At 71.9% G+C, this 44,575-nt stretch carries 38 protein-coding genes; 11 read left to right on the forward strand and 27 right to left on the reverse strand.

The window, feature by feature from the left end:
* Nucleotides 1-109 precede the first annotated feature (109 nt).
* From tsaD to tsaB, 3 genes are read right to left on the reverse strand one after another with little or no spacing between them, the layout of a single operon-like run.
* On the reverse strand, nt 110-1,156 hold the full coding sequence (tsaD, locus tag ACWED2_RS43350; protein ID WP_449696341.1) for a tRNA (adenosine(37)-N6)-threonylcarbamoyltransferase complex transferase subunit TsaD: 1,047 nt from the start codon (nt 1,154-1,156) through the stop codon (nt 110-112).
* Nucleotides 1,156-1,635 carry a ribosomal protein S18-alanine N-acetyltransferase gene (gene rimI, locus ACWED2_RS43355; RefSeq protein WP_378189205.1) on the reverse strand — a complete coding sequence of 160 codons (480 nt, stop codon included), beginning with the start codon at nt 1,633-1,635 and terminating at the stop codon, nt 1,156-1,158. The genes tsaD and rimI overlap by 1 nt, the downstream gene beginning before the upstream one ends.
* Nucleotides 1,632-2,297: a tRNA (adenosine(37)-N6)-threonylcarbamoyltransferase complex dimerization subunit type 1 TsaB gene (gene tsaB, locus ACWED2_RS43360; protein WP_449696342.1), complete on the reverse strand. Its 666-nt coding sequence runs from the start codon at nt 2,295-2,297 to the stop codon at nt 1,632-1,634. The genes rimI and tsaB overlap by 4 nt, the downstream gene beginning before the upstream one ends.
* A gap of 200 nt (nt 2,298-2,497) precedes the next feature.
* On the opposite strand from tsaB, the gene ACWED2_RS43365 reads away from it, so the two are divergent.
* The 3 genes from ACWED2_RS43365 to ACWED2_RS43375 all read left to right on the forward strand — a co-directional run bounded on the left by ACWED2_RS43365 (nt 2,498) and on the right by ACWED2_RS43375 (nt 6,278).
* On the forward strand, nt 2,498-3,922 hold the full coding sequence (locus ACWED2_RS43365; protein WP_449696343.1) for an acyl-CoA synthetase: 1,425 nt from the start codon (nt 2,498-2,500) through the stop codon (nt 3,920-3,922).
* Nucleotides 3,915-5,243, forward strand: a complete 1,329-nt coding sequence (locus ACWED2_RS43370; protein ID WP_449696344.1) for a carboxyl transferase domain-containing protein — start codon at nt 3,915-3,917, stop codon at nt 5,241-5,243. Before ACWED2_RS43365 ends, ACWED2_RS43370 begins: the two co-directional genes overlap by 8 nt.
* Before the next feature lie 72 nt (nt 5,244-5,315).
* Nucleotides 5,316-6,278, forward strand: a complete 963-nt coding sequence (locus ACWED2_RS43375) for a serine hydrolase (protein WP_449696375.1) — start codon at nt 5,316-5,318, stop codon at nt 6,276-6,278.
* A gap of 51 nt (nt 6,279-6,329) precedes the next feature.
* Here the strand turns inward: ACWED2_RS43375 and tsaE are convergent, their stop codons facing one another.
* From tsaE to glmS, 8 genes are read right to left on the reverse strand one after another with little or no spacing between them, the layout of a single operon-like run.
* Nucleotides 6,330-6,794, reverse strand: coding sequence for a tRNA (adenosine(37)-N6)-threonylcarbamoyltransferase complex ATPase subunit type 1 TsaE (gene tsaE, locus ACWED2_RS43380; RefSeq protein WP_449696345.1), 465 nt, complete (start codon nt 6,792-6,794; stop codon nt 6,330-6,332).
* Complete coding sequence (locus ACWED2_RS43385) at nt 6,791-7,888, reverse strand: alpha/beta fold hydrolase (protein WP_449696346.1); 1,098 nt, start codon at nt 7,886-7,888, stop codon at nt 6,791-6,793. Before ACWED2_RS43385 ends, tsaE begins: the two co-directional genes overlap by 4 nt.
* On the reverse strand, nt 7,885-9,000 hold the full coding sequence (gene alr / locus ACWED2_RS43390; RefSeq protein WP_449696347.1) for an alanine racemase: 1,116 nt from the start codon (nt 8,998-9,000) through the stop codon (nt 7,885-7,887). The genes ACWED2_RS43385 and alr overlap by 4 nt, the downstream gene beginning before the upstream one ends.
* 29 nt (nt 9,001-9,029) lie before the next feature.
* Nucleotides 9,030-10,121, reverse strand: coding sequence for an ABC transporter ATP-binding protein (locus tag ACWED2_RS43395; RefSeq protein WP_449658693.1), 1,092 nt, complete (start codon nt 10,119-10,121; stop codon nt 9,030-9,032).
* 3 nt (nt 10,122-10,124) lie between these two features.
* Nucleotides 10,125-11,555: a xylulokinase gene (gene xylB, locus ACWED2_RS43400; RefSeq protein WP_449696348.1), complete on the reverse strand. Its 1,431-nt coding sequence runs from the start codon at nt 11,553-11,555 to the stop codon at nt 10,125-10,127.
* Nucleotides 11,545-12,381: a DeoR/GlpR family DNA-binding transcription regulator gene (locus ACWED2_RS43405; protein ID WP_449696349.1), complete on the reverse strand. Its 837-nt coding sequence runs from the start codon at nt 12,379-12,381 to the stop codon at nt 11,545-11,547. Before ACWED2_RS43405 ends, xylB begins: the two co-directional genes overlap by 11 nt.
* A 56-nt stretch (nt 12,382-12,437) precedes the next feature.
* Nucleotides 12,438-13,877: an NAD(P)H-hydrate dehydratase gene (locus ACWED2_RS43410; protein ID WP_449696350.1), complete on the reverse strand. Its 1,440-nt coding sequence runs from the start codon at nt 13,875-13,877 to the stop codon at nt 12,438-12,440.
* A 15-nt stretch (nt 13,878-13,892) separates the two neighbouring features.
* Nucleotides 13,893-15,755, reverse strand: a complete 1,863-nt coding sequence (gene glmS / locus ACWED2_RS43415) for a glutamine--fructose-6-phosphate transaminase (isomerizing) (RefSeq protein ID WP_449696351.1) — start codon at nt 15,753-15,755, stop codon at nt 13,893-13,895.
* 617 nt (nt 15,756-16,372) lie between these two features.
* Between glmS and ACWED2_RS43420 the strand changes: the two genes are divergently transcribed.
* The gene (locus tag ACWED2_RS43420) at nt 16,373-17,197 is read left to right on the forward strand and encodes a dienelactone hydrolase family protein (RefSeq protein ID WP_449696352.1); all 825 of its coding nucleotides are present in this window, start codon (nt 16,373-16,375) and stop codon (nt 17,195-17,197) included.
* 16 nt (nt 17,198-17,213) lie between these two features.
* Here ACWED2_RS43420 and ACWED2_RS43425 read toward each other — a convergent pair whose 3' ends face one another.
* The 5 genes from ACWED2_RS43425 to ACWED2_RS43445 form a co-directional block, all read right to left on the reverse strand.
* Nucleotides 17,214-17,678: a hypothetical protein gene (locus tag ACWED2_RS43425; protein WP_449696353.1), complete on the reverse strand. Its 465-nt coding sequence runs from the start codon at nt 17,676-17,678 to the stop codon at nt 17,214-17,216.
* A 105-nt stretch (nt 17,679-17,783) separates the two neighbouring features.
* The gene (locus ACWED2_RS43430; protein WP_449696354.1) at nt 17,784-20,291 is read right to left on the reverse strand and encodes a WXG100 family type VII secretion target; all 2,508 of its coding nucleotides are present in this window, start codon (nt 20,289-20,291) and stop codon (nt 17,784-17,786) included.
* Complete coding sequence (locus ACWED2_RS43435) at nt 20,291-20,605, reverse strand: hypothetical protein (RefSeq protein WP_449696355.1); 315 nt, start codon at nt 20,603-20,605, stop codon at nt 20,291-20,293. Before ACWED2_RS43435 ends, ACWED2_RS43430 begins: the two co-directional genes overlap by 1 nt.
* A 151-nt stretch (nt 20,606-20,756) precedes the next feature.
* Nucleotides 20,757-21,017 (reverse strand): acyl carrier protein, encoded by a 261-nt coding sequence (locus tag ACWED2_RS43440; protein WP_449696356.1) that lies wholly within the window; start codon nt 21,015-21,017, stop codon nt 20,757-20,759.
* Complete coding sequence (locus ACWED2_RS43445; RefSeq protein WP_449696357.1) at nt 21,010-22,539, reverse strand: fatty acyl-AMP ligase; 1,530 nt, start codon at nt 22,537-22,539, stop codon at nt 21,010-21,012. Before ACWED2_RS43445 ends, ACWED2_RS43440 begins: the two co-directional genes overlap by 8 nt.
* Before the next feature lie 30 nt (nt 22,540-22,569).
* Here ACWED2_RS43445 and ACWED2_RS43450 point away from each other — a divergent pair, with 30 nt between their 5' ends.
* Nucleotides 22,570-23,454, forward strand: a complete 885-nt coding sequence (locus ACWED2_RS43450; protein WP_449696358.1) for a cytochrome P450 — start codon at nt 22,570-22,572, stop codon at nt 23,452-23,454.
* 35 nt (nt 23,455-23,489) lie between these two features.
* Here the strand turns inward: ACWED2_RS43450 and glmM are convergent, their stop codons facing one another.
* The 3 genes from glmM to rplM all read right to left on the reverse strand — a co-directional run bounded on the left by glmM (nt 23,490) and on the right by rplM (nt 26,006).
* Nucleotides 23,490-24,824 (reverse strand): phosphoglucosamine mutase, encoded by a 1,335-nt coding sequence (gene glmM / locus ACWED2_RS43455; protein ID WP_449696359.1) that lies wholly within the window; start codon nt 24,822-24,824, stop codon nt 23,490-23,492.
* A 205-nt stretch (nt 24,825-25,029) separates the two neighbouring features.
* Entirely contained in the window at nt 25,030-25,539 is a 510-nt protein-coding gene (gene rpsI, locus ACWED2_RS43460) for a 30S ribosomal protein S9 (protein ID WP_449696360.1), read from the reverse strand.
* A 14-nt stretch (nt 25,540-25,553) separates the two neighbouring features.
* On the reverse strand, nt 25,554-26,006 hold the full coding sequence (rplM, locus tag ACWED2_RS43465; RefSeq protein ID WP_004560141.1) for a 50S ribosomal protein L13: 453 nt from the start codon (nt 26,004-26,006) through the stop codon (nt 25,554-25,556).
* Between the two features lie 261 nt (nt 26,007-26,267).
* Between rplM and ACWED2_RS43470 the strand changes: the two genes are divergently transcribed.
* Nucleotides 26,268-27,161: a hypothetical protein gene (locus tag ACWED2_RS43470; protein ID WP_449696361.1), complete on the forward strand. Its 894-nt coding sequence runs from the start codon at nt 26,268-26,270 to the stop codon at nt 27,159-27,161.
* Between the two features lie 26 nt (nt 27,162-27,187).
* Nucleotides 27,188-27,874, forward strand: coding sequence for a DUF4333 domain-containing protein (locus ACWED2_RS43475; RefSeq protein WP_449696362.1), 687 nt, complete (start codon nt 27,188-27,190; stop codon nt 27,872-27,874).
* 142 nt (nt 27,875-28,016) lie between these two features.
* On the opposite strand, the gene ACWED2_RS43480 is transcribed toward ACWED2_RS43475, so the two are convergent.
* The 5 genes from ACWED2_RS43480 to eccCa form a co-directional block, all read right to left on the reverse strand.
* Nucleotides 28,017-28,310: a WXG100 family type VII secretion target gene (locus ACWED2_RS43480; protein ID WP_449696363.1), complete on the reverse strand. Its 294-nt coding sequence runs from the start codon at nt 28,308-28,310 to the stop codon at nt 28,017-28,019.
* Between the two features lie 57 nt (nt 28,311-28,367).
* Nucleotides 28,368-28,694, reverse strand: a complete 327-nt coding sequence (locus ACWED2_RS43485; protein ID WP_449696364.1) for a WXG100 family type VII secretion target — start codon at nt 28,692-28,694, stop codon at nt 28,368-28,370.
* 255 nt (nt 28,695-28,949) lie between these two features.
* Nucleotides 28,950-29,297: a hypothetical protein gene (locus ACWED2_RS43490; RefSeq protein ID WP_449696365.1), complete on the reverse strand. Its 348-nt coding sequence runs from the start codon at nt 29,295-29,297 to the stop codon at nt 28,950-28,952.
* Nucleotides 29,298-29,311: 14 nt separating this feature from the next.
* Nucleotides 29,312-31,294 carry a type VII secretion-associated protein gene (locus ACWED2_RS43495; RefSeq protein WP_449696366.1) on the reverse strand — a complete coding sequence of 661 codons (1,983 nt, stop codon included), beginning with the start codon at nt 31,292-31,294 and terminating at the stop codon, nt 29,312-29,314.
* A gap of 115 nt (nt 31,295-31,409) precedes the next feature.
* Nucleotides 31,410-35,423: a type VII secretion protein EccCa gene (gene eccCa, locus ACWED2_RS43500; RefSeq protein WP_449696367.1), complete on the reverse strand. Its 4,014-nt coding sequence runs from the start codon at nt 35,421-35,423 to the stop codon at nt 31,410-31,412.
* A 309-nt stretch (nt 35,424-35,732) separates the two neighbouring features.
* Between eccCa and eccD the strand changes: the two genes are divergently transcribed.
* The gene (eccD, locus tag ACWED2_RS43505) at nt 35,733-37,097 is read left to right on the forward strand and encodes a type VII secretion integral membrane protein EccD (RefSeq protein ID WP_449696368.1); all 1,365 of its coding nucleotides are present in this window, start codon (nt 35,733-35,735) and stop codon (nt 37,095-37,097) included.
* A 20-nt stretch (nt 37,098-37,117) separates the two neighbouring features.
* The gene (locus tag ACWED2_RS43510; RefSeq protein WP_449696369.1) at nt 37,118-38,731 is read left to right on the forward strand and encodes a S8 family serine peptidase; all 1,614 of its coding nucleotides are present in this window, start codon (nt 37,118-37,120) and stop codon (nt 38,729-38,731) included.
* Nucleotides 38,732-38,843: 112 nt separating this feature from the next.
* On the opposite strand, the gene ACWED2_RS43515 is transcribed toward ACWED2_RS43510, so the two are convergent.
* The 3 genes from ACWED2_RS43515 to eccB all read right to left on the reverse strand — a co-directional run bounded on the left by ACWED2_RS43515 (nt 38,844) and on the right by eccB (nt 41,930).
* Nucleotides 38,844-39,848 carry a WXG100 family type VII secretion target gene (locus ACWED2_RS43515; protein ID WP_449696370.1) on the reverse strand — a complete coding sequence of 335 codons (1,005 nt, stop codon included), beginning with the start codon at nt 39,846-39,848 and terminating at the stop codon, nt 38,844-38,846.
* The gene (locus tag ACWED2_RS43520; protein WP_449696371.1) at nt 39,845-40,162 is read right to left on the reverse strand and encodes a hypothetical protein; all 318 of its coding nucleotides are present in this window, start codon (nt 40,160-40,162) and stop codon (nt 39,845-39,847) included. Before ACWED2_RS43520 ends, ACWED2_RS43515 begins: the two co-directional genes overlap by 4 nt.
* 127 nt (nt 40,163-40,289) lie before the next feature.
* Complete coding sequence (gene eccB, locus ACWED2_RS43525) at nt 40,290-41,930, reverse strand: type VII secretion protein EccB (protein ID WP_449696372.1); 1,641 nt, start codon at nt 41,928-41,930, stop codon at nt 40,290-40,292.
* Nucleotides 41,931-42,591: 661 nt separating this feature from the next.
* Between eccB and eccE the strand changes: the two genes are divergently transcribed.
* Both eccE and ACWED2_RS43535 read left to right on the forward strand, forming a co-directional pair.
* Nucleotides 42,592-43,773 carry a type VII secretion protein EccE gene (eccE, locus tag ACWED2_RS43530; RefSeq protein ID WP_449696373.1) on the forward strand — a complete coding sequence of 394 codons (1,182 nt, stop codon included), beginning with the start codon at nt 42,592-42,594 and terminating at the stop codon, nt 43,771-43,773.
* Nucleotides 43,770-44,489 (forward strand): hypothetical protein, encoded by a 720-nt coding sequence (locus ACWED2_RS43535; protein ID WP_449696374.1) that lies wholly within the window; start codon nt 43,770-43,772, stop codon nt 44,487-44,489. The genes eccE and ACWED2_RS43535 overlap by 4 nt, the downstream gene beginning before the upstream one ends.
* The last annotated feature ends 86 nt before the right edge of the window (nt 44,490-44,575 follow it).

The raw sequence follows: 44,575 nt of genomic DNA on the forward strand, positions 1-44,575 counted from the left end.
AGAACGCGGCCGGTAGTGCCGGGTCAAGGCACGCTTTCCCGCCTTGACGCGGTGCCGCCGGCCGTAGTCACAATCAGGCTTCGGGGTGGCGGGAACGTAACTTCAGCCGCTAGAGCGACACCACGTTCACCGGCAACGCCGGATTGGCACTGAACTCCAGCGGCGCAGTAGGCCGCTTGGCCGCCACCACATGCGCACCCAACGCGGCAATCATCGCCCCGTTGTCCGTACACAACCGAGGCCGAGGAACCCGCAACTCGATCCCCGCCGCAGCACAACGCTCCGCCGCCAGCTCCTTCAGCCGGGAATTCGCCGCCACCCCACCGGAAATCACCATCGTGTCGATTCCCTGCTCCTTGGCCGCGCGGATCGCCTTGGCCGTCAACACATCCGCCACGGCCTCCTGGAACGACGCGGCGACGTCGTCCACCGGGATCTCCTCGCCGCGCCGAGCAGCGCCCTCGACCCAGCGCGCCACCGCGGTCTTCAAACCGGAGAAGGAAAAATCGAAGGCAGCATCCCGCGGCCCCGTCATCCCCCGCGGGAAAGCGATCGCCGAAGGGTTCCCGTTCTTGGCCGCCTTGTCGATCGGCGGCCCACCCGGGTACGGGAGCCCCAGAACCCGAGCCACCTTGTCGTAAGCCTCCCCGGCCGCATCGTCCACAGTGGATCCCAGCTCCACGATCGACGACGCGATGTCGTCGACGCGCAGCAGCTGCGTGTGCCCGCCCGAGACCAGCAGCGCGAGGCACGGCGTGGGCAACGGCCCGTGCTGCAGCGTGTCCACCGCGATGTGCCCAGCCAGGTGGTTGACGCCGTACAGCGGCACGTCCAGCGCCGTCGCGTACGCCTTCGCCGCCGAGACGCCCACCAGCAGTGCCCCAGCAAGGCCCGGCCCGGCCGTCACCGCGATCGCGTCCACATCGGACATCGACAGCCCGGCCGTGGCGAACGCGCGCTGCGTCGTCGGGACCATCGCCTCCAGGTGTGCCCGGCTGGCGACCTCCGGCACCACGCCGCCGAACCGCGCGTGCTGCTCGACGCTGGAGGCGACCTCGTCGGCCAGCAGCTCGACCGTGCCGTCGTCGTGCAGGCGGACCAGGCCGACACCGGTCTCGTCGCACGAACTCTCGATGCCCATGATGATGCGTGCCATCAGCCCGCCACCCCGTCTCGCGTCCGCGCCGGGCGGACCATCGTGTACGCGTCGGCGCCGGAAGGCTGGTAGTAGCGCTTCCGGATGCCGAGCCGTTCGAAGCCGTGGCGCTCGTACAGGGCGAGCGCGGTGGTGTTGTCCGTGCGGACCTCGAGGAAGACCGGCGCCTCGAACTCGTCGGCCCGCGCCAGCAGGGCCTGCAGCAACGCCTTGCCGATGCCCTGGCCCTGGTGTTCCGGTGCGACGCCGATGGTGTGCACGGTCGCCTCGTACTCGCCGCGGCGGCGCCCGACGACGGCCAGCCCGGCGTAACCGAGCAGCTCGTCGCCCTCGTCCGGGCGCGCGGCGAGGTAGAAGTTGCCCGCGTCCAGTTCCGAGTGGAAGGCGCGGGCGCTCCACGGGTCGTCGCCGGGGAACAGGATCTTCTCGATCTCCACGCACCGGGCGATGTCCATGCGGCGCAGCGGCTCGAGTCTCACGGGGCGGTCACCCGTTTCGGCGCCGCGGGCTCGGTGGCGTCGGGACGACGCAGGTACAACGGCGTCAGCGGCGCCGGCGGCTCCTTCGCCAGCAGCGCATCCCGGGCGACCTTCACCAGCCCGGCGGGCGAAGGGAAGCGCGGCTCGACCGGCCGGACGCCGAGCGCGTCCGCGTACAACAACGCACCGTCGCCGGCCGCGACCTCGAGGTCGGTCTCGAGGTCGGCGGGGCGCTGGACGTGCGGGCCGTCGGTGCGGCGCCCCTGCGCGTCGTAGGCGGCCCAGTAGACCTCGCGGCGCCGGGCGTCGGTGAGCACGAGGAAAGCGTCGTCCCCCGGCGGGACGTCGGCGGCCAGCGCGTCCAGGCTGCAGACCGGGTACACCGGGATGCCGAGGGCGTGGCCGAGCGCGGCAGCGGTGGCCATCCCGGCGCGCAGGCCGGTGAACGGCCCGGGGCCGACGCCGGAAACGATCGCGTCGAGGTCCTTGAGGGTCACGCCCGCGGCTTCGGCGGCGGCCAGCGCGTGCGGCGTGATCAGCTCTCCGTGGGCGCGGGGGTCGACCGTGACACGCTCACCGCGGGTCTCGACCAGGCCGCCGTCCAGCGCGACGACGCCCGCTGTCACCGCCGGGGTCGAGGTATCGATCGCCAGTACCAACACGGTGTCCCAGCCTACGACCAGCGCGTTCAGCCGCTTGCTGCAGGGGACGGATCGGCACGGTACTGTGCCGTTTGTTACCAATCCGACCGCAGTCACGGCCCCCGGCTGCGTGGCAACGGTTGCGTAACGCTCGAAAGTCGGCCTGCTTCCGGTCGGATTGGTAACGTGCGGATGGAGTCCGACACTGGGAGGTCCCCGCGGTGCCCGACCCCTTGTTCCCCTCACTCGTCGCCGGTGCCGCCAAGGTTGCCTTGCGCTTCGGCGACCACGTCCTGACCTACGACGACCTCGCCGCCGTCGCCGGCGGGCTCGCCCGCGAGCTGCCGCCCGGCCGGGTCGCGGTGTGGGCGACGCCGACCGTGCACACGAGCGTCGCGGTCGTCGCCGCGCTGCTCGCCGGGGTGCCGGCGGTGCCGCTGAACCCGAAGATCGGCGAACGCGAACTCGCGCACATCCTCACCGACGGCGAACCGGCGCTCGTGCTGGCCGAACCGGGCGTCGAGCTGCCCGCCGGGCTGGCCGCGCTGCCCCGCCGGGACATTCCCCTGACCGGCGGGAAAGCGCCGATCCCGGAGGAACCGGACGCCGAGTCCCCCGCCCTGATCGTCTACACCTCGGGCACCACCGGACCACCGAAGGGCGTCGTCCTCCCCCGCCGCGCGCTCGCGACCACACTGGACGCCCTGGAAGACGCCTGGGGCTGGACCTCCGAAGACGTCCTCGTGCACGCGCTTCCGCTGTTCCACGTGCACGGCCTGATCCTCGGCATCCTCGGCCCGCTGCGCCGCGGTGGCTCGGTGCGCCACCTCGGCCGGTTCTCGACCGAAGGCGTCGCACGGGAACTGTCGAACGGCGCGACCATGATGTTCGGCGTCCCGACCATGTACCACCGGATCGCCGGCGAAGTCGGCTCCGACACCGCGCTCGCCGACGCGCTCAAGCAGGCGCGGCTCCTGGTGTCCGGGTCGGCGGCGCTGCCGGTGCACGACCACCAGCGGATCACCGCGGCGACCGGCCGGCAGGTCGTCGAGCGCTACGGCATGACCGAGACGCTGATGAACACCAGCGTCCGCGCGGACGGCGAGCGCAAGCCCGGCACGGTGGGCGTGCCGCTACGGGGCGTCGAACTCAGGCTGGTCGGCGACGCCGGAGAGGTGATCGACGACGTCGAGACGGTCGGCGAGATCCAGGTTCGCGGACCGAACCTGTTCACCGGGTACCTCAACCGGCCGGACGCGACCGCGGCCGCGTTCGACGGCGGCTGGTTCCGCACCGGCGACATGGCCACGCTCGACGTCGACGGGTACGTCAAGATCGTCGGGCGCAAGGCGACCGACCTGATCAAGAGCGGCGGCTACAAGATCGGCGCGGGCGAGATCGAGAACGCGCTGCTCGAGCACCCGGGCGTGGCCGAGGCGGCCGTCACCGGCGAGCCGGACGACGACCTCGGCGAGCGGATCGTCGCGTGGATCGTGCCCGCCGGCGATCCACCGGCCGAAGGCGAACTCGCCGACCACGTCGCGAAGCTGCTCGCGCCGCACAAGCGCCCGCGGGTGGTCCGCTACCTGGATGCGTTGCCGCGCAACGACATGGGCAAGGTCATGAAGCGGGCGCTCGGTGTCTAGGCTGCCGGCGCGCGAGGTCGTCGGCGCGATCGCCAACGGTTTCACGGAGTTCCCGACGCCGCTGCGCGAGGAGCCGGCCGACGGCCCGATCGGCTGGCCGGGCTACCGCTCCGCCCGTGCCGCGGCGGAAGAACGCACCGGCGAGAAGGAGTCCGTCGTCTGCGGGACGGCGAAGATCGGCGACGTCGAAGCCGTGCTGATCGCCTTCGAGTTCGGGTTCCTCGGCGGGTCGCTCGGGCAGCGCACCGGCGACCTCGTCGAAGCGGCGTTCGCCCACGCCCGCGACGTCCGGCTGCCGGTGGTGTCGCTGATCGCGACCGGCGGCAGCCGCATGCAGCAGGGCATGCGCGCGTTGATGCAGCTGCAGCGGGTGGCGCGGGCGTCGGCGCTGACGCGGTCGGTGGGCATCCCGCAGATCTCGGTGCTGCGCGACCCGACCACCGGCGGCGGCTGGGCGACGCTCGGCGCGGGCGCCGACGTCGTGCTCGCGCTGCCGGAAGCGCAGGTCGGCTTCGCGGGCTCGCGGGTGCGGCCGCCGGGCTCGCCGGAGGCGTACACCGCGGAGGCGCACCACGACTGGGGTCAGGTCGACGCCGTGGTCGCGCCCGAGGAACTCCCGGCGACGCTGGAACGGTGGCTGCGGCTGCTGACCGCGCGTTCGACCGCCGCGGCCCCACCGCCTTCCGCGCTGCGGGCCGCGTCGCTGCCTTCGACGGGCTGGGAGGCGGTCCAGGCCGCGCGGTCACCGTCACGGGCGCGGGCGGCGGAGTACCTCGACGCGTACTTCGACTGGCGGGAAGACATCAGCGGCGACCGCGTGGGCGGCGCGGACCCGGGTGTGGCGTGCGGCTTCGGCTGGCGCGACGGCCGGACGATCGCGTACGCGGCCCAGTGCGGCACCCCGACGTTGCCGTCGGGCTTCCGGACGGCGGCCCGGCTGGTGCGGCTGGCGTCCCGCCTGGGCGTCCCGGTGCTGACCCTGGTCGACACCCCGGGCGCGGCGAACGACGCGGCCGCGGAGCAGGCGGGCGCGGGCGGTGCGATCGCGGAGCTGTTCGAGGCGGTGGCGACGGCTTCGGTCCCGGTGACGACCCTGGTGATCGGCGAAGGCGGCTCCGGTGGGGCTCTGGCGTTCGCCGCGGCCGGGTCGACGTGGGTGGCCCCGGACGCGTACTTCTCGGTGACATCGCCGGAAGCGGCGGCGGCGATCCTCAAGCGACCGGCTTCGGAGGTGCCGGACATCGCCAACCAGCTGCACCTGCGCCCGCAGGACCTGGTGGACCTGGGGGTCGCCCGGGCGGTCGTCAGTCCGGATCGATGATCGACGTCAATCACCCATCCGTGGTTGGATCTCGCGATGGGGTATCGACTCAACAGGCGAGCGGCGTTCGGTTTGGGGACCGCCGTCGCCGCTGGAAGCATTCTGGCCGGCTCTCCCGCGTCCGCGCAGGAGGCAGACATCGAGGCCAGCCCGGCCACACCGGACCGGGCCAGGCAGAAGGTGAAGCGCGTCTACGACAACGCGGCCGCTGAGGCGGGCGGCACCTGGAACTCCTACATCAGCGTGGCCGACCAGGTGGCCGTCGACGTGGCGTCCGACGAGGTCGTCGAGGCGTACAGCGTCAACAAGGTGGCCGTCGCGGTCACCTTGATGGACAAGATCGACCGCGGCCTGCTCACCTTGGACCAGCAGGTCCAGGTGCCGGCGAGCATCGTCGTGCCGGGTGGTGACGGCATCATCATCCTGGACAGGGCGTACCCGAGCGCGTTCACGCTGGGCCACGTCCTGTCGCTGTTCCTCACGGTTTCGGATGACACGTGCGTCCGGCTGGTGGGGCTCGTGGTCCCGGCGGCCGAGATCAACCAGATCCTGGTGGCCAAGGGCTTCCCCAAGACGCAGGTCACGCCGGTGGCCAACCCGAACCGCTACTTCCTCGGCCAGACCACTCCGCGCGAGACCCACGACCTGCTGAAGGCGCTGGTCGCGGGCACGTTGCTGAGCCCGGCGTCGACGGAGTACCTGCTGTCCATCCTGCGGTCGCAGGTGGCGTTCACCGACGGTGTCCGCCGTGAGATGTCGTCCGTCGACCGGGCGAGGATCGCCACGAAGGCGGGCTGGCTGAACGACGGCCGCAACGAGGCGGGGATCATGTTCGACGCCGCGGGCAAGCCGGTGTTGATCTACTCGATGTTCGCGCACGGCCAGGCAAACCCGGAGGATTTCGGAGCCACCCACCCGGTCCGGCAGGCGAGCGCGAAGATGGGGCCGAAGTTCCTGCGCGCGGTCGACAAGATCGCGGGCGCGGGCACCAGGACCTTCCGGGCACCGGCCTACCAGCAGTACAACGGCGGCTGAGAGCGACTACCCCTCGTGAGTGGTAATTCGGGTTAGAACCCTAATTACCACTCACGAGGTCTTGGCGAGTTCGGGGGTGCGGTCGGCCCAGGTGCCGTGCGGTTCGAGCGTCACCTCGCGGACGTCGTCCTCGCGGCGGTCCAGCCGGACCACCAGGTAGTCCTCCGACAGGCGCTCGGCCGAACCCTCGCCCCACTCGACCACGATCGCCGAGCGCTCCAGGTCCGTGTCCAGGTCCAGGTCGTCCAGCTGGGACAGGTCGCCGCCGAGCCGGTACGCGTCCACGTGCACCAGCGGCACGCCCGCCGCGCCCGCCGGGTGGACGCGGGCCAGGACGAACGTCGGGCTGCTGACCCGGCCGCCGACGCCGAGGCCGTCCGCAATGCCGCGGGTCAGCGTCGTCTTGCCCGCGCCGAGCGGGCCGGCCAGCAGGACCAGGTCGCCCGCGCGCAGCACGCGGCCGAGCGCGCGCCCGAAGTCCATCGTGTCGTCAGGGGTCGGGAACACGAAACTCAACGCTGCCACCACCAGGTTCGCCGGGACGAGGTCACGCCGTCCACACCGGAACAGCGTTGCAGGAGATCGATCAGATGGCTGTTCACCAGCTCGGGCTGCTCGAGCTGGACCATGTGGCCGGCGCCGCGGACGCGCACCAGCTCCGCGTCGGGCAGCTCGGCCGCGATCCGCTCGGCGTGCGAGAACGGCGTGAACCGGTCCGAGTCGCCGCCGATGACCAGCACTTCGGCGTGCTTCAGGCCCGCCAGCGCCGCGTACCGGTTGTGGCTGCCGAGCGTGTCGATGAAGTTGACGAGCCCGCGCACCGGCGTCACTTCCAGCATCTCGATCATGAAGTCGACGAGCCGGGGCGCGACGTCGCGGCTGCCGAACGCCAGCCGGCGCACCGCCTGCCGCGTCAGCTGGCCGCCCGCCGCGCGGACGAACTCCACCAGCCCGGGCTGCCAGCCGGCCAGACCGCCGGCCGCGCGCGTCAGCGGGTTGTACTTCGAGAGCAGCGAACGCGGCAACCCGCGTGCCCCGACTTCGCCCGCGGCGGTCGCGATGAAGGCGACCCCGCACACGCGATCTTCAAAGAGCGAAGGGAACTCGGCGGCCAGCTCCATGATGACCATGCCGCCCATCGAGTGCCCCATCAGCACGATGGGTCCCTCCGGCACCACGGACCGCAGCACGCAGTCGAGGTCCCGGGCCAGCTGTTCGATGGTCGACGTCTCGGCCGAAGCCGCGCCGGACAGGCCGTGGCTGCGGTGGTCGTAGTACACCTGGCGCACGCGCGGCAGCCGTAGCGACGCCAGGTCACGGCGCTGGAAATGCCAGCAGCGCCGCGAAAGCGCGAAGCCGTGCACCCCCACGACGGTCAGTTCCGGTTCGCCGCCGTCTTCCGGGTCGATCTCCTCGACCGAAAGCGGCGTGCCGTCCTCGGCCGCGACCGTCGAAGTGCGGTCGGGCTTCAGCTCCCCCAGCGGCTCGTCCACGTACGGATCCTCACTGTGCCGCCGCTGCTGCGCGGCGACGGCGATGGCGGCGGCGGTCCCGGTGGCCAGTGCCCCGACCCCGCCGGCGATGGCCAGCAGTCGTCGTGAAGGTGTCACGGGCGCTCCCCCAGATACCGGCGCCGGACTCTCGGGCGGTACATCGAGGTGACGATTTCGTAGTCGATGGTGCCCAGCTTGTCGGCCCATTCCCGGGCGGTCGGCTCGCCACGGGTCCCGGCGCCGAACAGGACGACCTCGTCGCCGACGGCCGGTTCGTAGTCGCCGCAGTCGACGACCAGCTGGTCCATGCAGACCCGCCCGGCCACCGGCCGCCGCTGCCCACCCAGGTGGACGTCCATCCGCCCGGACAGGCTGCGGGGCACCCCGTCGGCGTACCCGGCCGGGACCAGCGCGAGGTTCGTGTCGCGCGAAGCCGTCCAGGTGTGCCCGTAGGACACCGATTCGCCGGCTTCGATGCGCTTGACCAGCGCGACCGCGGACCGGAAGGTCATGGCCGGGCGCAGGTCCTCGGCCTGCGGCACCGGGTTCAGCCCGTACGTGGCGATGCCGGGCCGGACGATGTCGAAGTGCAGGTCGGGCCGGGTGAGCAGGGCCGCGGAGTTCGCCAGGTGCCGCAGCGGGTCGAGCCCGGCGGCGCGGGCCGTGTCGTAGGCCTCGGCGAAGCGTTTGGCCTGCTCGTCGGTCGCCGGGTGCTCCGGCTCGTCGGCGCACGCGAGGTGGGACCAGATCGCGACCACCTCGACCCGCGGTTCGGCGGCCGCCGCTTCGACCAGCTCGGCCCACGCGGCGGGCGGGCAGCCGTTGCGCGAGAGGCCGGTGTCGATTTTGAGGTGCACACGCGCCCGGGTACCCGGTTTCGCGGCCGCGGCGATGCGGCGTAGCTCACCCAGCGAGCTGGCCGCGAGGTCGACGTCGTTTTCGACGCCGGCCGCGAAGTCGATGTCCGGGGTGTCCAGCCAGCTGAACAGCCTCGTGGTGATCCCGGCCTCGCGGAGGGCGAGCGCTTCGCCGAGCGAGCAGGTGCCCAGCCAGGACGCCCCGGCCTCGACCGCGGCGCGCGCCACCGGCAGCGCGCCGTGGCCGTAGGCGTCGGCCTTCACCACGGCCATCACCTGCGAGCCGGGCGCGCGGGCGCCCAGCAGGGTGAGGTTGTGGCGGATCGCGTCGAGGTCGATGTCGACCTGGGCCCGCGGGAAACTGGAGGTCATGGCGCCCTCCAGTTTCCCATGACCCGAGGTCAGGGCAGGCGCAGCCCGGACGTGGCGGAGAACACGTGCAGCTCGTCGGGGCGGATCCGCAGGTGGACGGTGTCGCCCATGGCCGGCGGCGTGCGCGGGTCGACGCGGGCGACGATGTTGGACTTCGTGCCTTCGGCGTCGGTCTCGGCCAGCTTGCCGTAGACGTACGCGTCCGAGCCGAGCTCCTCGACCAGGTCGACCTTGATCGGCACCGAGCTGTCGCCCTCGGTGGTCACTTCCAGGGACTCCGGCCGGAAGCCGAGGGTCACCTTGTCGCCGTCGGCGGCCGCGATGACCTCGCGGGTCAGCGGCACGCTGCCGCCGCCCAGCTCGGCGCCGTCAGCCGTCAGCTTCGCGGTCACCAGGTTCATCGCCGGCGAGCCGATGAAGCCCGCGACGAAAGCGTTTGCGGGCTTGTCGTACAGCGCGCGCGGGGTGTCGCACTGCTGCAGCAGGCCGTCCGAGAGCACCGCGACGCGGTCACCCATCGTCATGGCCTCGACCTGGTCGTGCGTGACGTACACCGTGGTGACGCCGAGGCGGCGCTGGAGCGCGGCGATCTGCGTGCGCGTCGACACGCGCAGCTTCGCGTCGAGGTTCGACAGCGGCTCGTCCATGAGGAAGACCTGCGGCTCGCGGACGATCGCGCGGCCCATCGCGACGCGCTGGCGCTGACCACCGGAGAGCGCCTTCGGCTTGCGGTCGAGGTACTGCTCGATGTCCAGCAGCTTCGCCGCCTCGAGGACCTTCTGCTTGATCTCGGACGCGGGCCGCCCGGCGATCTTCAGCGCGAAGCCCATGTTCTGCGCGACCGTCATGTGCGGGTACAGCGCGTAGTTCTGGAACACCATCGCGATGTCGCGCGAGCGCGGCGGCAGCTGGGTGACGTCGCGGTCGCCGATCCAGACGGCGCCGTCGTCGATGTCCTCGAGGCCGGCCAGCATGCGCAGGCTGGTCGACTTGCCGCAGCCGGACGGGCCGACCAGCACGAGGAACTCGCCGTCGGCGATCTCCAGGTCCAGCGCGTCGACCGCGGGGCGCTCGGCACCCGGGTAGCGGCGGGTCGCCTTGTCGTAGGTGATGGAAGCCATCGGTCAGTCCTCTCCGAGATTCCGCCGGACCCCGTAAGCCGCTTCGCGAGCTTCGAGGTGGCGCTGCTGGATCCGGTGGCCCTCGGCGCGCTGCGCCTCGGTCGGCTCGTCCAGCTCGAGCCGGAGCTTCTGGTTCTCCTGCCAGGACGGGGGTTCCGCACTGGACGCAAGGGCCCAGGCCGCCTGCCGCGCCGCGCCGAGCGCGACGTACTCGGCGACTTCGGGCAGCTGCACGGGCACCCCGAACACCAGCGGCGCGACCGCGCGGACGGCCCGCGACTGGGCGCCCCCGCCGATCAGCAGCACGCGCTGGACGTCGAGGCCGTGCGCGCGCACCGCGTCGAGGCCGGCGGCCAGGCCGCAGAGCATGCCTTCGACGGCGCTGCGCGCGAGGTTCTCCGGGGTCATGTTTTCCCTGGTCAGCCCGGCCAGCGAGCCGGTGGCACCAGGCAGGTTCGGGGTGCGCTCGCCGTCGAGGTACGGCAGGAAGGTCAGCCCGCCGGCGCCGGGCTCGGCGGTCAGGGCGAGCCGGTCGAACTCGCTGAGCGTCGCGCCGAGCATCGCGGCCGTCGCGGTGAGGACGCGGGCGGCGTTGAGGGTGCAGGCGAGCGGGAGGAAGCGGCCGGTGGCGTCGGCGAACCCGGCGACCTCGCCGCTGACGTCGGCCGCGCCGGTTTCCGCGACGCCGAACACGGTGCCGCTGGTGCCGAGCGAGACGACGGCGTCACCGGGCTTGAGTTCCAGCCCGAGCGCGGCGGCCATATTGTCGCCCGTGCCCGCGGAGACGAGCACGCCGTCGGGGGTGTGGCCGGCGGCGTCGGCCGGGCCGAGCACGGTGGGCAGCTCCGGCGTCCGGCCGCCGAAGGCGTGGCTGAGCACGTCGAGGCGGTAGGCGTTGTCGGTCGGCGAGAAGTAGCCGGTGCCGGAGGCGTCGCCGCGGTCGGTGACCGGGTCGCCGCCGGTGAGCTTCCAGGTCAGCCAGTCGTGCGGGAGCAGCACGCGCGCCACGCGGTCGGCGAGCTCGGGCTCGTGCTCGGCCAGCCAGCGCAGCTTCGTGACGGTGAAGCTGGCGACCGGCACCGAGCCGACGGACTTCGCCCAGGCCGACGGCCCGCCGAGCTCGTCGACGAGGTCGAGCGCCGCCTGCGCGGAACGGGTGTCGTTCCAGAGCAGCGCGGGCCGGACGACCTCGTTGTTTTCGTCGAGGGTGACCATGCCGTGCTGCTGCCCGCCGACGCCGATGGCCTTGACGCCGTCGAGCAGGCCGTTCGTGGCCTCGGTGAAGGCGTCCCACCAGGCGGCGGGCGCGACCTCGGTGCCGTCGGGGTGCGGCGCGCGGCCGGTGCGGACGATTTCGCCGGTTTCGGCGTCACACACGACGACCTTGGTCGACTGGGTGGACGAGTCGATGCCGGCGACCAGTTCAGCTGTCATAGGGCTGCCCCTCTGCGACGTGTTCGACGATCTCGATCGCGGTGCCCGCGTTGAGCGCGGCCTCGATCTCCTCGGTGGGCGTGGCCTGGCCCGTGATCAGCAGGTCGTAGTCGCCGACGTCGCCGTGCGCGTAGGTGGCGGTGCGGCCGAACTTCGAGTGGTCGACGACGAGGACGGTGTGGTTCGCGACCTTCAGCGCGGCCTTCTTGAGCTCGGCGTAATCGCGGTCAGGGTGGAAGAGCCGCCCGACGGCGACGGCGGTGACCGAGACGAACGAGACGTCGGCGCGGATCGAGTCGAGCAGGTTCAGGACCTCGGGGCCGGCGCAGGAGTCGTACTCGTGGCTGTAGCGGCCCCCGGCGAGGACGACCTCGACCTTGGGCCCGAGCAGCCGGGCGGCGTGCAGCGAGTTGGTGACGACGGTCAGGGCGTCGATCTCGGCGAGCCGCTTGACCAGCGGGAGCAGCGTGGTGGAGTCGTCGACGAAGACGGTCTGGCCGGGCTGCACGTGCTTGGCGGCGGCTTCGCCGAGGGCTTCCTTCTCGCCGTGGTGGAGGGTGTCGCGGAAGCGGGCGGCGGTCTCGATGGTGAGCGCCGGGTACGCCTCGACCTTGCCGCGCAGCTTGCGCAGGAGCCGGCGTTCGGCCAGGTCGTCGAGGTCGCGGTGCATGGTCATCAGGCTGACCTTGAAGCGGCTGGTCAGGTCGTCGATCCGCGCCTCGCCCAGCTCGATGACGTGGTCGAGGATGTCCTGCCGCCGCTGCTCGACGACGGCATCGGACGGCCGGGTCTTCCGGTCTCCGGATGCTGCTGTGCCGCCGCTCACACGGCCTTCTTACCAGATTTGCCGCGCGAAGTTAACAGAGAACTCGATAAGTCTTCTCAGGTCGTTAGCGAGCGGATCGAACGGATGGCCTCCGGGATCGCGTGGACCAGGCCGGAGGCCGAGGTCGGGGCGTTCTGGGCCGCGATCGCGCCGGCGAGCGAGTGCACGTCGGCTGCCGCGGCGGCGGCCAGCCAGGGGTCCACACCGGCCGCCAGGAGGGCTCCGACCAGGCCCGACAGGACGTCACCCGAGCCGGCCGTGGCCAGCCAGGCTCCTCGAGGGCGGTTCACCGCGATCCGGCCGTCCGGGGCCGCGATCACCGTGCAGTGCCCCTTCAGCAGCACCACCGCGTCGTACTTCTTCGCCGCTTCGCGCGCGGCGGCCACCCGGTCTTTTCCGGGTGCCCGGCCCATCAGGCGCTGGTACTCGCCCGCGTGCGGGGTCAGGACCAGCGGGGTGTCCGGGTCGCGGGCGTCGAGGACGTCCGGGGACTTCGCGATGATCGTCGTCGCGTCGGCGTCGGCGCAGACCGGGACACCCCGGCCGAGGACGTACCGCAGTACGTCCCGCCCCTCGGAGCCGGTGCCGATGCCCGGCCCGACCACCCACGCCTGGACCCGGCCCGCGTCCGCGACCGTGCCGGTCGCGATGACCTCCGGCCACTGCGCCCGGACGACGTCCGCCGCGTGGCCCGCGTACCGCACCAGACCCGAGGTCGCGCGGACCGCCGAGCCCGCGGCCAGCACCGCGGCGCCCGGGTACGTCGCCGAGCCCGCCGCGACACCCACCACGCCCTGGCTGTACTTGTCGTCCTCCGGGCCGGGCACCGGCCAGGCCGCGGCGACGTCCACGATGTCGAGGCGCTGGAGGTCGGGGTGGTCCAGCTCGAGGCCGATGTCGACCAGGACGACCTCGCCGCAGTGGCCGGGCGCCAGCGCGTGGACCGGCTTGAGGGCGCCGAACGTCACCGTGCGGGTGGCTTTGACGGCGGGGCCGTCGACCGCGCCGGTGTCCGGGTCGACGCCGCTGGGCAGGTCGACCGCGACGATCGGGGCTTCCACCAGCTCGACCAGCCGCGCCGCGTCCGGCCGCAGAGGGCCGCGGCCGGAGATGCCGACGATGCCGTCGACCACGACGTCGGCCTTCGCGATCCACTGTGGACCGTCCTCGGCGGACACCACACGGCCCCCGGCCCGCTTCAGCGCTTTCAGCCCTTTGGCGTGGGCTTTTTCGGGCTTGAGCAGGACCGCCGTCACGGCCACCCCGCGGCGGCGCAGGAACGCGCCGGCCCACAGGGCGTCGCCGCCGTTGTCGCCGGAGCCGACCAGCAGGACGACCCGGCGGCCCGAGACGCCGCCGGTGTGGTCCTCCAGGAGGTCGGCGATCTGTACCGCGAGCCCGAAGGACGCCCGGCGCATCAGCTCGCCGTCGGGTGTGACGGCGAACGCCCGCCCCTCCGCCTCGCGAATCCGTTCCGTGGTCCAGATTCCCTGCACGGCGGGGCCTCCCGCTTACTCGACGGTGACGGACTTCGCCAGGTTACGCGGCTTGTCGACGTCGTACCCGCGAGCGCGGGCGATCTCCGCGGCCAGCACCTGCAGCGGCACGGTGGACACCAGCGGCTGCAGCAGCGTCGGCACGGCGGGGACCTCGATGAGCTCGTCGGCGAACGGGCGGACGGTCTCGTCGCCCTCTTCCGCGATCACGATCGTGCGGGCGCCGCGCGCCTGGATCTCGCTGATGTTCGACACGAGCTTCGAGTGCAGTACCGCACGGCCCTTCGGCGAGGGCATCACGACGACGACCGGCAGGCCCTCTTCGATCAGCGCGATCGGGCCGTGCTTGAGCTCGCCGGCCGCGAAGCCCTCGGCGTGCATGTACGCGAGTTCCTTGAGCTTCAACGCGCCTTCGAGGGCGACCGGGAAGCCGACGTGGCGGCCGAGGAACAGGATCGCCTTCGAGTCGGCGATCCGGCGGCCGAGGTCCCGCACCTGCTCCACAGTGGACAGTACCTTTTGGACGGCCGCGGGCATGGCCTCCAGCTCGGCGAACTCGCGGGCGACCTCGTCCGGGTACTTCGTGCCGCGGGCCTGCGCCAGCGCCAGGCCGACCAGGTAGTTGGCCGCGATCTGGGCGAGGAACGCCTTGGTCGAGGCGACGCCGATCTCGGGCCCCGCGTGGGTGTAGAGGACGGCGTCGGACTCGCGCGGGATCTGGGCGCCGTTGGTGTTGCAGACGGCGAGGACGCGCGCCTTCTGCTCGCGGGCGTGCCGGACGGCTTCGAGCGTGTCCGCCGTCTCGCCGGACTGGGAGACGGCGACGACGAGCGTGTCGCGGTCGAGGACCGGGTCGCGGTAGCGGAACTCACTTGCGAGTTCGACCTCGACCGGCAGGCGCGTCCAGTGCTCGATGGCGTACTTGGCGACCAGGCCGGAGTGGTAGGCCGAGCCGCAGGCGACGACGAAGACCTTGTCGACGTCGCGGAGGTCCTGGTCGGAGATGCGCTGCTCGTCGAGAATGATCCGGCCGGACTCGAAGTGCCCGCGCAGCGTGTTCGCCAGCGCTTCGGGCTGCTCCTCGATCTCCTTGAGCATGAAGTACTCATGGCCGCCCTTTTCGGCGGCGGAGAGGTCCCAGTCCACGGTGAACGGCTTGGCCTGGGCGGCGTCGCCGTGGAAGTCCAGCACGTCGTAGCCGTCGCGGGTGATGACGACGAGCTGGTCCTGGCCGAGCTCGACGGCCTCGCGGGTGTGCTCGATGAAGGCGGCGACGTCGGAGGCGACGAAGTGCTCACCGTCGCCGACCCCGACGACCAGCGGCGACGACCGGCGCGCGGCCACGATCGTGTCCGGGTGATCGCCGTGCGTCACGACGAGGGTGAACGCGCCTTCGAGCCGGCGGCAGACGGCGGCGACGCTGGCGGTGAGATCGCCCTTCGTGTCGCCTTCGGTGTACGCACGGGCCACCAGGTGGGCGGCGGTCTCGGTGTCGGTGTCGCTGGCCATCTCGACACCGTCGGCTTCGAGCTCGGTGCGGAGGGCGGCGAAGTTTTCGATGATGCCGTTGTGCACGACGGCAACGCGCTGCGAGGCGTCCCGGTGCGGGTGCGAGTTGCGGTCGACGGGCGCGCCGTGGGTGGCCCATCGGGTGTGCCCCATGCCGGCGGTGCCGCCGAAGTGCTCGCGGCCGACCTCGTCGAGCCGGCTTTCCAGGTTGGCCAGCCGGCCCGCCTTGCGCTCGACGGTCAGCGCACCGGCGCCGTCGAGGACCGCGACACCGGCGGAGTCGTAACCGCGGTACTCCATGCGCCGGAGCCCGCCGAGGACGACGTCCAGAGCCGGGCGGTGCCCGACATATCCCACGATTCCACACACGGTCACCAGCCTAACGAGGGATGTCCGGCGGCCTGACGGGGTCCGTGAACCCTCGTCGACCTGCACGGACGCGGCCGCGGTGGTTCGAACCAATGGACGTACCCGGACGGACGACTCGCGTACCTGGACGGACGACTCGCGTACCTGAAGGGTCGGCTGGCGTACTTGGACGGTCGGCTGGCGTATCTCGCGGTCGGGCCGCGTGCCTGGTGGGCGGCTTGGCGGCCGAAACTGTCGGTGCCTGCCGGTAAAGTGGAAAACGGGGGGCGCCCCCGCGGGCCGACCGCGCAGATGCGCCAACCGACCCTCCAGGTGCGCCAACCGACCCTCCAGATGCGCCAACCGACCCTCCAGGTGCGCGAGCCGACCGTCTGCGAACGCGAGCTGACTTTCCAAGTGCGCGGGCCGACCGTCCGGGCGCGCGGGCCTACCGTCTGGGAACGCGGGCCGACTCCAGGTGCGCGGGCCGACCGTTCGGGCGCGCGCGCCTACCGAGTGGGGCCGCCCGGGTGGGCGGGCCTACCGGGTGGGGGCCGCACGGGTGGGTGGGCCGGCTGTTGCGGCGCGCCGGGGCGGCGGGCGAGCCGCGGGAGGGCTCGCACAGTAGGGTCTCGACCATGGCCAGCAAGCCCAAGCAGCTGCTCGCGGAGTTGACGCATCCGGGTCCGCACGAGGTCCTGCGGGGCAACCTCGCCCTGGTCGGGCTGCCCGGCGTGGTCTTCACGCCGCGCGCCGGGCTCGGGTTGCCGGCCGTGGCCTTCGGGCACGGGTGGCTGCAGCCGCCCGATCGGTACCGGGGGCTGCTGAGGCACCTCGCGAGCTGGGGCATCGTCGCCGCCGCGCCGGCCACGCAAAAAGGCCCCTTGCCCTCGCACCGGCTGCTGGCCGCCGACCTGCTGACCACCCTGGACGTCGTCACCACCGTGCGGCTCGGGCCGGACGGCATCAGCGTCGATCCCGGCAAGCTCGGCCTCGCCGGTCACTCGACCGGCGGCGGCTCGGCCGTCCTCGCCGCGGCGCAGGACGCGCAGAGCGAGAAGCCGCGGATCAAGGCCGTCGCCACCATCACCGCCGCTCAGACGCTGCCGCCGGCCACCGAGTCGGCGAAGGCGATCACCGTCCCCGGGCTGCACCTCGCCGCCGAAGACGACCTGGTCGCCCCCGCCGTCGCGCACGCCGAAGCGATCGCCGGCGCCTGGGGCGGCGATGACGTCCAGCTGCGGTTCCTCGGCAAGGCGTCCCACCTGGGCGTCACCGAGGGCAGGCACTGGTCGCAGCTGTTCATGCACGGCAAGCCGCACCGCGGGACGCAGCAGCTCACCCGCGCCCTGTTCACGGCGTTCTTCCTGACCCACCTGACCGGCACCGACCGGTACCGCCCCCTGCTCGAGGCGGACGTCAAGCGCGCGCCCATCGAACGTGAGGAAGAGCCCGCCCACTGACGCAGGCGGGCCCGGGTCAGACCAGCCAGCTCGTGCTGGAGAAGTCGTCCTCGTCGTCGGGCTGACGCGCGTGCCGCCCGCGCCGCGGCGGCTCGGGCGCCGCCGGCGGCGGTTCCGGTGCCGGTTCCGGGCGCGGCGGGGCCGCCGCCACCGGCGTTCCGTAGCTCGGGGTCGGGTAGTTCGTGTAGCCGGTGTCCGCCTCTTCGTCGTGGACGCCGAACTCCATCAGCGACTCGCGGGACTTGTCGGCCAGCGTCTTCTCCGTCGCCCAGCCGCCCGCGCTCTGCTTGCGCTTGTTGAGCTCGTCCATGTGCTCGGCGTACTTCTGCGTGGCGGCCAGCTCCTGCCGCATGCCCTCCTGGGCCTGCTGTTGGGCCTCGGCGAGCCGGCGTTCGCGCAGCCCCCGCTGCTCGTCCTGCTCCCGCGCCGCCGCTTCCATCGTCGAAATCGCCGCGCGATACCGGTCTTCGGCGCTACTCATGCGCCGGCCTCGCTGACGCTCAGCTCGGCCTGAGCGGCGAGCGCTGTGTTGAATGATTCGTTCGCAAGCTCACTCATTGGCCCTCCTCGGCCCTTCCGGCCCTCGTCACCGGTCGTACCGGATCGAACGGTCACCCTCGTCGTCGAGCGAGCCGCTGATGCGGCCCTTCGCGCCGCTCGTCTCGAACACGCCACCCTCGATGCGGTACTGGCTGGGCCCGCGCTGCTGGTCGCCGCCACCTCCGCCCCCGGGCGCGCCGCCCATGCCGCCCATCATCCCCATGCCGCCCATCCCCGACATGCCGCTCATGCCCGACGAGCTCGCGGCGGCCTGGTGCACACCCGGGTCGACCGGAGTCGCGCCGAGCCCACCGCCGCCGTCGGACATCGGCAGCGAGGTGTCGCTGCCCGTCTGGGCGCCCGGGTCGAGCGAGACGGCGCCGGCGAAGTCCGGGGACCCGCCGCCGGTGATGGCCGAGCCGAAGCTGCTCGCGCCGGCCGTCGTGGTCGCGTCCCCGCCGGGACCGGCGCCGGTCCCGGCGCCCGCGTCGGCCGTCGCCACCGCGGGTTCGGCTCCCACGCTGCCTCCGCCGCCGAGGTCGCCGTCGAAGCCGCCGGGGGCGGTGAACCCGCCACCAGAGGCGCCCTCGCTGCGGGTGAAACCCGGGTCGGGGTTGGCCGGCGCGGGGTCCTTCGTCAGCGGGGATTCGGCGTTCGGATCATGCGGGATGTCCGCGCCGACGCCCACCGGCTTGACGTCGGCCTTGAGGGCGTCCGCCTTGAGGTCCCCGGCCTTGGGGTCGTCCTTCTCGTCCAGGGTGTAGGTGGTCGGCTCACCCTTGCCGTCGTCGACCGTCACGATCGTCGGGCCGTCCGGGCCCTGCGGCCGCTCCGCGGTGATCTTGAGGTTGCCGTCCTGGATGTGGATCTTGCCGTCCGGACCCGGTTTGTAGGAGCCGTCGGCCGAGGGCTGGCCCTCCTTGACCGCCGGCTGGCTGCCCTGCGGCCCGAAGGACGCCTTGTCGCCGTCCTTGCCCGCGGCGTCCTTGCCCGCCTCGGCTTTGTCGTCGTCACCCCAGTCGAGGTGGTAGTCCTTCTTGTGGCCCTGGCCGTCGTCCACGGAGATGTCCTGCTTGCCCTCCTTGTCGGGCTCGGACATCGTGATCGTGTTGTCGCCCTTCTTGACCGACACCGTGTCCGTGTCGTCGGCGTCCTTGATGGCTTCGCCGGTCTTCGGGTCGATCGGGTACGGCTCGCCGGTCGACGGGTCGACTTCGAGGGGCTTCCCGGTGATCGGGTTCTTGCCCTCTTCCGGCTTCGCGGGCTCCTCGGCCTTCGGGGGCTCGGCGGCCGACGGCGTCGTGGAGCCGCTTCCGGTGCTGCCCGAGCTCCCCGTGCTGCCGCTCCCGGTGCTGCCCGTGTTCCCGGTGTTGCCGGTGTTCCCCGTGTTGCCGGTGTTCCCGGTCTTGTCGCCGCCGCCTTCGTTCTTGGCCTCGGTCAGCTGGTTGCGGTAGCCGTCCATGTACCGCGCGAGCGCGCCGAACTGCTGGTCGATCGTGTCCTTGGCGGCCTTGCAGGAGCCGTCGAACGCGGTGATCAGGCTCTTGTACTCGGTCGAAAAGGCACCGTCGCGCCAGTAGCGGCAGACGTTGCGGCCGTAGTCGATGTTCTCCTGGTTGAAGCAGCCGTCGTCGTTCTGCAGGCGCTCGGCCAGGTTGGAGTTGTTGCCGTGCTTGGCGTTCACGGCGTCGATCCAGCCGGCGACCTTCATGAAGTCGTCGAATTCCTCGGTCTCGTTGTTGGCGATCTTGAGGACGTCCAGCGCCATCGGGATGTCGGCCTCGGCGATCACCGGGCGGTGCAGCTGCAGGACCTCGTCGACCTTCTTCTTGACCGCGGTGAAGACCTGCGTCACGGTCTGGGGGATCAGCTTCGCCGCGCCGTCGATCTGCTGCGACAGCTCCTTGGCGTGCGGCTTGATCGTCTCGTCGTACTTGATTTCGGCCGCGTTGGCGCCCTTGCCCTTCCACGCGTCGAAAAGGGTCTGGAGTTCGGTGTCGCTCTTGGTGAGCGCGTCCTCGACGACCTTGTGCGCCTTGGCCAGGTCGTCGGCGTCGCCCAGGAACTTCTGGTACTGGATCCCGCGGTTCTCGTGGAACTTGTCCTTGAGCTCCTTCTGCGAATCCCGCTTCTGGCCGAACTTGTTCCAGACCTCGTCGGTCCACTTCGCCAGCATGTCGACGGCGACGTTGCCCTGGTCGAGCTGTTCGTCGGAACTCTTCGCGCCGGCCCCCAACGTCGGCGCGCCGATTCCGTCGAGGTTCTTCTTCGCCTGGTCGCGCGCGGCGGTGTCGCGGTCGTGTTCCTGCTTCTTGGCCGCGGCTTCCTGCTGCGCTTCCTGCAGCGCTTCGTCGACGTCTTCGGTCGACCCCGGCAGCCAGTCGTTGCTCAGGCTGTTGTCGGAGTAGTTCTCGATGTATTTGTTGGCGTACGCTTCTTCTTCGTCCGTGAAGTAGACGGAGTCTTCGCTGTACTCCTCCATGAGCTTGGTTTTCGCAGCCATGGAGACGTTCGGGTCGTCGAGGACCTTCTTGATGTCAGCCCATTCGGCCATCAGCGGTTACCCCCGGCCTGGTTCGCCGTCGCGCCGGCGTTCTGCTCCTGCGCGGTGTACTTGGCGCCCGCGGACCCGATTCCGCTGCCCAGGTTCAGCAGGGCGTTCGACAGCCCGGTCATGCCCGCGCCGATTTCGTCGATCCCGGCCTTGTACTTGCCGAAGCTCTCCTGGTGCACGCGACCGAAGTCCCCCGCGACGATTTCGGTCGGCGCGACCTTCTTCGCTTCGTTCGCCGGGTCGTCGGCGACGTCCGCCAGGCGGATCTGCGCCCGCGTCATCGCCTCCGAACTCGCTTCGTAGCCGTTCGGCATGGTCGCTGCCCCCTTCGATCCCACAGTTCCCCAGACGTTCCGGGACTGTGACGCGCCCGGACGCCGTTCGGTGCCGTCGCAGATGCACACAGAGTCTAGCGCCCTGCCGGGCGCCGGACCTGGGCTTCCGCGAAGTGCACCCGGCCGGGAGCTACCGGCCGGCGTGCTGCGCCGCGACCGCCTCGGAGATCACCTCGGCGACGCCGCGGATGTCCACCAGCCGGTCGAGTTCGTCGATGTCGACCGAGACGCCGTAGGTCACTTCGACCCGCGACAGCAGCTGGATCCGCTGCCGGGACGTCATGCCGAGGTCGTCGAACGGCGTGGTCTCGGTGAGCCGCTCGGGCGGGATCTCCAGCGCGAAGGAGATGATCCGCCGGATCTCGTCGACGTAGGTGCCCGGGTCAGCCATGCCGCTCATTCTGGCCCCACCAGCGCTCGCGAGCCGCGACGCGGGAGACCTTGCCGCTGGAGGTCCGCGGCACCTCGCCCGGCCGCACCAGCCAGAGGGCGCGCAGCGGCAGGTCGTGGGCCGCGGAGACGGCCCGCCGCACGGCCGTCTCGACCGAGGCGTCCGGCACGGTGCACCCGGCCACCACCGCGACACCTTCGCCGTGGCCGTCCCGCACCGCGAAGGCGGCGACCCGCCGGATGGCCGGGTGTGCGGCCTCGACCGTCGCCTCGATGTCCTGCGGGTGGTGGTTGCGGCCGTCGACGATGATCAGGTCCTTGAGCCGGCCGGTGACGTACAGCTCGCCGTCGTGGACGAAGCCGAGGTCGCCGGTGCGCAGCCAGCCGCCGGGGGCGATCACGTCGTCGCGGCCCCAGTAGCCGTCGGCGACGTTCGGCCCGGACACCTGGATCTCTTTGTCGACAATGCGGATCCGCTGGCCGTACGGCCGCCCCACCGACACGCGCGGCTCGCCGTCGAACGCCGTGATCGTCGGCCCCTCGTCGCCCGCGCTCGTGACGAACACCGTCGCCTCGGCCAGCCCGTAGCACGGCTTGTGCGCGGTCCGCGGCAGCCCGAAGGGGGCGAAGGCCCGCTCGAACGCCTCGACGGTGGCCGCGCGGACCGGCTCGCTGCCGTTGAGCAGCGAGTTCACCCGCGAGAGGTCGACGGCTTCGAGGTCGGCCGCCGCCTCGGCGGCCAGGTCGAAGGCGAAGTTGGGCGCGGCGGTGACGACGCCCGGGTGTTCGGCCAGCAGCCGGATCCAGCGCAGCGGATCGCGCACGAACTCCATCGGGGTGAAGAAGACCGACCGCGAGCCCAGGAAGACGGGCGTGCCGATGAGCAGGACCAGGCCCATGTCGTGGAAGAACGGCACCCAGCCGGCCAGCGGGGTCGACGCGTCGGCGTGGTAGCACCGCGTGGTCTGCCAGCAAGCGGCCACCAGCGCGCGGTGCGAGATCACCGCGCCGGCCGGGCGGCGCGTCGAGCCGGACGTGTACTGCAGGTACGCGGGGTCGGTCACCACGACCGAGGCGGGCGACTCGGCGTCGTCGGGCTCGATGTCCTCGACGGCGAGCGCGGTGACCGGCGGAACCTTCTCCAGCAGGTCCTTCGAGGTCAGGCAGGCCGCCGGGGTGGCGTCCGCGAAGGCCGACTCGATCCGGGCGCGGCCGGTGCGGCCGGTCGGGACGGACAGCGGCACCGCGACGCGTCCCGCGTAGAGCGTCCCGAGGAAGGCGGTGACGTAGCCGAGGTCCTGCCGGGCGACGATCGCCACGCGGTCGCCCGGCCGGGTGACGCGCCGCAGCTCGCGGGCGACGCCGCGGACCCGGGCGAGCACCTGCGGCCAGGTCAGCGTGTGGTCGGTGGGGCCGGGGAAGGTGCGGCAGGTGAACGCGGGCCGGTCTTCGGCGGCGTTGCGGAGCAGGTGGTCCGTGAACGGCGTGGCGAGGACGTCATCCGGGACGGCTGCGGGCGGCACAGGCCCATCCTGCCCTACCGTGTCGAAGCGATGGACGAGTTCGAACGGCACGGCATCGGGGTGGTCTCCGGCCGCGACGCGTGCGCCCGTGCCCTGCGGTCACCCGGGCTGACGTCGGATCCGGGCGGCGGCTCGCCCAGCGTGCTGCTGCGGGACGGCGAAGATCACACCCGGGTGCGCGCGGTGCTCCGGGAGATCATCGCCGGGCTGGAGCCGCTCCCCGAAGCCCTGCGAGCCGGGATCGAAGCGACAGTGGCGGGGCTGGGGACGTCGTTCGACCTGGTGCGCGACTTCGCGCGGCCGGTGGCGGGCGCGGTGACGTCGGCGGTGCTGGGCGTGCCCCTCGACGACGTGTTCCTGGACCACCTCGAGGCGACGACGGCGAACCTCGACGTCTTCGGCGGCACCGACCGGGCCGGGCAGGCGTCGGCGTTCCGGCTGGCGGTGCAGCTGAGCCGGGCGCCGGCCGGGCCGGGCGGCCTGACGGCCTTGCGGGAGGCGCACACGGCCGGGCGGCTCGACGAAGACGAGCTGATGATCAACGCGGTGGTGCTGGCTCACGCGGCGTACGAGAACTCGCTGAACTTCCTGGCCTGCGCGGGCCTCGAACTCGCCACTTCCGGTCCGCGAAGCGTGCGGGAGCTCGTGACGGCGATCTGCCCGGCCCGGTACGTCCTGCGGTTCGGCCCGGACGGCCCGGTGGCGATCTCCCTCGCCGACGGCCTGCCGTTCGGCCTCGGCCGCCACGCGTGCCCGGGCTCCGGGGTGGCGGTGGCCGAGGGTGAGATCGCCCTCACCGCGCTGGCGAAGCTTCTCGGCGGCGGGTGCCGGGTGGGCGAAGTCCGCTGGAAGACCCACCCGGTCTTCCACGGCTTGGCCTCGGCGCGGGTTGTCGTGAGTGGTAATTCGGGTTAGAACCCCAATTACCACTCACGACAGCCGCGGCAGACTCAGGAAACGGCGGAGACCACGCCGGCCAGGCGGTCGGCCGCGGCCTGGGCGGTGGACTGGGCCGGGGCTTCGACCATCACGCGGACCAGCTGCTCGGTGCCGGACGGGCGCAGCAGCACCCGGCCCTCCTCGCCCAGCTCGGCCTCGACCTCCCCGACGGCGGTGCGGACCTCGGACGAGTCCGCGACCGCGGCCTTGTCGGCCACCGGGACGTTGACCAGCACCTGCGGCAGCCGGTTCATCACGGCCGCCAGGTCGGCCAGGGACTTGCCCGTCTCGGCCATGCGGCTCATCAGGCGCAGCGCGGTCAGCAGGCCGTCGCCGGTGGTGGCGTGGGCCGGGAGCACGACGTGGCCCGACTGCTCGCCGCCGAGGGCGAAACCGCCCGCGCGCAGCTCCTCCAAGACGTACCGGTCGCCCACCGCCGCCGTGACGACGTGGATGCCGTGCGCCTTCATGGCCAGGTGCAGGCCGAGGTTGCTCATCACGGTCGCGACCAGCGTGTCCTTGGTCAGCTCGCCGGCCTCGGCCAGCGCGAGCGCGAGGACGGCCATGATCTGGTCGCCGTCCACCAGCTCGCCGGCGGAGTCGACGGCCACGCAGCGGTCGGCGTCACCGTCGTGCGCGATACCGAGGTCGGCGCCGTGGGCGACGACCGCTTCGCGCAGCTTCTCCGGGTGGTTGGAGCCGCAGTGCTGGTTGATGTTGATGCCGTCCGGGTCGGCGTGCAGCGCGACCACCTCGGCACCGGCCCGGCGGTAGACCTCGGGCGCGGCGGCCGACGACGCCCCGTTCGCGCAGTCGACGACCACCTTGAGCCCGGCCAGCGGGTGCGGCGTGGCGCCGAGCAGGTGGGTGGCGTAGCGGTCGAGGGCGTCTTCGACGTCCGTGACGCGGCCCACCCCGGCGCCCGTGGGGCGGACGGCGTCGGCGGACACGCCGGCTTCGATCTCGTCCTCGATGCCGTCGGGGAGCTTGTGCCCGCCCGCGGCGAAGAGCTTGATGCCGTTGTCGGGCATCGGGTTGTGCGACGCGGAGATCATCACGCCGAGGTCGGCCTCGAGCGCGCCGACCAGGTAGGCGACGGCCGGGGTGGGCAGCACGCCGACGCGGCGGACGTCGGCACCGGCGGACGTGAGGCCCGCCACGACCGCGGCTTCCAGCATCTCGCCGCTGGCACGCGGGTCGCGGCCGACGACCGCGACCGGCCGGTGGGAGCGGTCGTGCGCGGCGAGCACGCGGGCGGCACTGGCCGCCAGGGCCAGCGCCAGCTCCGGCGTCAGCTCGGCGTTGGCCAGGCCACGGACCCCGTCGGTCCCGAACAGGCGTGCCATCGATCGACCTCCTCTGTGCGGCCGCACCAGTGCGACCACCAAGACAACCTAGCGATCCTGACGGACCGGGTACCCCCACCCCGGTGATGTCGCTCCCGACCCCGGAAACGACACACGACCCCGGAAAAAGCCGGGTCTTGAAGACAGCGAAGCGCCCATCCGATGGACGGATGGGCGCTTCGACGAGTTGCGCCTGGCGGCGCGATCAGCGCTTGCTGTACTGCGGGGCCTTGCGGGCCTTCTTGAGGCCGTACTTCTTCCGCTCCGTGGCGCGCGCGTCACGGGTCAGGAAGCCGGCCTTCTTGAGGGCCGGGCGGTCGTCGGCGTCGACCTCGACGAGCGCACGCGCGATCGCCAGGCGCAGCGCGCCGGCCTGACCGGAGACGCCGCCGCCCTTGAGGTTGGCGAAGATGTCGAAGGAGTCCGGCTTCTCGACCGTGACCAGCGGCTCGCGGATGAGCTGCTGGTGCACCTTGTTCGGGAAGTACTCCTCGAGGGTGCGGCCGTTGAGCTTGAACTCACCGGTGCCCGGGACGACCCGCACGCGGACGACGGCCTCCTTGCGGCGGCCGACGGTCTGCGCGTTGCCACCGGCGGCACGCGACGGACGCGGCGCGGCGGGGGTCTCGCTGGTCGCGACGGCGCCGGTCTCGGTCGCCGCGAGAGTCTCGGTGGCCTCGACGACCTCGGGGGTCTCGGTCTCGGTGCTGGTCACAGACTGTTCCTCACTCACTGCGCGACCTGCGCGATCTTGGTGATCTCGCGCGCCTGCGGCTGCTGCGCGGCGTGCGGGTGCTGCGGGCCGGCGTACACCTTCAGCTTCTTCGCCTGGGCGCGGCCGAGCTTGTTCTTCGGCAGCATGCCCTTGACGACCTTCTCGACAAGGTGCTCGGGCTTGGTGTCCAGCAGCTCGCCGAACGAGCGCTTCCGCAGACCGCCCGGGTAACCGCTGTGCCGGTACGCGAACTTCTGCTCGCGCTTGTTTCCGGTGAGCGCGACCTTCTCGGCGTTGACGATGATGACGAAGTCACCGGTGTCCACGTGCGGGGCGTAGGTCGGCTTGTGCTTGCCGCGCAGCAGCGTGGCGACCTCGGTCGCCAGCCGTCCGAGCACGACATCCTCGGCGTCGATCACGTGCCAGGCACGAGTGACGTCGCCGGGCTTGGGGCTGTACGTGGGCAAGGGTCTACCTCGTCGTCAACATTGCGTGTGGGTTCTGTGCGGGCCTAGCGCTTACGCGCCGCAGCGCACAACGACATATGAAGATACCCCCACGGTCACCGCACCCGCGCATCGGGGGTGGTGGAAGCGCCCATATTAGGCTCCAGGCGGCCCGGGCGCAGCGGGGACTCTACCGGAGTTTTCCCGCCGAAGCGCCTGCACGCGCCGCCGCGACACGCGAGGATGGGGCCATCCGGGCGACACAGCTGAGCAGGGGACGGCATGAGCAAACGACCGACGGCGATCTTCGTCCTGGGCGCCCTGCTGGCCCTGGTCAGCGCCTGCGGCACGGCGAAGGCGGGCACCGCGCTGCCGAAGGGCGACGACGCGGCGGACTACGTCGGCGCCAAGTTCGAGCAGGTCATCGGCAAGCTGTCGGACGCCATCACCGACTCGCGCGACGTCACCAACTCGCTGGACGCCTACTTCAAGTTCGACGACAAGTGGATCCACAGCACGGTGACGTCGGCGCGCACCGGCAGCCCGGAGAGCCGGGCGGTGCGGCACCGGTCGCAGAAGAACCCCGATGAGATCATCGACACGTACACGCCCGCGGACGGCGCGGTCGAGTACACCTACCTCGGCCCGGTGTACGTCCAGAAGGGCGTCTCGCCGACGGCGTGGGTGTCGATGCCGAAGCCGGAGGGCGGCCTGGTCCTGCCGTGCGCCTGGGGCGGGGTACTGACGCCGTGCCGGATGGCGGACTCGACCGTCGAGGCGTACCGGGCCGACAAGCGGGCCGTGCGCGGGGCGAAGAGCCTCGGCGACGGCAAGACCGCGCTGACCGTGAACGTCCCGTTCGGGATCTTCGTCAAGAACAAGGTCGAGATCCTGCCGCCGAGCCTCACCGACAAGATCGGGCCGGAGCTGAAGAAGGCGGCGGTGCCGGCCACGATCACGCTGAACCCCGACGGCAGCCTGGTCTCCTTCGTGATGGAGGCCAAGTTCGCCGGTGACGGCCACCAGCTCGAGCTCAAGTACGAGTTCCGGTTCACCGGCAAGGCGAGCCAGCAGGACATGCCGAAGCTGCCGGACGCGAGCCAGATCACGGTGCTGCCCGACCGGGCGGCGATGGACGACTTCTACCGCCGGCTCGGCGAAGCGCAGGGCAGCTGAGTGACCACGACCCGAGGTGAGCTCCGATGACTCAGCCATCCGACCCGCAGCAGCCGCAGCAGTGGTGGCAGCCGCCCGCCGCCGGGCCCGCACCGCAGCCCGGCGCGTGGCAGCCCGAGCAGCAGGCGACCGGCCCGCACGCCGGGCAGTGGCAGCAGCACGCCGCCCCGGGTTCGACGGGCTCCTACACCGGCCCGTGGAACCCCGGACAGCCGTCCGGCTCGTTCTCCGGGCCGTGGCAGCCGGGACAGCCGAGCGGTCCGTGGCAGCCGCCGTCGCAGCCGGCACCGCAGCAGCAGCCGCCGACCCCCGGCCACGGGCAGCCGCAGTACGGCGGTGGGTTCCAGCCGGCGCAGTACGGCGGTCTGGGCGCGTTCCCGGCCGAGCCGGCGAAGCAGCCGAAGTCGAAGAAGCCGGTGCTGATCGCCGGTGCGGCGGTCCTGGTGCTCGCCCTCGGCGGCGGCGCGGCGTGGCTGCTGGGGGCGTTCCGCGGGGACGTCCTGGAGCAACAGTCCCTTCAGGACGGTGTGGTCAAGGTCCTGAACGAGAACTACGGCGAGCCGGACGTGAAGAACGCGCAGTGCCCGGCGAACGAAGCCGCCCGGAACGGCACGACGTTCGACTGCACGGTGACCATCGGCGGGCAGCAGAAGAAGGTGACCGTGCGGGTGCTCAACGACCGGCCCGAGTACGAGGTCGGCGCCCCGCACTGACGGCTTTCGGGGGTCCGGGTGGCGAAGCCCCGGCCCGAGGCGAAGCCTCGGTTGGACACTGGGTTTCCCCGTTGGCGGGCAACAGAAAACGGCGGGCCCCGCACCGGAGTGCGGGCCCGCCGTGGTTTCCGGGACTACCGGCTCAGAACAGGCCTTCGACGGCGTTGTCCGTGGACTGGTAACCGTCGGCGATCTGCGGCAGGGCGGCGGCGATCTGCGCCAGAACCTGCTTCAGGTCCTCGAACTTCTGGTCCCAGGTGCGCTGGGCAGCGTCGTACTGCTCCTTCGCGGAACCGGTCCAGGTGGTGGTCAGCGGCCGCAGGTCGTCCTTGAGGCGGTCGAAAGCGCTCTGCAGCTCGCCCCCCGTCGCTGTGCAGTCGTCCGCGGCCTGGCGGATGGTGGCGTAATTGACGACAATGCCGGCGCCATCAGGCATGACTTACTCCTTTTGAGCTGAAGCTGGTGGGTGGTCGAGAAAGGATTAGGAAGGTGCTCAGCCGAGGGCGTCGAAGCCGCGGTTGATGGCGCCCATGATCTCCTGCTGCTGCTGCTCGGAACGCTCGTACTTGGAGCCGGCCTCGCGGAGCAGCTCACCGATGCGCTGCAGGGCCTGCGCCATGCCGCGGGCGTCGTCGTCGAAGCGCAGCATCACGTGGTCGAACGCCTTCTGCGCTTCACCCTGCCAGCCGGCGCGGGTGGCCTCGATGCGGTCGCGCAGCGTCGAGAGGTTCTGGTCCATCTGGGCTCGAACCTCGGTGACGCGACCCTCGGCCTCGGTGAACTGAGCAACTGTCCCTTGGAATCCCTGTCCGGCGCTCATACCGGTACCCCCTTCATAAGAGTGGTGGTTGTCCGTACCAAGCTTGTTCGTTCGTACGGCCCTACGACGCAGACATTGCCACGTCCGGTTCCCCCTTGTCGTGGTTTGCCCGGAAGTAGTTGCTTGCGTTAACGCTCGCCGCGGGAACCGGTCGCGGCGGGTATCCGGGGAACACCCCGAACGGATGGAGCATCACCCGGAAAAGTGTTCTCTACCAGCGGGATTAGCACGCGCACAGCGACCGTCGCGCCCGTTTCACCGATCACGCTGCATGATTCGCATCTGGGAAAAGTCTTCGTCCTCGTCACCCGATCGAGGGTCTCGGACCGGAGATTGCGAACGCGAAGGAACCGGATCGGGAACCGCGGGAACCGCCAGCCCGCGGGCGCGCCGGAACCGTTCGGCGGCCGCGCGCAGCGTGCCCGGCGTCGGATCGCCGGACTTCGCGCCGCGCCCGCTCCGCTTCAGGAGGTCGGCGTTTTCGCTGTGGTGCCGCTGGTTGCGGGCCTTCGCGTTCCCGGCGACGCGGCGCGCGTGCGTCACCGCGTCCTGGCCGATGCGCTTGAAGGACGCCGCGGCGCTTTCGAATTCTTCGGACGGCACCGCGTGCCCTGCTCTCAGTTGAGGATTTCCACCGTGCGCACGGCCTGCGCGCAGGCCGCGGCGACCCGCTCCCGCAGCGGGGCCGTGGCGTACTGGCAGCCGACATGGACCCGGATCCGGCCGTTCGCCACGACGTACCAGTCGACCTGGAGATCGGGCCGGTTCAGCTTGCTCTCGTGGTACCCGATCACCGTCTTGCCGGCGTACGACAGGCTCGGATTGAACGCGCTGTACCGCTCTTCGCTCTCCGCGCCGCGCCTCAACTCGTCGACGAGCTTCTGCGGGTCCGCGGTCGCGTCGTAGTCCATGACGTACTCCTGCGCGACCACGAGGTCGTTGCCGTCCCGGGACTCCTGCGGGTGGATCACGACCTGTTTCTTGGCGACCTGGTCGTCGGTCTGGACCCAGTCCTCCGGCGCGACGAACTTGAAGTCGTACTGCGAAAGCGTCCGGCCGCTCTCCGCCTGGGTGCCGGAACTCTTGAACACGAAGAACCCGGCGACGAGCGCGGCCACGACGACCACCGCGGCCGCGACCAGGCCCCACAGCTTGCGCCGGCTCTTCCCGGCCGGGGCCGCGGGCGGGGCGGACGCGGCCGGGCCCGGCGAAGTGGGCCGGGCGGGCTGCCCGGCGGGCGGCGGCCACGGCCGGGACACCGGCTGGCCGGCCGGTGGCGACGGCGGGGGTGGCTGCCGGTTCGGGAACCCACCCGGCGCGGCGCGCGGCGGCGCCGGGCGCGGGGCGACGTCGCCGGGGCGGACGACCTCCGTGCGCTGCGCCGCCGGGCCGAGGGCGCCGCCCGGTGCCGCGGCCAGCCGCGCCATCGCTTCGCCGGGCAGCGCGCCGGTGCGGTCCGGGTCCACCAGCACCGCCCGCAGCGCACCGCGCGCGACGACCGTCTCGGGCTGGTCGAGGCTCGTCGGCACGACGCCGGTGCGTTCGTGCACCAGCCGCGAGATCATCGGGATCCGGCTCGAGCCGCCGACCAGGAAGATCGCCGTGAGCTGCTTCGGCCGCAGGCCGGCGTCGCCGATCGCGGCGACCGTGAGCTCGACAGCACGGCCCAGCGGGGCCGCGATCAGCCGTTCGAGGTCTTCGCGGGTGACGTGCGCGTCGGCGAACGGCGGCGGCATCGGCACGTCGGTGTAGGCGTGCCGCGACAACGTCTCCTTGGCACCCCGCACGTCCTGGCGCAGCACGCGGCGGCGGCGCCGGTCGACCAGCTCGCGTCCTTCGACGAGCTGGCGCCACGCGTCCTGGTCCGCACCCGCGACGAGCGAGCCGACGTGCTCCAGCAGCGCCTGGTCGATGTCCGCGCCGCCGAAGCCGGGGTCGCCGCGGGTGGCGAGCACCTGGAAGCCGCCGCGCTGCGGACGGCCGGCGCGGTCCCGCGCGGTGTCCGGCGGCAGCCGCCGCACCACGCTGACGTCGACCGTGCCGCCGCCGAGGTCCAGCACCGCGAGCGCGTCGCCGGGGCGGCCGCTGAACTCGACGGTGCGGTCGTTCGTCACGTCCTGCGGCGCGAACGTCGCCGCGTGGTACACCGCCGCCGCGACCGGCTCCGGCACCAGCGCGACCTCGCGCGCCAGCCCGCCCGCGGCCTGCCGCAGCAGCCGGGTGCGGATCGCGCCCCAGTCCGCGGGATGGGTCAGCACGAGCAGGTCGACCTCGGCGTCACCGGCCAGGCGGCGCGCCTCGGAGACCGCGCGCCCGAGCACGGCGTGCACGACGTCGGTCACCCGCAGGACGTTTTCGCCGAGCAGGAGCTCGCCCTCGTCGATCCGCCGCTTCGGGTTCGGCTCGTACCGCGACGGGTCGACCGCCGCCTGCCGCTCGGCCTCCTGGCCGACGAACAGCGTGCCGTCCGCCGCCGCGTACACCGCCGAGGACATCAGCGGCTGGCCGTCGATCACCACGACCTGCGGCTCGCGCCCGTTCACCGAGGCGACGACGCAGGTGCTCGATGTCCCGAAGTCCACCGCAACCCGGACCGTCACCAGCAGCTCCCAAGAACGACGCAGTCTTCGTCGCGATCCCCCGCGCCCCGCTGCCGGGACGCGCCCTCGGGGAGGAACCTACCCACCTCGCCGAGAGCGCGTCCGGCCGCCGTCCTCAGTCGGGCTGGATCCACGACACCTGGATGAGCTGCTTGCCGTTCTTCCGGGTGAGCAGGTTGCCCCGGCCCGGCGGCAACGCGGACGGTTTGATGTTGCCGACCAGGGCGCCCTCATCGCGGGAGCCGTTCATCACCATGCCCGGGGCCGCGATCTCCTTGAGCTTGCCGATGATCGGGTCGTACATCGCCTTGCTCGCGCCACCGGTGCGCCGCACGACCACCAGGTGCAGGCCGACGTCCTTGGCCTGCGGCAGGAAGTCGGAGATCTTCCGCAGCGGGTTGTTCGTCGAGGTGGCGACCAGGTCGTAGTCGTCGACCAGGATGAACAGCTCCGGGCCCTTCCACCAGGACCGCGTCTTCAGCTGCTCCTGGGTGACGTCCGGGCCGGGCAGGCGCCGCGTCATCGAGTTGAAGACGTCGCCGACCATGCTCTCCAGCTGCGCCGAGGACACCGCGTACCCGAGCAGCGAATCGCCCTGGATGAAGCCCAGCATCGTGCGCCGGTAGTCGACCAGCAGGATCAGCGCTTCCTTGGCGGTGTAGCGCTCGGAGATGCCCCGGGCGATCTGCCGCAGCAGGTTCGTCTTCCCCGACTCGCCGTCGGCGAAGGCGTAGAAGTGCGGCTCGGCGTTGAAGTCGAGGTAGATCGGCTGCAGGTCCTCTTCGTTGACCCCGATCGGGATCAGCTTCGAATCCCGCGCGGAATCCAGCTGCAGCACGTCCTCGTAGGTGATCAGCTCCGGCAGCAGCCGGACCTGCGGCGCGACCCGGCCACGCCAGGCACCCTTGATCTTCGCCACCGCGTCCGCCACCCCGGCCGCGATCGTCTCCGGGTCGCTGGACCCGTCGATCCGCGGGAGGCCGCCGAGCAGGTGCAGCTTCTCCCGGGTCAGGCCCCGGCCCGGCCGCCCGGCCGGGACGTTCACCGCGACGCGCCGGTCGATGTCCGACTCGGTCGGGTCACCGAGCCGCAGCTCGAACCGGGTGCCCAGCATGTCCTTGATCGCCGGGCGGATGTCGGCCCACCGGTTGGCGGAGATGACCACGTGCACGCCGTAGGACAGACCCTGCGTGGCGAGCCGGGTGATCGTGGTTTCCAGCTCTTCGAAGTCGTCGCGCAGGGCCCGCCAGTTGTCCACGACCAGGAAGGCGTCGCCGAACGGGTCCCGGTCCGGGCGGATCTCCCCGCGGCGCTTGCGGTTGCGGAACTCGGTCATCGAGTCGATGCCCATCGCCCCGAACCGGCCTTCCCGCTCGGTGAGCAGGGTGGTCAGCTCGGCCACGATCCGGCGGGCCTTGTCCGGCTCCCGCCGCGCGACCGCGACGCCACCGACGTGCGGCAGGTCCGCGAGCCCGGCCAGGGTGCCACCACCGAGGTCGAGGCAGTAGAACTGCGCCTCCTCCGGCGTGTGGGTCAGCGCCATCGACATGATCAGCGTCCGCAGCATGGTCGACTTGCCGGTCTGCGGACCGCCGACGATCACCCCGTGCCCGGCCGCGCCGGAGAAGTCCGCCCACAGCGGGTCACGGCGCTGCTCGTACGGCCGGTCGATGATGCCCAGCGGCACCTGCAGCCGCCCGTTGCCGAAGTAGCCCACCGGGGACAGGCCGCGGTCGTCGGTCGGGTTCAGGTTCGGCAGCAGGGTGTCGAGGGAGTTCGGGTCCTTCAGCGGCGGCAGCCACACCTCGTGCGCCGGCGGGCCCTGGCCCACCAGCCGCGAGACGATGACGTCGAGCTCGCTGGGTTCGACCGCCTCTTCCGACTGCGGGGCCTGGGCCACCGGAGCGGCCTCGACCAGCTGCGGCTCCGGCTCCTTCGGCAGCTCCACGAAGTCCGGGACGAACAGCTGCGGCCGCTTGTCCGCGCGGACCACGGTCGCCGCCGGGCCCGCCACCTTCAACCCCGCCGGCCGGTAGGGGCCCGAGACGTAGGACGCCTTGAACCGCACCAACGTCGAGGTGTCGTACTTCAGGTACCCGCCACCGGGGACCGACGGCAGCTCGAACGCGTCCGGCACGCCGATCGCGGCGCGGGACTCCGCCGCCGAGAACGTCTTGAGGCCGATCCGGTACGACAGGTGGGAGTCGAGGCCGCGCAGCTTGCCCTCTTCGAGGCGCTGCGAGGCGAGCAGCATGTGCATCTGCAGCGATCGGCCCAGCCGGCCGATCGCGACGAACAGGTCGATGAAGTCCGGCTTCGCCGACAGCAGCTCGGAAAACTCGTCGCAGACGATGAAAAGCGCGGGCAGCGGGTCGAGGTCCGCGCCGTTTTCGCGGGCTTTCTCGTATTCCCAGACGTTCTTGAAGTTGCCGCCGTTCTTCAGCGCTTCCTGGCGCCGGTTCATCTCGCCGGCCAGCGCGTCCTTCATGCGGTCGACCAGCGTGACCTCGTCCGCGAGGTTGGTGATCACCGCGGAGACGTGCGGGGCCTTGTCCAGCCCCAGGAACGTCGCACCACCCTTGAAGTCGACGAGGACGAAGTTCAACGTCGAAGAGGAGTGCGTGGCCAGCAGGCCCAGCACCAGGGTGCGCAGGAACTCCGACTTACCGGAACCGGTCGCACCGATGCACAGGCCGTGCGGCCCCATGCCTTCGGCGGCGGCTTCCTTGATGTCCAGCTCGACCGGCTGGCCGTACTCGCCGACACCGAACGGAACCCGGTAACGGTCCCGGATCGGCCGCGGCCGCCACGCCTGCTGGACGTCGAACGTCATCGGGTCGCCGGGGATGCCGAGCAGCTCCAGCAGCGACGGGTTGGACAGCAGCGGCTCTTCGTCGCCGACGTCCTGGCCCGCGGCACCGCCGACGCGGTACGGCGAGATGAGCCGGGCCAGCGACTCGGTCTCGACCAGGCTGAGGGTGTCCGGCCGGCCGAACCACTCGACGCCGCCGGCGCTGCGGGCACCCAGCCTGTCCGCCTCCACCACCAGCCGGAGGCCGCGGCGGGCGGCGAGGTTGCCGAGGGAGTCGGACAGGTCGATCAGCGTGACGCCGACCAGCCCCTCCTCCAGGACGATCTGCTCTTCGCGGGTGACCTCGGCGTCGTCGATGATGATCACGACGTGCGGCTGGTCCGGCGCCGGGGTGGCGTTGCGCGAGAACCGCTGGCGGTCACGCAGTTCTTCGTCGAGCCAGTCTTCGATCTGGGCCAGCGAACCGGCCATCATGCGGAGCTGGCCGATGCCGTCCGACAGCGTGGGGTGCTGGACGTGCGGCAGCCACTTCGCCCACTCCCACTCCTCCTTCGCGCGGCCCGCGGTGGCCACCGCGATCAGCACGTCGTCGGGGCTGTGGAAGGAAACCAGCTGCGCGAGCATCGCGCGGGTGAGGCCGCGGGTCAGCGCGCGGTCGCCCTGCATGCTGACCGCGGCGAACCCGCGCAGCGTGATCTGGGTCGGCAGGTCCGGCACGATCGAGTGCGCGCGCACGAACCGGCGCAGCGCGAGGGTGGCGATCGGCTCCAGCTCGTCGACGGGCCCGGTCTGGGGCGGGACCAGCCGCGTGGCGAGCCGGTGCGAGCTGCGCCCGACGCGCAGGTGCAGGAAGTCCTGGTCGTTCTGCCGGCGTTCCCACATCCGGCGGCTGGCGGCCAGCGACCAGAGGGACTGGGGGTCGGGGTGCACCCATTCCAGGGCGGCGCGCTGGTCGACCATCGCCTCGCGGGCGCGGTCGCGCATCTGGCCCAGGTAGCGCAGGTAGTCCTTGCGGTCCTCGTCCATCTCGGCGCGCTTGGCGCCGCCGCCCTTGCCACCGCCGCCGGCCATCATCCCGAGCGTGCCGACGACCATCATGCCGCCCATGGCCATCATCATCGGGTTCCGGTTGCTGGCCTGGAACATGAAGACCATCATCCCGAGCGACGCGACGATCATGACGACCGGAAGCGCCTTCATGACGATGTTCCCGGGGATGACGCGCGGCACCTCGGGTGGCGGCTCGAGGTGCACCTCACCGCCCGGTGGCCGCGGTGCCGCCAGCCGCGGCGACTTCTTGAACTGCAGCGTGCTCATCGAAGGACCCCTCATTCAAACTCGACGATGGCGGCCACCGCGCAAGGTGTGCGCGACCAACCTATCGAACGCCCCCGTGGAATTCCGCCGGATGCCGGAACCGCCCGGGAACGCTGCCCGATCGTCGTCAGGCGAGTGTACGGCCCGGCACCGACAGTAATCTGCGGTTCGTGGCTCTGACCTGCCGTTGCCGGTGATTTTCGGACGTTCGATGATGTCGGCACCGGGGTTCGGTATAAGTTCCCCCGGGAGCAGCATCGACCGAGCGGGGGCAGTGCAGTGGCTACGGGCACGACAGTATTCAGCAGGGTGACGGTCGTCGCGCCGTCCACCCGGATCGACGTGGCGCTGCCCGCCGACGTCGCGGTGGCCGATCTGCTGCCGATGCTGCTGGACATGGCCAAGGAGACGTCGCCCGACGGCGGCGCCCGCCACGGCGGCTGGGCGCTGGCGAAACTCGGCGACGCCCCGCTCGACCCGAGCCGCACCCTGGCCTCGCTCGGCGTCGTCGACGGCGAGCTGCTCCAGCTGCGCAAGCGCAACGAGAACCCGCCGCCGCCGCTGTACGACGACGTCGTCGACGCCATCGCCGAGTCGTCCCCCGACAGCTTCCGGCCGTGGACGAAGGAGACCGCGAACCGGTTCGGGCACGTCGCGGGCGGGCTGGCGCTGTTCGCCGCCGCCGTCGCGCTGTTCATGAGCGGCTCGTTCTACGGCGGCAGCGCGCTGGGCGCGGCCATCGCCGGCGGGATCGGCGCGGTCGCCTGCGTCGCGATCGGCGCGACCCTGGCCAAGGGCTACCAGGCCGAGCCGACCGGCGTGCTGATCGCCGCGGCGGGCGGCCTGCCGCTGGCCTTCGTCAGCGGCTTCTACATCGTGCCCGGGCTGTCCCTGCGGGCGAACCTGCTGCTCGGCGCGGTCCTGGTGATCATCGTCGCCTCGGTCTGCATCATGGTGATCGGCGCCGGCATCACGACGTTCATCGCCGCGGCCACCGCGGGCACCTTCGGCGCGCTGGCCTTCCTGTTCGGCACGCTCGTCGCGCACCCGGCGGCCGGGATCGCGGCCGGCACCGTCGCGGTCGCCCTCGCCTGCATCTCGATCCTGCCGCGCGCCACGATCTGGCTCGCGAAGCTGCCGCTGCCGCACGTCCCGAGCAACGCCGAAGAGCTGAAGGAAGACTCCGGCTTCCCCGACTACCGGGCGATCGAGCGCCGCACCGCGATCGCGCACAACTACATGACCGGCCTGATGGTCGGCTGCGGGGCCACGGTGGCCGTCTCGGCGGTCATCGCCGCGAGCGCGCCCGGCGCGTTCGGGATCATCCTCGGCGTCGTCGCCACGCTCGTCCTGCTGCTGCGCGCCCGCGCGTACGCCAACGGCAGCCAGGCGATCGCCCTGCTCACCACCGGCCTGGTCTCGGCCACCGGGATCGCCGTCGGCTGGCTGATTTCGGCGAACGCCCAGAACCGCCTGCTCTACGTCTTCGGTGTGCTGATCCTGCTCGCCGCGGGCGCGCTCGTCGTCGGCGTGATCTTCCCGAACCAGCGGTTCTCGCCGCCGCTGCGGCGCACGGTGGAGATCATCGAAGCGATCTGCATCGCCTCCGTGCTGCCCCTCGCCCTCGGTGTGATGGACCTCTACACCACCCTGCGGCACCTGAACTTCAAGTGACCGGATCGGGTGATTCTCCGATGGCAGCAGCACGACGTCCCGGCGCCACCCGGCGGACCACGACGGCCCTGCTGGCCGGCACGATCGGCCTCCTGTCGCCGCTGACGCTCGCGGTGCCCGCGTGGGCGCAGGCCGCACCGGCCGACGGCTACTTCGCGGCGCCGCCGCCGGTCGACATGGACAAGCTGCTCCCCGACTCGCGCCAGCCCGACAAGACGTATACGCAGACGAAGGGCTGTGTGCAGCGCAGCACCCTCGGCCAGGACATCCAGCTCAAGAACCGCCCGTGGGGCCAGGAGTACCTGCAGATTTCCAAGGCGCAGGAGATCGTCAAGGCGGCCAAGGGCAGTGTCGGCGGGGGCGTCAAGGTCGCGGTGATCGACACCGGGGTGTCGCGGCACCCGTGGTTCCAGGACCGGCTCAAGTCCGGTGGCGACTACGTGGCCACGCCGACCAAGGGGCAGCCGCCGGGGCTCGAGGACTGCGACGGCCACGGCACCGAGGTCGCCGGGATCATCGGGGCGAAGCCGGACAACCCGGAAGTCGGGTTCGTCGGCGTCGCGCCGGACGCCACCATCGTGTCGTACCGCCAGCTCAGCGAGAACTACGAGCCCGCGAAGCAGAACGGGACGGCCGGCTCGAGCACACCGCCGTCGTCGTCGGGCACGAACCCGCCGTCCGGGTCCAGCACGGAACTGCCGCCGGGTGGCGGTGGTGGCGGGGCCGAAGGCGACGGGACCTCCCCGGGGCAGTCCAACGGCGGGCGCCAGCTGGAGAAGGCCGGCACCGCGGGCACGCTGAAGACGCTGGCCGAGATCATCCACGGCATCGCCGAACGCCGTGAGGCCGACGTCATCAACATGTCGGTCGACAACTGCCGCCCGGCCACCGGGTCGATCACCGAAGGCGAGCAGCAGGTCCAGGCGGCCGTGCGCTTCGCGGCGCAGGCCGGCATCGTGATCGTCGCCGCGGCCGGCAACGCGACGGACACCTGCCCGCAGAACGACCAGCCGGACGCGCGCAAGCCGAAGACGATCGTGACCCCGCCGTGGTTCGCGGACGACGTGCTGTCGGTCGGCGCGATCGACGAGTCCGGCGGCGTGGCGCCGTTCAGCGTGCACGGCCCGTGGGTCGGCGTCGCGGCCCCCGGCACGAAGATCGTCTCGCTCGACCCCGCCGAGGGGTCCGGCAGCCTGGCGAACCTGACGTTCGAGAACGGCGACAAGGCCAGCGAGATCCAGGGCACCAGCTTCGCGGCGCCGTACGTGGCGGGCCTGGCCGCGCTGGTCAAGGCCAAGTACCCGCAGCTCAGCGCGAAGGGCATCGTCAACCGGATCAAGGAGACGGCCCAGCACCCGGCGGCCCCGGGCGGCCGCGACAACTTCGTCGGCTACGGCGTGATCGACCCGGTGGCGGCACTGACGCAGGTGCTGCCGTCGGAGGTCGGGAACCAGGCCCCGGCCCCGGGCCCGCAGCTGGCCCAGCTCCCCCCGGCGAACAACCACAGCTCGACCCCGGTGATCGTGGCACTGGCCGGCACCGCGGGCGGCGTGCTCGCCCTGCTGATCACGTTGTTCGTGATGCACACGATCCGCCGCAACCGTCCGGCCGAGCCCGAAACCACCCGCCGCTGACGCGTGACGAGAAGGTCATCACCAGTGATTGAAGGGTCAGCACTCGTGATTGAAGGGTCGACACGGTATGTCCGCCGTGTCGACCCTTCAATCACGTGAGTCGACCCTTCCGTCACTTCGCCGGGGGCTTCTTCTGGGGTGAGGTCTCGTCCTCGCCGATCACCGGTGGGGCGACCAGGCCGGGCTCGCCCAGCAGTTCCGACGGCTTCGTCGTCGGGCGGGTCTTCGACTGGCGGCGGCCGCCGCCACCGCCTCCGCCGAACGCGCCGAAGCCCATCATCGGCATCATCGGGACGCCGCCCGACGAGCTCTGGTGGTCTTCGGCGGGTGGGGACGGCGGGGTGGCCGCGTCGGCGGACGGTGCGCTGTCCGGGGTTCCGGCGCCCGTGTGGCGTCCCTCCGCCGGGCCGTCGGCCGAAGACGGGGTCATGACTTCGTCGGTCGAAGCCTCGGCCTGTTCGCCCGCCTCGTTCAGGGCGTCGTCGTGGAGCTTGAAGCGCTCCGGCGGGTACCGGTGCCGGATCTCGATCGTGCGGGACGCCGCGTCGGGGTCGTCGACGCCGTTGCACAGCCGGGCGAACGCCTCCAGCACGTCCTGCGCCGTCTCGTGCAGCGCCTTCGCCGAATCCTGCGTCTCCTGCAGCTGGGCCCGCGCCCGCTTGGCACCGCCGGACGGGAGCAGCATCGTCTCCGACGTCAGCTCCGCCGCGTCCACCAGCACCTCGACGAGGTCGACGACGACGTGGCGCAGGGTCGTCACCAGCTCGTCCAGCGCGCCGGCCAGTGCGTCGAGGGCCTCGCGGAGGTCGCCGCCCGCCGCGCCGATCGCGCGGATGTACGCGACGAACGAGTCCGCGTCCTTGCCCTCCCAGCCCGCGTCGAGCCGGCCGAGCTCGTCGTCCAGGCGCGCCGAGACGTCGGCCGCCACGGCGGCCGCCCGGCGCAGGCCGTCCGCTTCCGCGCCGAGCTCGGCCCAGCGGCCCAGCAGCGGCCGGAAGTACGTCTCGACGGGGTCGATCACGCCCAGCTGCTGCGAAAGCTCCGTGAGGTACCCCAGGTACGGCTCGGCCGCCGCCGTGATGTCCTCGCCCGCCGGCACCGGTATCGAGGTCGTCATCCGTCGAGCCTCCCGGCCCGCTTGATCAGCTCCGCGGCTTCCTCGTCCTGCCCGCCGTGGCGGACCGTCACCTGCCGCAGCGCCTCCGCGGCCGAGCGCAGCGCCTCGGCGCCGTCGGCCAGCTGCCGCCGCAGCGCCCCGGACGCGCGGCCGTACGACTCGCCGAGGCCGAGCCGGGCCCCCAGCGTGCCGTAGGACTCCGCGGTGACGTCCCCGCCGACCTCGGCCGCCGCGGCGTCCAGCTCGGCCGCCGCGGCCTCGGCCGTCTCGGCGTACCGGGCGACGACGACGCCGTCCATCTTCAAGCCGGCCACGGCACCTCCGCTCGTGAGAAAGACCTTCGAGCGTGGGACGTCCGCCGCGGCCGGCCGGTTCCGCTCAGTGTTCAACCGAGGCTTCGCCTCGGGCCGGGGGCTTCGCCACCCGAACCCCCGAAAGCCCTCAGTTCGCCGGCTGCTGGGTCGGGTACGAGCCGGCGTTCGGGTCGATCGGCACCGAGTCGAACTGCCGCAGCACGTCCTGGGTGTTCAGCGACGCCCCGGTCGGCAGCAGCCCGATGATCGACTCGGGTGCGGGCTGCCGGTTGTTCATGCCGATCGCGTCCGCGGTCTGCGCGTCCGGGACGCTGTAGCGGACCCCGCGGTCGGAGATCAGCTGGATCTGGCCCTTGCCGAAGCTGGCCTTGCCGGTGGCGGACTGGACCACCGCGGCGAACCCGGGCTTGAGGTAGAAACCGTTGAGCGGCACCCGGTTCGGGCCCGGCGTGGTCACCGCCATCGGGGTGAACTTCTCGCCGGCGCTCTTCTGGCCGGGCAGCTGCGTGTCGACGAAGACCGAGGTGTGCGCGTCCTGGTCGGGGCCGGATCCCACGAGCGACCAGCCCAGGCACGCGACCGACGAGTTCTTCGTCGCGTCGAGGACCGTCGGCACCGAGCGCGGGAAGTCGTCGACCGGGATGTAGTCGGGGTCGGTCGGCTGCAGGGTGTGCACCCCGGCGAGCTTGTCGAGGCCCAGCGTCTGGATCTTGCCGGAGCTGCCGTTCTTCGCGACCCGGATGATGTCGGCGACGGCGTTGGACACCCGCTGGATGCCGCCGCGGGTGATCGCCCAGTAGTTCAGGGTCGTCTCGCCGGCCTGCTGCGTGGCGAAGACGTCGCCCGTGGTCAGGCCGTCGAAGTCCGCCGGGGCCTGGCCGCTCTGGATCTTCGGCGGCGTCAGCTTCGCGACCTCGGGGATCGCGTTGAGCAGCCCCTGCGTGATCTTCCGCGGCGACGGCGGCAGCTGCAGCGCCACCCGGACGGCGTCGTTCGGGTTGTCGACGTCGATCTCGGCGCGCACGGTGTTCGCGTTCGGCCGGTTCCGGGAGCTCGGCAGCCGGTAGACGAGGTAGGTCTTCCCGTTGTCGGCCTTCGCCAGCAGCGCCTCGTTTTCGCGCAGCTCGGTGCCCAGGCCGCTCGGCGCGACGCCGCCGAAAACGTAGGTGTTGGTCCGGCCGGTGTCCGGGTTCGGCAGCGACGTGTCCAGCTGAACCTGGTCGCAGACGGCCCAATTCGGGGTAATCCGCTGGGAATCCGTCGGGATCAGCTGCGGACCGTCCGGAATTCCGGTCAGTTTGTCGCGCGGAATGTCCTTGAGCTGATCGTCGGAAACGACGGTGGGATTCTTCACACTCGCCGGGCTCGCCGGGCTCGCCGGGGCGGGGGCGGGCGCGGCCGGCGCCCCACCGGCGCCCGCGCTGGTCGTCTTCTGCTGGGCCAGCAGCAGGAGCCGCGCCGAGGCGAGGTTGAACGTCGGGATCAGCTTCTTCGGGTTGCCCGTGACGACGTAGACCGTGCCGGACTGCTCGCCGATCACGATGTTCCCGGCCTCGGGCACCGACGGCGCCGGGCTGAGCAGGCCCCAGACCACGAAGACGATCATGCCGAGCGCGCCCAGCACCACCCCCACGATCGTGGCCCGCGTGTGGGTGCGCATCGGGTCGTGCAGCATCACGGCGTCCCGCCGGACCAGCGCCGACTGCATCCGCCGCAGGACGAACTGATACGCCTGGACCTGAGACTTAGTCGTGGGTGTTGATGGCATTCTCGACCTACAGCTCTCCCCGTCGCGGTACGGTTCCGCAGGATAGCCGTACGGGGACCGTCTGGTGTGGGGTTTCTACCAACTCAAGCTAGGGTCGGGCACCCCGGGACCCGGCTTTCCGGGTACGCAGCAAGCACGAGGGGAAGAGAAAGCGCGGATGTCCGTCACCACTCCTCCACGTCCGCCTGGCCCGCCCGGGCCCCCGCCGCCCGGTGGCCGTCCGCCGGGCCCGCCGCCGCGGCCGGGCAGACCCGGTGGCCCTGGCGGACCCGGTGGCGTTCCCGGCGGCCCTGGCGGACCCGGTGGGGTGCCCGGCGGGCCAGGTGGCCCTGCTGGAGTTCCCGGTGGACCAGGTGGTGTCCCCGGTGGCCCTGGCATGCCCCCGCGCGGTCCCGGCGGACCCGGTCCCGGTCCTGGCGGACGTCCGGGCGGCCCTGGTGGTCCTGGCGGCCCCGGTAGCGGTCCTGGCGGGCCCGGTGGTCCTGGCGGTCCCGGTGGACCCGGTGGTGGCGGCCCTGGTGGCCCGGGCGGCCCCGGCGGCGGCTCCGGTGGCTCCCAGGGGCCCGAGGACAGCGGTCCGGCCACTCCTCCGCCCGGCCCGGCCCGGGTGGCTCCGCCCGCCCGGCGGCGGTCCTCCGGTGTCACCCTCGGCCCGCTGCCCGTGGCCAACCTCGTGGTGCTCGAAGTCGGCCTGGCGATCGGCCTGGTGCTGCTCGCGATCGACATGTCGCTCAAGTGGGTCGCCGTCGGCATCGTCGGCTTCGCCCTCATCGTCGCGCTGCTGCGCTGGCGCGGCCGCTGGTTCACCCAGTGGGTCGGCCTGACGCTGCGCTACTCCTTCCGCTCGCACGACCGGGTGGCGAACCCGCTGCCGCCGAGCACCGTCGAGGAGCTGGCTGCCGAAGAGACCTCGGTCACCGGCCCCGACGACGCCCGGGTGAACCTCCTGCGCATCGCCGTGCCGGACCTCGTCGTCGCGCACGGCGTCGACCACGAACGCCAGCAGGTCGGGCTCGCCTGGAACGACGGCACCTGGACGGCGGTGCTGCTCGTCGAGCCGGCGCCGGCGTTGATCACCCAGGCCGACGGCGCGCCGAGCCTGCCGCTGTCGGCGCTGGCACCGTGCCTCGAAGACCGCGGTGTGGTCCTCGACTCGATCCAGATGATCTGGCACTGCTACCCGGGCAGCGCGGCGCTGCCGTCGGACTCGCCGGCGCTGAGCTCCTACATGGAGGTGCTGGGCCCGCTGCCCGCGGCGGCCCGGCGGACGACGTGGGTGGCGATCCGGCTCGACCCGAGGCGCTGCCCGGCGGCGATCCGGGAGCGCGGCGGCGGCGTCGTCGGCGCCCACCGCGCGCTGATCGGTGCGCTGTCCCGGGTCCGGAACGCGTTGGAGTCCCAGGGCGTGCCGACCCGGCCGCTCGACCCCGACGAGCTGCTGCGGGCGGGCATTTCCGCCGCGGAGCTGACGTCGGTGGCCGGCTCGCCCACCAAGGTGACGTTGCAGGAGCGCTGGTCCGGCGTGACCGCGGCCGGCATCGGGCACGCGAGCTACGCCATCACCGGGTGGCCGAAGGGCAAGGTCACCAGCAGCCTGAACGCGCTGACGAGCGTCCGCGCGCTGTCGGCGACGCTCGCGATGTCGATTTCCCCGGCGTCCGACGAGGGCAAGATCGGCCTGCGCGGCGTGGTCCGGCTGAGCGCGCGCAACCCGCGTGAGCTCGACGCCGCCGACCAGCGGCTGCAGGGGCTGTCCGAGCGGCTGGGCGTGGACCTGACGCCGTTGCGCGGGCTGCAGGTCTCCGCGTTCGCCGCGACGTTGCCGATCGGAGGCACAGCATGAGTTCCCGCGTCCGTGACGCCGGGCAGAACAGTGGCGTGGCACCGGAGTTCACGGTGGACCCCGCGCTGCTCGACGCGATCAGCCCCTCGGGCGACCGCGGCGGCATCGTGCTCGGCTCGGGTCTCAAGGGCGAGCCGCTGACGATCTCGGCGCTGCGCTCGACCCCCACCCGGATCGTCCTGGTGGGCGGGCTCTACCTGGCCCGCCAGGTGGCCATGCGCGCGATGGCGGTCGGTGCGTGGGTCGTCGTGGCGACCGGGCGCCCCACCGAGTGGCAGGTGCTCTCCCGGGCGGCCGGCAACCGCGACGGGCGGCCGTCGCCGCTGGTGCAGATCCGCCGGCTGTCGCCGGTCGAGCTGCCGCGGCCGTCGGAGGACGCGCCGCTGCTGGTGGTGACCGACGGCGGCCCGACGCCGCAGGACCTGTTCCCGCCGCGTTCGCCGTGGCAGACGACGGTCTACGTGCTCCCGTACCTGCACCCGCAGGCGGGCGCGACGGCCAACGCGGCGGACCTGGTGCTGATGCAGCGCCTCCCGGCCGGGCAGGCGGAGCTGGCGGCCCGCATCTGGCGCCTGCCGCCGCAGATGATGCGCCAGCTGACGACGTTGAAGGACGACCAGGTGGTGGCACTGGGCCGCAACCTCTGGCGGCCGTTGCGACTGGTGACGACGGGCAAGGAGCAGCAGCTGCTGGGCCCGGTCCGCCGCGGCGACTGAGTCTGCCGCGGCTTGTCGTGAGTGGTAATTATGGGTTTAAACCAAAATAAAAAAAACCACACGGTTGTGGGGGACGTTCGGGGGTT

The sequence above is a fragment of the Amycolatopsis sp. NPDC005003 genome (genome assembly GCF_053600695.1).

Bases quoted from the DNA above. Each gene is read 5' to 3' on its own strand.
- tsaD (WP_449696341.1), bottom strand. From the start codon at position 1,156: ATGGCACGCATCATCATGGGCATCGAGAGTTCGTGCGACGAGACCGGT.
- alr (WP_449696347.1), bottom strand. From the start codon at position 9,000: ATGACCTCCAGTTTCCCGCGGGCCCAGGTCGACATCGACCTCGACGCG.
- ACWED2_RS43395 (WP_449658693.1), bottom strand. From the start codon at position 10,121: ATGGCTTCCATCACCTACGACAAGGCGACCCGCCGCTACCCGGGTGCC.
- xylB (WP_449696348.1), bottom strand. From the start codon at position 11,555: ATGACAGCTGAACTGGTCGCCGGCATCGACTCGTCCACCCAGTCGACC.
- ACWED2_RS43420 (WP_449696352.1), top strand. From the start codon at position 16,373: ATGGCCAGCAAGCCCAAGCAGCTGCTCGCGGAGTTGACGCATCCGGGT.
- ACWED2_RS43425 (WP_449696353.1), bottom strand. From the start codon at position 17,678: ATGAGTAGCGCCGAAGACCGGTATCGCGCGGCGATTTCGACGATGGAA.
- ACWED2_RS43430 (WP_449696354.1), bottom strand. From the start codon at position 20,291: ATGGCCGAATGGGCTGACATCAAGAAGGTCCTCGACGACCCGAACGTC.
- ACWED2_RS43435 (WP_449696355.1), bottom strand. From the start codon at position 20,605: ATGCCGAACGGCTACGAAGCGAGTTCGGAGGCGATGACGCGGGCGCAG.
- ACWED2_RS43440 (WP_449696356.1), bottom strand. From the start codon at position 21,017: ATGGCTGACCCGGGCACCTACGTCGACGAGATCCGGCGGATCATCTCC.
- ACWED2_RS43450 (WP_449696358.1), top strand. From the start codon at position 22,570: ATGGACGAGTTCGAACGGCACGGCATCGGGGTGGTCTCCGGCCGCGAC.
- glmM (WP_449696359.1), bottom strand. From the start codon at position 24,824: ATGGCACGCCTGTTCGGGACCGACGGGGTCCGTGGCCTGGCCAACGCC.
- ACWED2_RS43470 (WP_449696361.1), top strand. From the start codon at position 26,268: ATGAGCAAACGACCGACGGCGATCTTCGTCCTGGGCGCCCTGCTGGCC.
- ACWED2_RS43475 (WP_449696362.1), top strand. From the start codon at position 27,188: ATGACTCAGCCATCCGACCCGCAGCAGCCGCAGCAGTGGTGGCAGCCG.
- ACWED2_RS43480 (WP_449696363.1), bottom strand. From the start codon at position 28,310: ATGCCTGATGGCGCCGGCATTGTCGTCAATTACGCCACCATCCGCCAG.
- ACWED2_RS43485 (WP_449696364.1), bottom strand. From the start codon at position 28,694: ATGAGCGCCGGACAGGGATTCCAAGGGACAGTTGCTCAGTTCACCGAG.
- eccCa (WP_449696367.1), bottom strand. From the start codon at position 35,423: ATGAGCACGCTGCAGTTCAAGAAGTCGCCGCGGCTGGCGGCACCGCGG.
- ACWED2_RS43510 (WP_449696369.1), top strand. From the start codon at position 37,118: ATGGCAGCAGCACGACGTCCCGGCGCCACCCGGCGGACCACGACGGCC.
- ACWED2_RS43515 (WP_449696370.1), bottom strand. From the start codon at position 39,848: ATGACGACCTCGATACCGGTGCCGGCGGGCGAGGACATCACGGCGGCG.
- eccB (WP_449696372.1), bottom strand. From the start codon at position 41,930: ATGCCATCAACACCCACGACTAAGTCTCAGGTCCAGGCGTATCAGTTC.
- ACWED2_RS43535 (WP_449696374.1), top strand. From the start codon at position 43,770: ATGAGTTCCCGCGTCCGTGACGCCGGGCAGAACAGTGGCGTGGCACCG.